35 protein-coding genes, 1 pseudogene and 1 riboswitch are annotated in these 45,051 nt (G+C 45.1%); of the genes and pseudogenes, 23 read left to right on the top strand and 13 right to left on the bottom strand.

All coding sequences use genetic code 11. The features are described from left to right. Positions 1-191 precede the first annotated feature (191 nt). The 6 genes from cas2 to B4J50_RS08685 all read right to left on the bottom strand — a co-directional run bounded on the left by cas2 (position 192) and on the right by B4J50_RS08685 (position 5,057). On the bottom strand, positions 192-443 hold the full coding sequence (gene cas2, locus B4J50_RS08710; RefSeq protein WP_211235539.1) for a CRISPR-associated endonuclease Cas2: 252 nt from the start codon (positions 441-443) through the stop codon (positions 192-194). Positions 444-458: 15 nt separating this feature from the next. Next, complete coding sequence (cas1b, locus tag B4J50_RS08705; protein WP_213699788.1) at positions 459-1,457, bottom strand: type I-B CRISPR-associated endonuclease Cas1b; 999 nt, start codon at positions 1,455-1,457, stop codon at positions 459-461. 5 nt (positions 1,458-1,462) lie between these two features. Then, a complete protein-coding gene (gene cas4 / locus B4J50_RS08700; protein WP_286954084.1) occupies positions 1,463-1,981 on the bottom strand; it encodes a CRISPR-associated protein Cas4 in 519 nt (172 codons plus the stop codon). Continuing rightward, positions 1,959-2,399: a hypothetical protein gene (locus tag B4J50_RS08695; protein WP_286933048.1), complete on the bottom strand. Its 441-nt coding sequence runs from the start codon at positions 2,397-2,399 to the stop codon at positions 1,959-1,961. The genes cas4 and B4J50_RS08695 overlap by 23 nt, the downstream gene beginning before the upstream one ends. Beyond that, positions 2,400-3,173, bottom strand: coding sequence for a CRISPR-associated endoribonuclease Cas6 (gene cas6 / locus B4J50_RS08690; RefSeq protein WP_286954082.1), 774 nt, complete (start codon positions 3,171-3,173; stop codon positions 2,400-2,402). Positions 3,174-3,713: 540 nt separating this feature from the next. Further along, positions 3,714-5,057: a hypothetical protein gene (locus tag B4J50_RS08685; RefSeq protein WP_286954079.1), complete on the bottom strand. Its 1,344-nt coding sequence runs from the start codon at positions 5,055-5,057 to the stop codon at positions 3,714-3,716. A gap of 92 nt (positions 5,058-5,149) precedes the next feature. On the opposite strand from B4J50_RS08685, the pseudogene B4J50_RS08680 reads away from it, so the two are divergent. Continuing rightward, positions 5,150-5,617, top strand: a pseudogene (locus tag B4J50_RS08680) (ATP-binding cassette domain-containing protein); the annotation flags it as partial. A gap of 156 nt (positions 5,618-5,773) precedes the next feature. Further along, positions 5,774-5,880: riboswitch (SAM riboswitch) on the top strand. An 89-nt stretch (positions 5,881-5,969) separates the two neighbouring features. Next, positions 5,970-7,178, top strand: coding sequence for a methionine adenosyltransferase (gene metK / locus B4J50_RS08675; protein ID WP_286933042.1), 1,209 nt, complete (start codon positions 5,970-5,972; stop codon positions 7,176-7,178). A gap of 85 nt (positions 7,179-7,263) precedes the next feature. Here metK and B4J50_RS08670 read toward each other — a convergent pair whose 3' ends face one another. Continuing rightward, positions 7,264-8,316 carry a PQQ-binding-like beta-propeller repeat protein gene (locus tag B4J50_RS08670; protein WP_286847293.1) on the bottom strand — a complete coding sequence of 351 codons (1,053 nt, stop codon included), beginning with the start codon at positions 8,314-8,316 and terminating at the stop codon, positions 7,264-7,266. A 159-nt stretch (positions 8,317-8,475) separates the two neighbouring features. Between B4J50_RS08670 and B4J50_RS08665 the strand changes: the two genes are divergently transcribed. Beyond that, positions 8,476-9,255 (top strand): HD domain-containing protein, encoded by a 780-nt coding sequence (locus B4J50_RS08665; protein WP_286847291.1) that lies wholly within the window; start codon positions 8,476-8,478, stop codon positions 9,253-9,255. A gap of 95 nt (positions 9,256-9,350) precedes the next feature. Here the strand turns inward: B4J50_RS08665 and B4J50_RS08660 are convergent, their stop codons facing one another. Beyond that, the gene (locus tag B4J50_RS08660) at positions 9,351-9,821 is read right to left on the bottom strand and encodes a chemotaxis protein CheW (RefSeq protein ID WP_286847289.1); all 471 of its coding nucleotides are present in this window, start codon (positions 9,819-9,821) and stop codon (positions 9,351-9,353) included. A gap of 199 nt (positions 9,822-10,020) precedes the next feature. On the opposite strand from B4J50_RS08660, the gene yedE reads away from it, so the two are divergent. From yedE to B4J50_RS08635, 5 genes are all read left to right on the top strand, one after another. Next, the gene (yedE, locus tag B4J50_RS08655; protein ID WP_286847287.1) at positions 10,021-11,112 is read left to right on the top strand and encodes a YedE family putative selenium transporter; all 1,092 of its coding nucleotides are present in this window, start codon (positions 10,021-10,023) and stop codon (positions 11,110-11,112) included. A gap of 11 nt (positions 11,113-11,123) precedes the next feature. After that, positions 11,124-11,342, top strand: coding sequence for a sulfurtransferase TusA family protein (locus B4J50_RS08650; protein WP_024822822.1), 219 nt, complete (start codon positions 11,124-11,126; stop codon positions 11,340-11,342). A 117-nt stretch (positions 11,343-11,459) separates the two neighbouring features. Further along, the gene (locus B4J50_RS08645) at positions 11,460-12,557 is read left to right on the top strand and encodes an NAD(P)H-dependent flavin oxidoreductase (protein WP_286954095.1); all 1,098 of its coding nucleotides are present in this window, start codon (positions 11,460-11,462) and stop codon (positions 12,555-12,557) included. Between the two features lie 98 nt (positions 12,558-12,655). Further along, entirely contained in the window at positions 12,656-14,905 is a 2,250-nt protein-coding gene (locus B4J50_RS08640; RefSeq protein WP_286847283.1) for a mechanosensitive ion channel domain-containing protein, read from the top strand. 5 nt (positions 14,906-14,910) lie between these two features. Continuing rightward, complete coding sequence (locus B4J50_RS08635; RefSeq protein WP_024822825.1) at positions 14,911-16,569, top strand: M20/M25/M40 family metallo-hydrolase; 1,659 nt, start codon at positions 14,911-14,913, stop codon at positions 16,567-16,569. 84 nt (positions 16,570-16,653) lie between these two features. On the opposite strand, the gene B4J50_RS08630 is transcribed toward B4J50_RS08635, so the two are convergent. Next, the gene (locus tag B4J50_RS08630) at positions 16,654-17,748 is read right to left on the bottom strand and encodes a hypothetical protein (RefSeq protein WP_024822826.1); all 1,095 of its coding nucleotides are present in this window, start codon (positions 17,746-17,748) and stop codon (positions 16,654-16,656) included. A gap of 189 nt (positions 17,749-17,937) precedes the next feature. Here B4J50_RS08630 and B4J50_RS08625 point away from each other — a divergent pair, with 189 nt between their 5' ends. From B4J50_RS08625 to B4J50_RS08605, 5 genes are all read left to right on the top strand, one after another. After that, on the top strand, positions 17,938-19,050 hold the full coding sequence (locus B4J50_RS08625; protein ID WP_051461166.1) for an ABC transporter substrate-binding protein: 1,113 nt from the start codon (positions 17,938-17,940) through the stop codon (positions 19,048-19,050). A gap of 80 nt (positions 19,051-19,130) precedes the next feature. Next, complete coding sequence (locus B4J50_RS08620) at positions 19,131-20,012, top strand: branched-chain amino acid ABC transporter permease (protein ID WP_024822828.1); 882 nt, start codon at positions 19,131-19,133, stop codon at positions 20,010-20,012. A gap of 8 nt (positions 20,013-20,020) precedes the next feature. Continuing rightward, positions 20,021-20,887 carry a branched-chain amino acid ABC transporter permease gene (locus B4J50_RS08615; protein ID WP_024822829.1) on the top strand — a complete coding sequence of 289 codons (867 nt, stop codon included), beginning with the start codon at positions 20,021-20,023 and terminating at the stop codon, positions 20,885-20,887. Then, positions 20,871-21,650: an ABC transporter ATP-binding protein gene (locus B4J50_RS08610; RefSeq protein WP_024822830.1), complete on the top strand. Its 780-nt coding sequence runs from the start codon at positions 20,871-20,873 to the stop codon at positions 21,648-21,650. Before B4J50_RS08615 ends, B4J50_RS08610 begins: the two co-directional genes overlap by 17 nt. Further along, positions 21,643-22,389 (top strand): ABC transporter ATP-binding protein, encoded by a 747-nt coding sequence (locus tag B4J50_RS08605; protein WP_024822831.1) that lies wholly within the window; start codon positions 21,643-21,645, stop codon positions 22,387-22,389. The genes B4J50_RS08610 and B4J50_RS08605 overlap by 8 nt, the downstream gene beginning before the upstream one ends. A 205-nt stretch (positions 22,390-22,594) precedes the next feature. On the opposite strand, the gene B4J50_RS08600 is transcribed toward B4J50_RS08605, so the two are convergent. After that, complete coding sequence (locus B4J50_RS08600) at positions 22,595-22,876, bottom strand: MoaD/ThiS family protein (RefSeq protein ID WP_024822832.1); 282 nt, start codon at positions 22,874-22,876, stop codon at positions 22,595-22,597. 147 nt (positions 22,877-23,023) lie between these two features. Between B4J50_RS08600 and B4J50_RS08595 the strand changes: the two genes are divergently transcribed. From B4J50_RS08595 to B4J50_RS08575, 5 genes are read left to right on the top strand one after another with little or no spacing between them, the layout of a single operon-like run. After that, on the top strand, positions 23,024-23,446 hold the full coding sequence (locus B4J50_RS08595; RefSeq protein ID WP_024822833.1) for an RrF2 family transcriptional regulator: 423 nt from the start codon (positions 23,024-23,026) through the stop codon (positions 23,444-23,446). An 18-nt stretch (positions 23,447-23,464) separates the two neighbouring features. After that, a complete protein-coding gene (nifS, locus tag B4J50_RS08590) occupies positions 23,465-24,655 on the top strand; it encodes a cysteine desulfurase NifS (RefSeq protein ID WP_024822834.1) in 1,191 nt (396 codons plus the stop codon). 4 nt (positions 24,656-24,659) lie between these two features. Then, the gene (nifU, locus tag B4J50_RS08585) at positions 24,660-25,091 is read left to right on the top strand and encodes a Fe-S cluster assembly scaffold protein NifU (protein WP_024822835.1); all 432 of its coding nucleotides are present in this window, start codon (positions 24,660-24,662) and stop codon (positions 25,089-25,091) included. Between the two features lie 11 nt (positions 25,092-25,102). Beyond that, the gene (locus tag B4J50_RS08580; protein WP_286847276.1) at positions 25,103-25,882 is read left to right on the top strand and encodes a HesA/MoeB/ThiF family protein; all 780 of its coding nucleotides are present in this window, start codon (positions 25,103-25,105) and stop codon (positions 25,880-25,882) included. Further along, on the top strand, positions 25,879-26,445 hold the full coding sequence (locus tag B4J50_RS08575; protein ID WP_034327064.1) for a DNA-3-methyladenine glycosylase I: 567 nt from the start codon (positions 25,879-25,881) through the stop codon (positions 26,443-26,445). Before B4J50_RS08580 ends, B4J50_RS08575 begins: the two co-directional genes overlap by 4 nt. A 154-nt stretch (positions 26,446-26,599) precedes the next feature. Here the strand turns inward: B4J50_RS08575 and B4J50_RS08570 are convergent, their stop codons facing one another. Continuing rightward, positions 26,600-28,432, bottom strand: a complete 1,833-nt coding sequence (locus B4J50_RS08570; protein ID WP_034327083.1) for an aldehyde ferredoxin oxidoreductase family protein — start codon at positions 28,430-28,432, stop codon at positions 26,600-26,602. A 136-nt stretch (positions 28,433-28,568) separates the two neighbouring features. Between B4J50_RS08570 and B4J50_RS08565 the strand changes: the two genes are divergently transcribed. Beyond that, positions 28,569-29,531 (top strand): DnaJ C-terminal domain-containing protein, encoded by a 963-nt coding sequence (locus tag B4J50_RS08565; protein ID WP_286847274.1) that lies wholly within the window; start codon positions 28,569-28,571, stop codon positions 29,529-29,531. Between the two features lie 137 nt (positions 29,532-29,668). On the opposite strand, the gene pbpC is transcribed toward B4J50_RS08565, so the two are convergent. Continuing rightward, complete coding sequence (gene pbpC / locus B4J50_RS08560; protein ID WP_024822840.1) at positions 29,669-31,936, bottom strand: penicillin-binding protein 1C; 2,268 nt, start codon at positions 31,934-31,936, stop codon at positions 29,669-29,671. Positions 31,937-31,939: 3 nt separating this feature from the next. Further along, positions 31,940-37,282 (bottom strand): Ig-like domain-containing alpha-2-macroglobulin family protein, encoded by a 5,343-nt coding sequence (locus B4J50_RS08555; RefSeq protein ID WP_286847272.1) that lies wholly within the window; start codon positions 37,280-37,282, stop codon positions 31,940-31,942. A 493-nt stretch (positions 37,283-37,775) separates the two neighbouring features. On the opposite strand from B4J50_RS08555, the gene clpB reads away from it, so the two are divergent. The 4 genes from clpB to B4J50_RS08535 all read left to right on the top strand — a co-directional run bounded on the left by clpB (position 37,776) and on the right by B4J50_RS08535 (position 44,768). Continuing rightward, positions 37,776-40,412, top strand: a complete 2,637-nt coding sequence (gene clpB / locus B4J50_RS08550; RefSeq protein ID WP_024822842.1) for an ATP-dependent chaperone ClpB — start codon at positions 37,776-37,778, stop codon at positions 40,410-40,412. A gap of 130 nt (positions 40,413-40,542) precedes the next feature. After that, positions 40,543-42,150, top strand: a complete 1,608-nt coding sequence (locus B4J50_RS08545) for a dipeptidase (protein WP_245587108.1) — start codon at positions 40,543-40,545, stop codon at positions 42,148-42,150. A 7-nt stretch (positions 42,151-42,157) separates the two neighbouring features. Next, entirely contained in the window at positions 42,158-44,104 is a 1,947-nt protein-coding gene (locus B4J50_RS08540; RefSeq protein ID WP_286847265.1) for a transporter substrate-binding domain-containing protein, read from the top strand. Next, positions 44,097-44,768 (top strand): response regulator, encoded by a 672-nt coding sequence (locus B4J50_RS08535; protein WP_034327066.1) that lies wholly within the window; start codon positions 44,097-44,099, stop codon positions 44,766-44,768. Before B4J50_RS08540 ends, B4J50_RS08535 begins: the two co-directional genes overlap by 8 nt. Positions 44,769-45,051 lie beyond the last annotated feature (283 nt).

The raw sequence follows: 45,051 nt of genomic DNA, 5'->3' as shown, positions 1-45,051 counted from the left end.
CCCTTATAGGAAGTTAGAAAAGCGTTTACCCCCCTTCATTCTACTATATTTGCGTATTTTGTCGAAGGAATCAATATTATGTTTTCAAGGTGCATGTATATAGTCTTTATATTGATGAGTACTGGATTTGCTGCTAGAAAAAAGATTGTGTCGATCTCCCGTGATTTTAGCGCTATTGGGGGTCGACACAATCATACAAAGATACTCGCGCCACCTTTTTCTTTGCCCATAATTTCTCTTGAAGTATATCGTTCTGTTCTCCATACATAAAAGATTACGCTATCGTAATCGTCTTTAATGATTTTGTTTACTTCAATTTTAAGAGCAGTAAAAGTTGCCGGAGTAAGCTCTCCCTCTAAGACAGAATTTTGTACCCAGCTTAAATATTTTCGACCTATTTTTAAAACTTTATTGACTCGTTTTACACCTACATCATAAATCATTAAGACAAAAATGGCTTACCACCTCATGGCAAAAGGTTGATACTCCTCATCGTGGAGTATATGCTTTTCAATTTTGTACGCTTCCATTCTAATAAGGCTTCGATAACTTACATTTCTTTTAAGACGAGGATGTTCAATAGTAGAATTTAAACGTTCTTCCCATGCTTTTAAAACTATAGGCCGCCCTTTTTCTGAAAGGTATATTCCTCCCCCAGACTGAGCTCCGAAGTGCTTCGCTTGAATTTCTTTCTTGTTTAAAAGAGAAAAAATGAGTCTGTCTACAATTATTGGTTTAAATATTTCTGCTATATCTAAGTTTAAGCTGAAACGGCGGAAGTTAGTTTCGTGAAGAAAACCTATGCGGGGGTCAATATGTGTTTTGTAAATTTGTGCTAAAGTTGTGACATAGCACATAGAATTTAAGAAACTTATAAGAGCATTTATACGATTTTGAGGGGGTCTTCTACTTCTTTTTTTCATAGAGAAGGAACCTCCACCCGTTATTAGATCAAAAGCTGTGTAATAACAATCTCGTGCATTGCCTTCTATTCCCATAAGTTCTGATATTCCAATTTGTTCTTTTGCATAATTACTAAAAACAGTGAGTTTTTCAATTATGGAATCAAGCTCAATATTTCCACGTCGAGAATAATATTGCAATGCTTTCTTCATGTTTTCTATAGCACCTGTTACAAACTTTTTAGCTATAAAAAGCCTTCTACAGTCATCAAGACAATGTTTAGCTTGGGCAAGGATTACAGCCCCTGAATTCATGTGTTCACGGGGGTAAAATGTTCCTTGATAATATCCATAGTGATTAAAAAAGTGCAGCATTACTTTATTGGCAGTACAAAATTCTAAAAAACGCTTGTTTAAATCTACTTCTCCGAAAATAAGCATTTCGTCTGTTGTTTCTACAGGAATAAATTTTCTACCCTCTGAACCTTCTATAATAATGGTATTTTCTTTTCGTTTAAGTTCTCCTGACGAAAGTACATAGAGTGTTTTTCCCATTTTTATCAGCTCCAACACAATTCATTGTAAGCGCAGTTTCTACAGTACTTACATTTTTTCGCACAAGGAGGGGCTTCAAGGGACGATATTGCAATAATCTCTTGATAAACTTGGTCAAGATGCGTTTTTAGTTCTTCTGAGAGTAGCACCTCTTCGCGTTTTTTCTCTTTTGGGAATAATAATTCCCCTCTAGCTTCGACTCCATTTTTTTGGAGTTCATAAAGGTAGTGTGCTAGTTGTAATCGTGCGGCATCAATGGAACGACTACTTTTTTTAATTTCTCCTACTACTAATGTTCCTTTTTCTTCGCGCATGATGTCGAATTTGCTATTTCCGAAGTCAATGCAATGTCGATCTCGATTATAAGTTGTCTTATCCATAAGTCGCCCCAAAGCGAGAAATTCGTCATCTCTGTCTGGTTCTACTCCTCGAGCCATGAGCCACACCTCTCGTTTGCATATAGTAAAGTACCAGACAAGAGTTCCTCCTAAACGAGGGGATTCAGAGAATGAAGTCGTCATCATTGGAATCCACTGGGTTAGAGCCTGTATTTTTGTTATAAATTGGGCGAATTTTATTGTCTCGTTCTATATAAACTTCCTGCATGTTAAAATCGTTTTTATTTTCAATAAGTTCTGTTTTGTCTTCTTGCCAAGATCCTTTAGTTCCAATTAAATCAGAGAGTGAATTGGCCGAACTTTTTCCCAATTTATATATGGGGGAGAAATTCCATGGGGTTGCTGCCCCTGTTGGTTCTCTGATACATTCTGCGGTGCTGTCTGTTACATTAAGCCATATTCTAATTACTCTACCTGATCTTTCTTTGTCTTCGATTACGGGCATGGGGAGTTGTAAATAACTTTCGATATCTATAAATTCAGGGTCGTTTAATTTATTTGAAACTAATTTACCTAATTCATAGGTGGCGTTAACAAATCCCAATTATTTATACCTCCTTTCTCGTTCTACAAGTTCAACACATCCGAATCCAGAGCTATTTTTTGCACCGAGACCAGCGTCTAAAGCTGTTTGTAAGAGTTCTTGAGAACCTGTAAGTCGAAAGTTGCCATTCCACCCCTTGATTGGTCTGTTGTCTTCAGGGCTAAAAAATCTTATCGATTCCCATATCCGTCCCAATTTTTCTATTTTTATTGTTTGATTTAGTTCACTTTTTTCTGATGTTATTAGAGTGAATTTTTTTATGAGATTTGCATGTATTTGTTCTCCGAATTCTTGGTCGTAAGGAGAGTGATAGTGAGTAAAATCGCTTCCGTCATATTTTTTAAGGGTAGAGTAGCAGACTATTGGAGAGAGGGTTTGTACTAGTATCTCTTCTGATTTTGCTTGAGGGTTTTCAACAGTTACTTCTTTACATTGAAGGAAATTATTTCCTAGTCTTATTTCTCCCAGGGAAAGAGCATTATTAGCAAGTTGTTCAAGAATGGCGTTAACAGGAGAGGTTATTGAAAGTTTCACGGGGGAAGGAATATATAAAAAGTCTTTTTCTCGTTTTATAGAGCCGTTCCCAAAAAGTTTTGAGAAACAAAATAATTTAAAATGACGTTTCCCTTCATAAATAAACCCTTCATTGTGTAAAAAACGAGCATACTCTTTATCGAGGAGGTTGTATACCATAGCTTGAATTTGATACTGATGTTGTTGTTTAAGTCGTAAGACGTTTCCTTCGGCAATGTCAAAAAGAAGGCATATTTTCATTAGCAAAACCTCCAAGCTTTTTGTTTTCACCGACACATTAATATTAAAGCGTGCTTTTTGTTGTAATCTGAGTATTTAGGATTATCTAATGACAACAAACTCAGAACTTCATGTGTGTTTTTTGATCAACTTTCGCCTGATTAGAAGTAGATTTCGTTTAACGAAGGATTACTATTTTTTGAACTCTGCAAAAAGAGAAAATAAACTATCCCTTGTAGGAAGTAAAAAAGTCACTTATCTTTTCCGCTTGACTTATATTATTTCCATCTCTCTTAGAAATTAAAAAAATTATAATCCGTTTTAAATATAAGTCAAGCGGAGAAACATACCTTATAGAAAAATAAAAAATGTTGCGCTGAGAATGCGTCTTTTACTTTCGACATCTCAATTCTCATCATAAGAAAGAAATAGAAAATTTTGCTTGATGTTTTTAGTGGGATAAATTTCTTTTTTAAAGAAAATTACGTTCTATTTTAAGAATTATGGAGACATTTCATACCATGTCCTTATATATTAAAAATTTCATAAAACAAGTTTAGCTTAATAATAGTTTTTAGGGAAGTCAAATACACAAACCAGTAAGAGTAAAAGATGGAACGAAACGTTGGCCCATCTACATGGGAATTGTTGTTTTAGTTTGACAAGGTCAGCTTTTGTCTTTACAATTTTATTAGAGAGTTGATAGCTCTCTAGGCCCCGCGAGGCTCCTTCACCGGGCAAGCATAGCCCGGCTGCATCGAGCCAGGCGGAGCTTTTTTTTGTGTCTATGTAACGCAACCGACCTTCTTCTACTTGATTAATAAACCACTGGTTGTTTGGCTTCTGAGTACCATACAGCTTTCTTCCATAAACACTAGAAATCTCGTTAACTTCATACCCTTCCTGTCTCTTGTTAAGTCGTAAAGGCACCACGAGAGTTGCACCATCGGGATCTTTTAATTCCACCATAGCAACTAGGCTGCCAGAAACTGTTGCCGAATCGAAAATCATAAGTGGGTCAGCCAATGCCCCAGGGACCTGTTTCAATGTTTCAGCAGGAATATTATGTTTGGTGCGTAGAATCTTTTCTACAACACTGCAACGTATGGAGACGGGCAGTACTTCTGCTCCTACTAGATGAAATACTAGAGGCGTCGTCATCACATGCATTGGGACAGTTCGTTTTTGCTTCCCCGCTAGGAAGGAGTCCACCGTCTCTCCCCATGCCTTTATATCCTGTCGTAGTCGTGTCTCCGCCTGATTTTGCATATAGATATTGGTATTATTAGGGCTCCACGTACCTTCGTTGTAGACGGACTTGATCTGGTTAGGAGAAAAAGCAATAATCTCACCGGATTCATCATCAATAACTCCGTCATACCCTTGTTCAATTAAATAATCCATAACCTTACGCCATGTACCTAACCTGTCATGTAAGGCTGTTGTATCTTCGTTATATGGGTTTTTAATCGAAACATAAAGCTCTTTTGTCTGGCCCGAAGAACCATAGTCTTGGCTTTCCTGTTTGTCGGCTGTTAAATATATTCCAGGGATTTCGTAATCAGGAGAACCATTGTAGCTTCTGGATTTAGCAATGTCATAAGAATCATCCATCGTTCCCGTATGATATACAATGAGTGGCTTGCCCTCTTCGTCAACCACCTTCGAGTCGCCGAACCACTTATAAAAATTATCGTTGAGATTGATGGCCCCGTCCTGGTTGTACGAAACGCCGTCGCTATCAATTCCAAGCGACCCCTCATCGATCTGAAGGCCTATCCTGTCGTACCACTCTCTGGGATTGGTCCCATACCGGCCAAGGAGATCCTTCGCTCGTGCCTCGAAAAGAGAAGCGTTGACCTTAGCCACATCTGCGTCAACTCCTGCAACCAAGGCCTGGGTCATAAACGAGCTTTTGACATACTCCAGATCTTTTCCCTATTGTTTTGTTTCTCGCTACCAGTTTTATCCTGGGTAATAGCGCCGCCGGCTTCCCTACGATAGGCAATAATATCCGTTTTGGTAAAAGTAATGCCACTGGCGAAGAGGTTGTTGAAGCGTCAAAAAAGGCATGTTGCCATGATTCCATTATGGCGTTGCCGAAGGGGTACGATACTATGGTAGGTGAGGGTGGCTGCACTTTGTCAGGAGGAGAAAAGCAACGTGTATCTATTGCCCGTGCAATTCTCAAGAATGCTCCCGTGGTTTTGCTTGATGAGGCGACAGCATCTCTTGATCCAGAGAACGAAGTGGAAGTTCAAAAAGCCATAGGAGAATTAATTACTGGAAGAACGGTTATTGTTATTGCTCATCGCTTAAAAACTGTAAAAAATGCAGATAAAATTATAGTGCTAGACAACAGCAACGTGGTTGAACAGGGAACCCATAATGAATTAATTGAAAGAGACGATCTCTATAATAAGTTGTGGACAATTCAGCAAAAAGCTATTGATTGGAAGCTATAGAAAAAACTCGTGTGAGAATCGATGGCATGCACATGGGGTCTAAGTAAACGGAACGAAACTCTGCCCCATCTACATGAGCCTCAACAACACTTATTGACACCTTGGGAAAATCCTTTATAATACTAAAGTTAGTTTTGTGAAACTTTATAAATGAATCTCTTATCCCGAGAGGTGGAGGGACTGGCCCGATGAAGCCCGGCAACCTGCCTGAAATAATAAGGTACGGTGCCAATACCAGCAGCCGAAAGGCTGGATGATAAGAGAGGAATGAGCGTTACTTTTTGTGTTTTAAAAGGGCCCTTCCTCTTGGAATGGGTCCTTTTTTGATATCTTTATAATTGGAGGTCGCTAAATGGCAGACAGAAGATTTTTAATTACGTCGGAATCAGTCACAGAGGGGCATCCAGACAAGATTGCAGATCAGATTTCTGATGGCGTGCTCGATGCAATTCTGGCTGATGATCCCATGGGGCGGGTAGCTTGCGAAACTCTCGTAACGACAGGATTGGTGTTAGTGGCTGGAGAGATTAGCACTACTACATATGTGGATATTCCTAAACTTACTAGAGATATAGTGAAAGAAATCGGTTACACTCGAGCTAAATATGGTTTTGATGGCGATACGTGTGCTGTTATTACTGCCATTGACGAGCAGTCTCCCGACATAGCTCAGGGCGTCAATACGGCTCTTGAGGCTCGAAGCCAGGAAGAGGCAAGAGAGGTAGAGCTCTCCAGAACAGGAGCTGGTGATCAGGGGATGATGGTGGGCTATGCCTGTAATGAAACTGAAGAATACTTGCCCATGCCCATTGCTTTTGCCCATCGTTTGGCTCGGCGCGTGGCGCAGGTTCGAAAAGACGGAACCATCCCCTACCTCCGTCCAGACGGGAAAACTCAGGTTACTCTTGAGTATGTTGATGGTCATGCCATTATGGCAGATACAATTATAGTGTCAGTTCAACACCATCCAGGAGCAACAGAAGCTCAAATTCGGGGAGACATTATAGAGCATGTTATCACCCCTATTATTCCAGAGCACCTGCTGAAACCGGAGACTCGCATTCTTATCAATCCTACCGGTCGTTTTGTAAAGGGTGGCCCTATGGCTGATTCAGGTCTTACTGGGCGCAAGATTATTGTAGATACCTATGGCGGTTGGGTTCCTCATGGGGGCGGGGCTTTTTCAGGTAAAGACCCGACGAAAGTTGACCGCTCTGGCGCTTATATGACTCGCTACGCAGCGAAGAACGTAGTTGCAGCCGGGTTGGCTGAAAAATGTCTGATTCAGGTTGCCTATGCTATTGGAGTAGCTGAGCCAGTTTCAATTATGGTAGATACGTACGGGACAGGGAAACTCTCTGACGAGGTGTTGACAGATCTTGTAGAGCGGCATTTCGATTTCAGGCCTGCCGCAATGATTCGAGACCTGGACTTGCGCCGTCCGCAATATCGTCGACTTGCTGCCTATGGCCATATGGGGCGTATCGATCTCGATCCTCTGCCTGCCTGGGAAAAAACCGATCGAGCTGGAGCTTTGGCTCGAGACGCTCGAAATCTTTAAAGAAAAAGAAAGAGAGCGTATTCAAAAAAGCGAAGTGCACCTCCAAATGCTGGAATCGATGTCCAACTTTCGAGGTGCACTTTTATTAACGTATCCTGAAGGCGTATACCTTGCCATCCATGCTGCCAACATAGAGAATTCCGTTATAAACAACAGGAGAGGCAAGAATCTCCCGCCCTGTCTGATAGGTCCATTCTTCTTGCCCATTTCCCGCTGAGAGAGCAATAATTTTCCCCGTATCGGTTCCAATGTAAACAATCCCATTATCTACTACAGGATTTGCATGAACGGCTCCATCAAGGGCGAAGGTCCAGAGTCGTTGCCCCGTGATGGCATCTATAGCGTGAAATACTCCGTTTTGAGTTCCGAAAAAGAGCCGCCCATCTGCAGGAATGGCTGATGTAGTAATAGCCGCGCCGGCATTGTACTTCCACTGGGGAATGATCCCCTTTATTTTTACTGAGGAAAGACGACCATCCCAGCTCCCGAAGTAGATAAATCCCTTCCATGTTGTGGAGGCCGTGTCAATGGGACCACCAGATCCGCCGCCCCACTGCCTTTTTCCTGTTTTGGGGTCGAGAGCATGAAATTTCCCTGTATGATCTCCCACGTAGAGGAGTCCTTCATGGTAGAGAGGAGTGGAACGGAGCTCCCTGCCAGTATCGAAGGTCCATAGAACAGCACCGGTGGTAGGGTCAAAGGCATATATTCGCCCATCAGCACTGCCTGCAAAGAGAAGATCAGAACCGTATATAGGAGATCCCCATATAGCGCCAGGTCCCAAGTCGGTCCCGACCAGAGTTTGCCATAGCAAGTTTCCTGTTCCCCGATTAAGAGCAAAGATTCTTCCGTCAGTTCCCCCGACAAAAAGAGTGGTATCGTTTATAGCTGGAGAACCGTTGATAGATGTCCCTGCTAGATATTGCCATATCAAAGCTCCTGTCTCTCCATCTAGGGCGTAGACAGATCCACCTTCATCACCTATGTAGACGGTGTTGTTTGCAGCTGCAGGCGTTCCAGTAAGAGGAGTACTGGCCTCAAATTGCCAAAGAGGTTGAACTTCCGAAGCCAGGGCAACATAATTGTAAGTAAAGATAGAAAGAGTAACTAACAAAAAAAGGAGGTAACTTTTTTTCATTCGTTCAGCTCCCCTTTCGAGTCTATATTTATGTAACGTATACTATAATCTACACTATATTCTACATTATATTAGACTGTTAATGCAGGCCTAATTACTCTATATGTACGGTATAATAGCCATCTATATACTCGCTGCGTGAAGAAGGTTGATATTCCTATGAAGGTAGAGCATCTTATCCTTGCCCGAAAATGGTTTGAAGATTTTGTTGCGGATTTTGCCACTCCAGAAGGCGATCTTCCCCATCTGCTTCTTTTGAAAAAGGAACATAGTTATCGAGTGGAGGCGAATAGTGGTTCTCTCGCCACGGCCCTTGAATGGGAAGGAGACGCAGTTCGCATAGCAGACGTTCTTGGGTTGCTCCATGATATAGGGCGATTCCCTCAATATCGAGACTATGGTACCTTTTCTGATGGAAGCTCTATAGACCACGGGGATGCAGGAGTAACCATCCTTGAACGTTCTTTCCCTTGGTCTGGAATCTCCCCCTCAACTAAAAAAATTCTTCTCGAAGGAATCCGTTACCATAACAAAATGGATATTGCAGACACGTTGTCTCCTGAGGAACGGACTCTATGTCAACTTGTAAGGGATGCGGATAAGATCGATATCTTAGCCTTAATTCGACAATGTATAAAAGAGGGGAAAGTGCAGGAACTTTCTCCAGGACTGAAAGAGGAAGTGCCAGTCTCTCCAGATCTGTTGGAGGATTTAGTGTCTACTGGGAAAGCCTCTTATAAGAAAGTCCACTCATTAACAGATTTCCTTGCATTACAATTGAGTTGGGTATTCGATATCAATTATCCTCAAACATTTCAGATGCTTGAAGAAGCGGGAAGTCTCTCCTGGATTGTAGATCAGCTTCAAAAAGAGAAGGAGTTGCTTCCTTTTATCGAGAAAGCCATGAAGCATGTAGAGGCACAACTTGCCCTTTTATAGAAATAGAAAAGGAAAAGAGGAGGAGCTGTTCAGCTCTCCAAAAGTTGGACAAAGAAGCCAGCATTTGGAGGTGCATTTCAAGCTCCCCTCTTTTTTTATGCGGTGGTTTCTACTTCGCTAAGCTCCGCTTGCTCTTCAAAAGAAAAAACCTTGTTAAGATCGAGAATGATGATCAGGCGTTTCTCAACTTTAGCAACACCGGTAATAAATTCCCGATTCATTCCCATGGCGATCATTTGGGGAGGTGTCTCTACTGCGCCGTCTGGGATTCGCAGAATTTCACTGACCCCGTCTACGAGAATCCCTACCATCTGAGATTCCATATTGACAACAATAATTCGTCGCTGTCCGTCATCTTCCACAGTTGTGTTCCCAATTCCAAAACGCTTGCATAAATCTACGATAGGAACAATCTGCCCGCGGAGGTTTACAATCCCTTCAATAAAATTCGAAGCTTGAGGAATTTTCGTAATTTCCTGAGTCCTGACGATCTCTCGTACTTGTGAGATGTCGATGCCAAATTCTTCGCTGCCAAGAGCAAACACTACTAATTGTTGTTCAGCCATATCCTTGTCTTCACCTTCCTTTGTGAGGATCAGAACTTCAACCTATATTAATAATAGCAAAGAATCGGAAAATAATAGTGTCGAGTTGCATAAAATCTTCGATAGTGGTAATAATAAATATTAATAAAAGTAATAAAATAAATACCGGTTAGCTATATTAATAGCAGCTTTAATCTTCTTAATGAGAGAGGTGCTTTGTATGAAAAGTCTTAATTCCCTTCTCATGTCTCGCATTGGACCTATCATCACAGGCGGGGTTGTTGGGCTTCTTGCCGCTCTTCTGGTGCATTGGGGAAATCCGGGCAACATGGGAATCTGTGTCGCATGTTTTACCAGAGATATAGCTGGTGCTCTAGGGCTTCATCGGGCAGGTGTAGTTCAGTATATTCGTCCGGAAATAGCCGGCTTTATTCTCGGCTCTTTCATTTCAGCTCTTGCGTATCGCGAATATGTTCCTCGCAGCGGGTCTTCTCCAGTGATCCGTTTCTTTTTGGGCATGTTTGCGATGATAGGGGCTTTAGTTTTTCTCGGTTGCCCATGGAGAGCGTATCTCCGGTTAGCCGGAGGAGATTGGAATGCCATTGCTGGCATTGCCGGTCTTGTTGCGGGCATAGGTATTGGTATTGTTTTCTTGTGGAAGGGCTTTAGTCTGGGGCGTTCTTATGAGTCAGCGAAACCATCAGGCCTGTTTATGCCCATAGCAGCTGTGGCTCTTCTTGTTTTGCTTATTATGGCGCCAACTTTTGGTCCTGAAGGTTCTGGCCCTATCTTTTTTTCGGAGAAGGGCCCGGGGGCAGCTCATGCTCCTCTTATGGTGGCTCTTGCTGTAGGCCTTATTGTTGGATGGATGGCGCAGAGGAGCCGTTTCTGTACAGTAGGAGCTATTCGTGATCTTATTATGTTGCGAGATGCTCATCTATTTAACGGAGTTTTGGCTTTTATCGTCGTAGCTTTTGTGGCGAATATAGCATTAGGACAGTTTCATCCTGGCTTTGAGGGACAGCCTGTGGCTCATTCCAATGCTCTTTGGAATTTTATGGGGATGGTTGTATCTGGCCTGGCCTTTACGTTAGCAGGCGGATGCCCTGGCCGTCAGTTTATTATGAGTGGCGAAGGTGATGGCGATGCTGCTGTTTTTGTGCTTGGAATGCTTGTTGGTGCGGCATTTAGCCACAACTTTAACTTGGCTAGCTCTCCTGGAGGGACAGGCGCTTTTGGTCCATCTTCGGTTATAGTCGGCTTCATTTTCTGTCTCGCCGTTGGATTTATGATGCGAGAGAGATTGGATTAGGAGGAAATAAGATGAGCGAATCTCGTATTGTTGATGCTCGAGGCCTTTCTTGTCCCCAGCCAGTTCTTGAGACGCGGAAAGTTCTTAAAGATTTGACTGGTGGCCGGGTGGAAATATTAGTAGACACTGTAACATCTCGGGAAAATGTGGCTCGTTTTGGGCGAAGCCAGAAATGGAACGTTGCCATCGACGAATTTGAAGGTGGATATAAAGTGATTCTTACGAAGTAAATGCCTATGGATACTTTATTTTTGAATTCTTTTGTTGAAGCGAGTCTCCCTTTTAGGATAGAATAGGCAAGCTTGTCTAAAAATAGCAAAGGCAAGATCTATGCTAAAAGAGGAGAGATGTTGTTGAGCCGTTCCATTCCTGTTTTAAAAGTGGGAAAGTATCAGCCGCGTTACCCCCTGGTTCAGGGGGGGATGGGCGTCGCTATATCCGGCCCGAATTTGGCGGGACATGTGGCGCGTTATGGAGGGGTCGGCACGATTGCCAGTGTAGGGTTAGCCTGTACTGAACCTTATTACAACGGTCATAACTATTTTGAGGCTAATCAGAGAGCGGTCAAAGAGGGGCTCATACGAGCTCGAGAGATTACAGGAGAGTCGGGCGTTCTCGCTGTCAACTGCATGGTGGCCCTTACTGACTATGAACTCCACGTGCGAGCTGCGTGCGAGGGCGGAGTCAATATTATTATTTCAGGAGCTGGGTTGCCCATCAAGCTTCCTGACTATACCAAGGATTTCCCCGATGTAGCGCTCGTTCCTATTGTCAGCTCTACGAAGGCTGCGAGTCTTCTGGCCCGTCGGTGGGAACGTTTGTACCATCGTCTTCCTGATGGCTTTGTAGTGGAAACGCCTCTTTACGCAGGAGGACACCTTGGGGTAACAAAAATGGAGCAAGTAGAGAATCCAGAATTTTCCCTGGATGTAGTAATACCAGAGTTAGTAGAGTATTTAGAGAAAGAGCTGAAAGCTCCGATTCCTATTATTGCTGCAGGAGGAATCTGGACAAGGGAAGATGTGGAACATGTTTTTGATCTTGGTGCCAGTGGCGTGCAAATGGGAACCCGTTTCGCCTGTACTTTTGAAGGGGATGCATCAGATCGTTTTAAGCAGGCATATATTGACGCTACAGAAGATGATGTTGTGATTATTCAGAGTCCAGCAGGTCTTCCGGGCCGAGCCATTCGGTCTCCCTTCATAGAGAAGTACTTAAACGGCGAAGTAGGGAGAAAACCGTGTATTGCTAACTGTCTAACCCATTGCCGTTATCGTACGGAGAAAAAGACATTCTGCATTGCGCAAGCCCTTATGGATGCCTACTTCGGTAATTGGGAAGAAGGATTATTTTTCTGTGGCTCCAATGTGACGAAAATTACCAAGATGGAACATGTAGCAGATATTATTGAAGAACTTTTTGGATCAAACGAGGGGAATGAGTAATTCTCCCTTAGGCGAACTCTTCCTAGAGTAGAGTTCGCCTTTTCTTTCGGGAGTGGTGTACAGTGTTTAGAAAAACCTTTTTTTCAGCAAATGTCTTCATGCTTTTGAGTGTACTATCCCTTCTATTCTTAGCGTCTGCGGCTATGGCTCAAGTCCCTTCGCTCCCTTCACAGCTCGCCACAGAAGAGTCTACATCTCAAGAATCTCCGTATACAGTAGAGAAGGTACAGGCACGAGTAGAAGAGATACAAAAGAATATTGATAGTTTACGAGCTTCAGAAAAACAGTTGACATCGGAACAAGGTGGGCTTTCGTCATTCCAATTTCAGGAGCGTTTAGGCCTTTTTGAATCGCTGTTGACCCTATATCGGCGTTTCCAGTCTCTTTCAGATCGTATTGCTCAATTGCAGGCTGATTTTGACCGTAGGCAGAGCGATATGAAGAGAGATGTGGCTGCTTTCGTAGAAAAAAAGCCTCCCTACTCTCTTAGTTTTTATGAGGGCTATAGAGAACACCTCGATCCTATTTCCCAGGAAATCGATACTATAAGTTATGGACAACGTTTTGTTGAAGGCAGTCTCCCTTCTCTTCGCGATAGGGCAAGGGTTGATGAACAACGTCTCGTAGCCTTGGAAGAGGCATTGCAAAATGGGGGGGCTTCCGAGTGGGAGAAACAACAGGCAGAATTACAGCTTGAAAGGGATCGTTTGCTATTTGCCTCAGGAGAAAAGTCCTTGGAAGAAAGCCGCCTCCGCCTTAATCTTTTAGAGATGGACAAGAAAAATTTGCTTGATGGGTTGAAATGGATTGGGCAAAATCTTCAATATGATGAGGCAGATCTGAACAGGCAGATCGATCAGATAAAAGAGAGAGAAGCAGATCTTCAGCGTCAGGCAGATGAGCTGAGGAAAGACCTTAATACAGCTACAGAGGAACTGGTGAACGCACAAACCCACTTCGAGACGGCGCCGGAAGGAGAAAAGAAAGATATATATAAGGCTGCCTTAAAGGAAAAAGAAGTATGGCAGACATACTATCAGACGGCCCTTGACCAAACAGATCAGGCGAGGCTCTGGGAGGAAGAGACGAGAGAAATTTGGGAAGCTCGATATAGGTTACTGCAGAAAAAACTTCCTACGGAAGAGCTCGTGAAACTTCAAGTAGATGTGAACGTCCGAAAGAAAAACCTCGACAGCTTGTTGCTTGGATTGCAGAAAAAACAAATTTCCTTGCAATCGAGGCTTTTATCGGTAAATAATCTTTATGCTTCTCAAAATGAAAGTTCTCAAGTGTTGAAGTTCCTGAAAAGAGAGAGCGATGGATTAAAAAAACAGGCAGAACTTAATACCCAATATATGTCTCGGTTACTAGGGGTATCTATGCTCAATAATCGCTTGCTTGAAGAGGTAGACAGCCGACTAGGGTCGGTAACGCTCACGGAAAAGGTTTCTTCAGCAGGTCGTGAGAGGGTTTTGGCGTTTCTTAATTTCCAGTTATGGTCTGGGAACGGCTATACCATTACAATTAAAAAATTGATCCTGGCAGTTATTATTGTACTTTTGGGGTTGCTTATAAGCCGTAAAGTGACCAAGTGGTTTACGAAGCGTCTTCTTGAACGATTTGAGATGGACCCTACCGCAGCTATGGCGATACAGAAAGGGCTTTTCTTTTTCCTCACCTTTCTTTTTGTCCTCATGGCTTTAGATATGGTAAATATTCCTTTAACGGCTTTTGCCTTTCTAGGTGGTGCTCTTGTTCTTGGCCTTGGCATTGGCGCTCAAAATTTTTTCAGCAACCTTATCAGCGGTTTGATTCTCTTTATGAGCAAACCCTTCAGACTACGAGATGTGGTGCAGGTTGATGATGTTCTCGGTACAGTTGAAGAGATAGGGGCACGTTCTACCAGAATCCGTACTTTTGATAATGTAGACGTGCTTGTTCCGAATCGATATTTTTTGGAGAATCGAATTATAAACTGGAATCTTTCCGATCAGTTGCTTCGAGGGGTTGTAAGCGTTGGCGTGGCTTATGGCTCTTCAGTAAAGGACGTAGAGAGGCTTCTTCTTCAGGCAGCAACGTCTCATCCTAATGTGCTTTCTATGCCAGAACCCTATGTAGTGTTCCGAAATTTCGGTACCAGTGCTCTTGAGTTCGATCTCTATTTTTGGCTGGACATGCGCCAAACGGCTCGTTTTAAGGTGCAAAGCGATCTGCGTTATAAAATACTTGATCTTTTTGAAACGCAAAAAGTTTCCATTGCTTTCCCTCAAATGGACATTCATCTTGATGCAGCGGCTCCTCTTCCTGTGACAGTAACGCATGGGGAAAGGGATAATAGGAGGGAATAAAACTCATGGGACAATTAGTTCCGTCCCCACCTGAACTTCTGTCCTTGTGCCTAAAGCTAGTTTCTTTTCCGAGCGTTACCACATTGCCGGGAGAAGAAAACAATGTAGGGCATTATATATATGAGTGGGTAGCTTCTTTACCCTACTTCCAATCTCATCCTGAACATATAGTCATGATTCCAGTAGAAAATGACCCTTTGCAGCGCTTTTGTGTGGGAGCTTTTCTTGAAGCGTTCCCTTCGTGTAGCCAAACCATTATTCTTACAGGTCACTTTGATGTGGTAGGAACAGAAGGGTTTGGCTCACTTGCTTCTTGGGCTTTTGAGCCCCAAGAGTATATGGCTCGAATTCAAAAGGAAATGTTGCCTTCCGATGTTAGACGAGATCTAGAGAGTGGTGAGTATCTTTTTGGTCGTGGTATTGCCGATATGAAGTATGGCTTGGCATTGGAAATGGCATGTATGAAGATGTACGCTCAGGCCAGAGAGGAGCTTGGTGCAAACCTGTTGTTTCTTGCCGTATGTGACGAAGAAAACATGTCTTCCGGCATGCGAAGTGTTGTACCGTGGCTTCGTCGTTTTAGAGAAGAGAAGGGTCTTCAATATATAGCCTGTTTGAATACAGAGCCTTCTGTGGGAGAGCCAAAAGAAAAGGGAGCTCTCTATTTGGGAACGATTGGCAAACTTATGCCTGTTTTTCTTTGTGTAGGGCGAGAGGCTCATGTGGGAGAGTATTTTAAGGGGGTTAGTGCAACTCTTATGGCGTCATGCCTTACCGTACTTATAGAGGGAGATGAAGAGAGCGCTGATACATGGCGTGGTTTTTCTTTCCCCCCAATGGCTGGGTTGAAGCTTGCAGATTTACAAGATGGTTATTCTGTTACTCTTCCAGAAATGGCGGTCACTTTTTTCAATAGCCTTCTCGTTACGAAGTCTCCTCGGCAACTGTTGGCTTATATGAAACAACGAGCGCAAGAAGCGTTACAACAGGCTCTTGCCCTTCGTGAATCGTCGGGAAAAAAATTGGCCCCATCTCTTTTTGATGGAGAGCCGGAGCGAGGGGCCGTTATAACGGTGGAAGAACTACTCTGTGAGGTTGCCAGAAAACGAGGCCTTTCCCCTAAAGCTCTTATGAAGGAAATAGCGCTCTCTATTCATGATGGAAAAAACATTCATCAACGAGGTATAGAGGTAATGCAAACCCTTGCCCGTCAATGGGGAAGAAAGGGTCCTTTTATTGTTATAGGTTTTTTGCCTCCTTATTATCCCTCTCGGTGCAATAATGAAGAGATTGCCGGGGAGAAGGGGATGCGCCTTTTATGCGAAGAGCTTGTCCAAAAGGGAAAGAATATTGGATTCTCCCTGGAAGTGCGAGAAATTTTTGAGGGAATTATGGATCTTAGTTATTTAGGGTTTCAGGGAAATTTAAATGATCTTGAAGGGGTGGCTCAAAATACCCCTCTTTGGAATATAGACTATTATTTCCCTTCGGAAGACATTTTATGCCTTCATATCCCAATTCTGAATATGGGACCTATAGGGAAAGACGCACATCAATCTACAGAGCGGCTCTACCTTCCCTACGCTCTTCACGGTCTTCCCCTTCTTTTTGTTGAGGCGTTGGAGCGAATTCCGGACCTTTGTAAAGAAACAAACGTTGAATAAAACGCAATGGGTCTCCCTTGTAGTGGAGAACTAAAATTAATAATTTCCCTCAAACCTCATGTATCTCTCTTCCCGTTTTATGCGCTAGGGAACAAGATTATTGCGAAGATGAACCAAAAAGTCCTGCACGTTGGTCACGATGGGAGTGACCGAGAGAGTTCCCCGATCCCGAAGCTTATTTACTGCGAATTCTGATACGTCAACGGAATAGATATATACAGGGCGGATCTTCCCCTCTTTGCATGTGAATGCAGGAGTCATGTTCCCGGCAGCAATAGTATGGAGCTGGGTAGCGAGAGCGATCATGGTTGTAGCTTTGCGGGTATGTGTTCTCATGGCATCTTGAGCCTCGTATACATCCCCGATAACAGGCGGCAGCGGGCCATCGTCCCGTATAGATCCAGCAAGTACAATGGGAACGCCCTTTTTAAGAGCAGAATAAATAACGCCATCTCGAATATCTTCTTCTCTTATAAGCTTCTCTAAAGAGCCGTAATTTCGCGCAGTGTTGAGAAGATCCAGGTGATTGTAATGACCGAGAGGTTGTTGGGCCTGGGTATAAATGTTTTGACCAAGAGCTGTTCTCATCATGCCACCTTCTAGGTCGTGGGTGGCGAGGGCGTTGCCAGCCAGGAGGGCATGAGCATAGCCATGTTCTATCAGTTCCGACAGGGCGCTTCTCGAGTCGTGATCGAAAACTACAGCTGGACCTAGAACCCATACAATGTAACCATGGTCTTTTTCATATCTTAAAAGTTCGTAAAGCATGTCGTAATCTCGTGAGTAGGCAGTCTCCCTGGATCGGCCAGTACGAAAGGAGAAAATATCTTGGTTTTCCTTCACGTTCGTTGTCTTGAAACCGTGGGAATGGACGTATATTCCTTCGCTTCCATCTTCATTTCTTCCGACGAAAACCATATCTCCAATATGAAGATGGCGAAACTCTACAGCCTCCACAACAAGGCCCTCACGAAGAACGGGGACGCAGTCCATTCTGCTTTCAGAAACAAGAATCCATTGCCCTCCAACCTTGAAGTACTCGGGGAAAATAGAAAGAGCGTGGTAATTGGAAGGAGCCACGCCTTCTTTCTCTACTGTTTTTACCGTTGCTTCCCGAGCGGAGAAGAAGGGCTCTTTTTGGAAGTCTGGTTCAATATAAATTGGTAATTGAAAAGACATACCTTTTCCCTCCTGGATGTTATAATTTATAGACTATTAGAAAAATTTCAATTGCATTACGACTTGTTTTCTCTGTACAATGATTATACCTCACAGCAAACTTTCTATAGGAGGTGGTACGTGGTGAAAGGAAGCAGTATCTGTTTGAAGAGAGTGGTAGGGCTTGTTGTGCTTGGGCTTCTGTTGGGGATGGTTCTCCTTGCCCCAGCTGCTGCAGAAGAGAAACCAATTAAGATTGGTTACTTGGCAGCTCTTACCGGGGATTGGGCGGCGTATGGGCAGACTGAAGAAAAGACGGCTCGTATGGCAGTGGATGAAATCAACGCTCAAGGAGGCGTTTTGGGGAGAAAACTTGAACTTGTAGTGTACGATTTCAGAACCAGGGCTGAAGATGCCGTGAATGCCGTGCGGCGCATGATAGAGGAAGACAAAGTTGTTGCCATTGTAGGAGCAAATGGCAGTGGTATTAATATTGCAACGGCTCCTCTTGTGAACAGATATGAAGTTCCGCAGATTGGTACTGTCTCTACGAATCCGCTGGTGACGGTAGACGAGAAAGGGAAGGTCCGTCCGTACTCTTTCCGAATTTGTTTTACTGACCCCTATCAGGGAAAACTTATTGCCTATTTTGCAGCGAATGAATTAAAGCGAATGAATGCAGCAATTCTTTATGATGTAGGGAATGATTACTCTCAAGGCCTTCGGGAATTTTTTATGAAAAGCTATGGGGAATATGGTGGGAAAGTTGTAGCTGATCTCGGTTTCCGTGGAGGACAGGATGTAGATTTTAGAGCCCAACTCACGGAGATACGAGACAAGAAAGCTGATGTGCTGGTACTTCCCAACATGGGAAAAGAAATGGCTCTTATTATGAAACAGGCTAGGGAGCTTGGATTAAAAGACATTATTTTTGTTGGTGGGGATGGATATGGCGAGTTCATGTGGGAAATAGCTGGGCCCGCAATGGAAAACTCCTATTGGATTAACCATGTAGCCCCTGAAGATCCTGCCATGCAGCCCTTCTTCAAGGCCTATAAAGAAAAATGGAAAGATGAATGTAAAGAGTTTGTGAATGGTGTTTTGGGCTATGATTCTATCTATTGGCTTGCCGACGCTATTGCCAGGGCGGGGAAGGATGATCCTAAAGCTATTCGTGATGCCTTGGCCGCTACATCTGGTCTTGTGCTTCATCATGCTACCATTACGATCGATCCCGAAACGAATACTCCCAAAGACAAAGATGGCGTAGTCCTCATCGCGAAAGACGGACGAGGGCAGTTCTTTAAGAAGATCAAACCTTAGGAAAACGAAGAGATTACCTACTATACGGGGCGGTTTTTATAGAGCCGCCCCGTTTTCTTAAGGAAGGAGTGAGACGATCAATGGCTACTTTGTTGCAGCAAGTGATTAACGGTCTTTCCCTTGGTTCTGTCTATGCTCTCATTGCCGTGGGGTATTCTCTTGTCTACTCCATTCTCCTTTTCTCAAATTTCGCTCATGGAGGATTCCTTGTTATTGGCGGCTATCTTTGTTATGGAGCTCTGAAAACATTAGGGCTCAGTATATGGGTGGCGGGCTTTATTTCCTTGCTGGGCGCCGGGGTTGCGGCAGTTGTGACTGAGCGTATTGCCTATAAGCCTATTCGTGAACGAACACGGGTTACTCTCTATCTTTTAATTGCTTCTATGGGCATGAGCATTGTGATTGAAAATATTTTTGTCATTGTGGCGGGAGGGCGCTTTCGGGCCTTGCCTCCCGTTATTCCAACCCAGCCGGTCCATCTTTTCAATATTGCTACAACTAGTGCTTTCGATCTGCTTTCTTTTGTCGTGGCATTGGTGGCCCTGGGCTGCTTGCAAATTTTCCTTACAAAAACCAAATGGGGATTGGCTATACGGGCAGCAGCTTGTGATCTGCGTACTGCCGGGCTCATGGGAGTGAATGTGAATCTTCTCGTGTCAATTGTCTTTTTTGTGGCAGGGGCTTTAGCAGCTATAGGGGGAATATTCCTCTCCGTTCGTTATACTCTCTACCCTCAGTTGGGAGCCATTACAATCAAGGCCTTTGTGGCGGCTGTCATTGGCGGGCTGGGATCTTTGCCTGGAGCTGTGGTGGGGAGTTTGATCCTCGGGTTGGCAGAAATGCTGACAGCAGGCTTTATATCGAGCCAGATGAGAGATTTGGTGGTTTTCTCACTTCTGGTTATAACCCTTCTTATTCGTCCTACGGGGTTGTTTGGTAAACAGGTTGGCGAAAAGGTGTAGGTGGGGCTATGTCTGGATATACTGAAGGTATTATTATTCTTCTTTGCATCAACGGCATTGCGGCTATGGGGGTTTCTCTTTTAACGGGTTTTACTGGCGTATTCACGTTAGGGCACGCTGCCTATATGGCTTTGGGGGCTTACACATCTGCCATTCTTACGGTGCATTATGGATTGCACTGGTTCCCGGCTATTCTGTTAGGTGGAGGGGTGGCGGTTCTGGTGGCTTACGGCATAGGAGTTCCTACGTTGCGTCTTATGGGAGATTATTACGCCATTGCATCCATTGGCTTGGGTGAGGCTATTCGTTTGATCCTCGAGAATTGGCAGTCTCTTACGCGAGGGGCCCGGGGATATCCTGGCATTGAGCCCTACACAACTCTTCCTGTGGCGCTTACCTTTTTTGTCATTATGGCCATATGCATGTTTAATTTTATTAAAAGTAGATACGGCCGATCTTTCAAGGCCTGTCGTGATGATTACGTTGCCGCATCTCTCCTCGGACTTCCTACAGCAAAGATACGAATCCTCAGTCTCATTATATCGGCGTTTTATTGCGGCGTTGCTGGTGCCCTGCTGGCTGGATTCCTTTCTTTTATCCAACCTATTATGTTCGATATGCTTAAATCTACAGAACTTACGGCTGTCGTGGTTTTTGGTGGTTTGGGGTCTATGACTGGCACCCTTGTTGGGACAGTGGTCATTACATTGGTTACGGAACTCTTTCGTCCCATCTCCCAATATCGCATGCTTATTTATGGTGCAGTGTTAGTTGTTATTATGGTGCTTCGTCCGGAGGGGATTATGGGAGGGCTTAATGGCGAAGATCTTACGAGAAAGTTTTTCAGGAGGAAAGACCATGGCGGCACTCCTTGAGTTAGATAGAATCAACAAATCTTTTGGCGGCGTTCAGGCTGTTCAGAATATGAGCTTTATGATGGGTGAACGTGACGTAGTGGGGTTGATCGGTCCTAACGGAGCAGGAAAAACCACAATCTTCAACATCATTACCGGTGTATATGCCCCTGATTCTGGTCGCATTCTTTTTGAGGGGGAAGATATTACATCCCTTAAAACGTACGAGATTATTCAAAGAGACATAGCGAGGACCTTCCAGAATCTGCGTCTTTTCCCTCGTTCCTCTGCTCTTGAGAATGTGATGACCGCAGCTCAGTGCCAAGAACCCTATTCTTTCGCTGAGGCGGTAACCCATATGGGACGATGGAGGGAAAAAGAACGGAGTATCCGTGATATGAGCATGGAGCTTCTGCAGAGGGTGGGGCTTGCCGATCGGGCATTACAACCTGCAGGTACTCTTCCCTATGGTTATCAACGGCGACTTGAGATAGCCAGAGCCCTGGCTTTGAATCCGAGACTGTTACTTTTAGATGAACCAGCCGCGGGAATGAATCCCGAAGAAGTGCTGGCTCTTAATGAGCTGATTCGAGAGATTCATAAAGATTTTCCTCTGGCTATTCTCGTTATAGAGCATCATATGGATCTGGTTATGGAAGTGTGTCCTCATATTATTTGTATGAATTTCGGGGCTAAAATTGCGGAAGGGTCCCCTGAAGATATTCAGAACGATCCGGAAGTGCTTAAAGCGTATCTTGGGGAGGAGGAAAATCATCATGACTGAGCCTCAGCAGTGTCCTCTCCTCAATGTCCATAATTTGCAGGTAAGCTATGGGGCGATTCGGGCATTACGGGGAGTGTCTCTTTATGTAAATGAAGGGGAAATTGTATGTGTTATTGGAGCTAATGGTGCAGGGAAGTCCACTTTGATGAATGCTCTCATGGCGGAGGTTCCGAGAGAGGGAGGCGAAATCCTTTTTGATGGAGGTCCTTTGGCTCGTCGAAGTTATGATGTAGTGAAACAGGGAGTGTCCCTTGTTCCTGAAGGGCGGCGAGTGTTTGTTTCTCTTACAGTCTATGAGAACCTGATGATGGGAGCTTTCCCAAGGCGGGACAGGGGACAGATTCGGGAGGATTTAGAGTGGGTTTTCTCGCTCTTCCCTAGGCTGGAAGAGCGAAAGAGCCAATATGCGGGTACTCTTTCCGGAGGCGAACAGCAAATGCTGTCTATTGGCCGGGCTCTCATGTCTCGTCCGAGGCTTCTTCTCCTCGATGAGCCGTCGCTGGGGTTGGCGCCTATTATCATAAAAGACATTTTTAAGGAGCTGAAAAGAATTAACTCTGAAGGAGTAACAATTCTTCTTGTGGAGCAGAATGCCCGACAGGCCCTTCTTTTATCTGATCGAGGCTACGTGCTTCAGACAGGAGGGCTTATTTTGGCAGGAACTTCTTCCGAGCTTTTGAATAACCCGGATATTCGGGGTGCCTATCTCGGCACTGGACGGAAAAAAGGTCTTCTGTAAAGGAGAAGAGAAGTCCGTATACGTAAGAAGATATATTAGATGTAGGTTGCGTAAAAGCAGGGGCTTCCCATTGTAAAAAGCCCCTGCTTTTTTATTGAGCAAATATATATTATTTCCCCTGTCTGGCTTAACAGTTTGCTAGCACAAATCATCGGCAAAGTAGAGTGGCCTCGTGTCACTAGCCAGCTAATGCATAAGCTTCCTTTTACCCTCCCCCGACAGGTGGGAAAATATTAACAGTGTCACTGTCGTTCAGAGGGGTGTCCAGCCCTTGTAAATGGACGATGTGTTTCCCATTCACCATAATGATGGTGCCCATTAAAAGCTTTTTTGGCATGTCGTTGCCAGACCAAATCCACTTGTCAAATTTCTCTCCGTATTTTTCCGAGAGATCTTTCAGAAGATCTTTTACAGTGGGAGGCGCCGGGATGTTAAATTCTTTTTGACCAGTAGCGTACATAAGAAAAGCATGTACTCGAAGTATCATTTGTTGCTCCCCTCCTTTCCCTATACGTATTATCTATTTTCGAGATAGAGTTTGCAAATCCCATCAATATATTCTTGACAAATATGGTAGGGTATAGTATGAATAGTTGCGCAGTAAAGTTCTCGAAGAAAGAAGGTGAACAGCCCCGTGAAACTGTCTACAAAAACAAGGTATGGTCTTCGGGCCATGTTAGAGCTTGCTCGGCAATATAATAAACAGGAGCCGGTAAGTATTACGGAGATAGCTGCAAAAGAACATATTTCCGAGCGATATCTGGAGCAGCTTTTTCTGAAGCTGCGAAGACAGGGGCTGGTGGAGAGTATCCGAGGCCCGCAGGGAGGCTATCTCCTGAGCCAATCTCCAGAGAAGATAACAGTGGCTGCAGTTGTAGAAGTGCTGGAGGGCCCCATCTACTTGGCAGATTGCCTTGAAGGAAGTGAGTGCCTTAATGAGGATAGCTGCCCGGCGCGAAACCTGTGGGTACGGTTGCGCAACAGTATTGATGAGGTATTAGAATCAACGACATTACGAGATTTAATTGCGGAAGATACACCCGCGGAAATAGAGTGAGAAAGGCAGGATCAGAAGATGAGTCGACAGGTATATATGGATCACGCCGCAACAACACCAGTTGCTCCAGATGTATTCCATGCCATGGCCCCTTACTTTACAGAATCTTTTGGGAACCCTTCTTCTCTTTATACGTTAGGCCAGCAAAACAAAAAGGCCATTGAAGAGGCAAGAGAGAAAGTAGCTCGTGTTCTCAATGCTTCCCCGGCAGAGATTTTCTTTACAAGCGGCGGAACAGAATCTGATAACTGGGCGTTGAAGGGAGCGGCTTTTACATATAGAAACAAGGGAAATCATATTATCACTACGAAAATTGAACATCATGCCATTCTCCATTCGGCAGAGTACCTCGCACGTTTAGGCTACGATATTACATATCTGGACGTAGACGAGGAAGGGCGTGTCTCCGTTGAGGATGTGGCGAAAGCTATAACTGATGGAACAATTCTCGTTTCAGTTATGTTCGCTAACAACGAGATAGGAACGATCCAGCCTATAGAAAAGATAGGAAAACTGTGTAGAGAGCGCGGCGTTTTGTTCCACACCGATGCCGTACAGGCTGTGGCCCATGTCCCTATCGATGTGAAGGCCATGAATATTGATATGCTCTCTCTTTCAGCACACAAGTTTTATGGGCCGAAGGGAACCGGTGTAATGTTTTTAAGGAAAGGCGTGAAGCTCGATAACTTTATCCATGGAGGCGGCCAAGAGAAAGGCCGACGGGCAACGACAGAGAATGTTGCAGGAATTGTTGGTTTGGGTGTAGCTATCGAACGAGCCGGGAAGAAAATGGTCGAAGAACAGAAGAGACTTTCAGCGTTGCGAAATAAGCTCATAGATGAAATTATGAAGCGCATTCCCTATGCAAGAGTCAATGGAGCTCTTGGAGATACGCGGCTTCCAAATAACGTGAATGTGAGCCTTATTGGCATTGAGGGGGAGACTATGCTCATGGATCTCGATATGTTCGGCATATCTGCCTCCACAGGAAGTGCTTGTTCTTCAGGTTCTCTGGACCCTTCCCATGTGCTTATGGCTATAGGGCTTTCTCACGAGATGGCCCATGGGTCTCTTCGGTTAACTCTTGGAGAATCCACAACAGATGAAGACGTCCATTATGTAGTGGAGAAACTTTCAGGTATTGTGGAAAGACGAAGGAATATGTCTCCATTATGGGAAGATTTTATAAAAGCTCAGGAAAGGAGCTAGTGCCATGCTATATAGCGATAAAGTGATGGATCACTTCCAGAACCCTCGGAATGTGGGAGAGATTGTAGACGCAGATGGTGTTGGCGAGGCTGGGAATCCTAAATGTGGTGACATTATGAAAATATATATAAGAGTTGAGGATGACCATATAACGGATATTAAATTTAAAACCTTTGGATGTGCCTCAGCCATAGCCTCGTCAAGTATGGCGACTGAACTGGTGAAAGGGAAGAGCGTAAAAGAAGCGTGGGATCTTACCAATAGTGCTGTAGCCGAAGCTCTTGATGGGCTTCCTCCAATAAAAATGCACTGTTCAGTACTGGCCGAGGAGGCAATCCACGCTGCTATTAATGATTATCGCCATCGTCAGGGACTGGAGCCATGGGAAGAGAAGAGTCACGACGAGTTGGTGGAAGAACATTCTCACCATCATTAAGGAAGAAAGTAATGGGAGTTGTTTCCCTGGCCGAGATTGAGAGTCGAAGTCGACGAGAAGGAATTTCCCGCCGAGAAGTGGAGATTTCTTTGTTGGAGCAGAACCTGATCCCTGAACGATATGAGAGAAATATAGGGACATGGGGAGTAGAGGGCCAGCTTCGTTTGGCTCGCTCCCGCGCCCTCGTGGCAGGCTGTGGAGGGTTAGGCGGAGTTATTATAGAGGTGCTCGCTCGAGCTGGCGTGGGAAGGTTAACAGTAGTAGACGGTGATTCTTTTGTTCCAAGTAATTTAAATCGGCAACTTCTTGCAATGGAAAAAAATCTTGGCGCGAACAAAGCCCAGGCGGCTCAACTGCGAGCATTGGAAGTGAATGGGAGCGTTGACGTCCGTGTAGTGACTTCTATGCTTACAGAACAGAATTGCGAAGAACTTCTGGACGGACAAAATATAGCTCTTGATGCTTTAGACAGTAATTGGGCGAGGAAAATTCTGTATAGCGGATGTGAGGCAGGGCGGATTCCCGTTATTCATGGGGCTATTGGAGGGATGGTTGGGCAAGTAGGACGATTCCTTCCGTGGGAGCGTACCCATTTTGATCTTTTCGAGGGGAAACTTCCGGATCAGGGGATGGAGGTTGTGGCTGGAACTCCGAGCTGTACTCCTTTTGTCATAGGTGCTATGGAGGCGTCAGAAGCACTTATCTACCTTTCTGGCTGTGGCCCTGTGGCCTGGGGAACTCTTACATGCGTGGATCTTACAAATTTAAGTATGGAGACATTGGAGCTATGAAGATTCAAAAACATCGTTGTCAGTGGGCTGAGGGGGATCCCCTTCTTATAGACTATCATGACAATGAGTGGGGAAAACCGGTTTTTTGTGACGTCACTCTTTTCGAGTTTCTCGTTTTAGAGGGGGCCCAAGCTGGCTTGAACTGGCTTACTATTTTGAAGAAACGAGAAGGGTATAGAGAAGCTTTTGAGGGTTTTGATCCTGAAAAAGTGGCTCGATTCGGCGAAGAGAAGATAGTTGATTTATGTAAGAACCCTTCCATTATCCGTAACCGATTAAAGATTGCTTCTGCTGTGAATAATGCCCGTTGTTTTTTGGATGTTGAGAAGGAGTATGGTTCCTTCGCTTCTTTCCTCTGGGATTTTGTTCACGGATCGCCTGTAGTGAACCGATGGGAGAGAATGGAAATGGTTCCCGCTCAGAGCACCCTTTCCGAGAAGGTCAGCCGGGCTTTGAAGAAGCGAGGATTTACTTTTGTCGGGCCTGTTATTTGTTATTCTTATTTGCAAGCTGTAGGTATTATTGACGACCACGTTAAAGATTGTTTCTGTGCAGTTTCGTAGATAGAGAGAAATGAAGCCCGTAGAAGAGGGGGGTGTCAAGAAAACATATTGCAGGTTGACGCAACCTCGCTACGGTTAACTCAATATATTTGTTCCAGATGAGTGAAATTTTTCTCAGATCTCACCCATCTGGAAAAAATCGTTAAGATGCTTTTCAAGGCATAGCGTGAAGCCACGACGAAAACTCTTCCAAACCCAGTTTCTTGAGTTGTTCTTCAGTTGGAAGTCCATTTGCGGACCATCCTCTACGTTCGTAATATTCATCTAATTGATGCTTCAGGTTTGGGAGAGTGAAGGCTGCACCGCCGCTGCCACGGGGTTCCTTTAGAATACGTGAAGGAAGAGTGTCGTTGTCTTTGGTTAATCCACATCCTCCGTTGAAAAGCCTCTTAAGGGTGAAGATGCGCTCTCCACATTCCTCAAGCTCCTGTCGAGACATATCCCATCCAGTAACTCCTCGGATCCATGTAAGAATATCCTGCACTGAGAGGGCTGCTAAAAAGGGGAATTTGCATATTTTCAGGGAATCGAGAATGCACATATAGTTTTGGAATACGATATTCAGAGCCCCTTTCCCTTCATCAATGCTTCGGTCGAGAACCTCTGTTATGCCAAAATCGGGATAGATGGCGTTTCGTTCACATGCGTAGGAATACCCCGAAAGATGGCAAGCTCCGCGAGGAGATGTGGCATAGCCTGTGGCAAGGCTCTTATAGCATCGAGGGTCGTGAGCCGGAAGATCAAGTCCTTTTACGTGAATAGCATAGGTTCCTGCGCCACGACCTATTTTTTCCGCAGCTTTGCGAGTCCCAAGGCCGAGGAGAGCTCCAAATCCTTCTCGTTTGCCAATAGCTTCTACCATTCGTATCATGGCCTTCCCATCACCCCATACCAAGGGGAAGCCAATTTCCTGTTCAGTAATGATTTCCCGTTCATAGAGTTCCATTGCAAAGGCTATAGCTGCTCCTGTAGAGATCGTATCGAGGCCGTAGCGATTGCATATATCTGCTGCTCTGGCAACATCTTTTAAGTTATTAATGAGGCAGTTGCTGCCTAACATGCCGATTGTTTCGTATTCAGGCCCGGCTCCATCAATATTGTCGAAGGTTACTTCTCTGCCGCACCGAATAGGACATGCCATACAGCCATAGTTTCCCGAGAGAATTGTTTCTGCCATGGTTTCTCCTGTGAGTGAAGAAACTTCAGGTTTCCACGAACCTTCCTGCCAGTTTTTGAGAGGGAGATCGCCATATTCTTCGGCAAGTGCAACGCCTCCAGGCGTACCAAATCGCGTCATTCCTGCCAGTTTTTCTGCGAAAAGTTTATATTTTTCTTTCGATAGCTTGTGAACGGTTTCCTCGTCGAAGAGAGAAGGGCGGTATCTTCCTGTGGCTACAATGGCCTTTAGGTTCTTACTCCCCATTACAGCACCGAGGCCACATCGGCCTGCAGCCCTTGCATGTGAGCCATCGTGCATAATGTTGGCTATAAGAGCGCCGCGTTCCCCTGCCTGCCCAATGCAGGCTACGCCGCAAGGTCCCCCCATCTCCTTTTCCAGAAGAGCCTGCGTTTCAAAGGTGTCTTTTCCCCACAGGTGTTGTCCGTCCTTTATAGACACCTCCCCGTTTCGGATTGCAATATAAACAGGATGTTCTGATTTCCCGAGAATAATAATGCCGTAGTAACCGCTTTTGAGGAGATGGAAACCAAAACTGCCTCCAGCGTCTGACTCACCAAAGGCTTCGGTAAGAGGTGATTTTGAGAGAATCTCATGTCGCCCTGATGTGGGAATACCAGTGCCTTGGAAAGGGCCGTTCATGAAGATAAGGGGATTGTCAGCGCCGAGTGGATCAGCTCCAGCTTGGGAATATTTGAAGAGGAAATAGGTACCAAGACCGGAACCGCCAATATATTTCCGTGCCAGCCCTTCGTCCACTGTAAAAGGTTCCACCGTACCGTTTGAGAGATGGATGCGTACCATCTGCATTTTCACTATCAGCCGCCCCCTTTTTATTGCATTTGTTCCTCTTTGAATTATATACTCCACAAAAGGGAGAGTTGAAGAGTTCCAAAAGAATTGTATAATAATTGGTTAGGAAAGGTCAAAGAGAGGTGGCGATGCTATGGCTATAGCATATAAAGATTATTATGCCATTCTTGGAGTGGCACGAAATGCATCTCAGGATGAAATACGGAAAGCGTATCGCAATCTCGCTAAGAAATATCATCCAGATGTAAATAAAGCTCCTGGGAGCGAAGAACGTTATAAAGAAATTAATGAGGCTTATGAGGTTCTTAAAGATCCCGACAAGCGCCAGAGATATGATGCTCTTGGAAGCCAGTGGCAGGAAGGGCAAAGTTTTACACCGCCGCCAGAGTGGGGGAATAGTGGGACCTTCCGCATGGATTTTGGCGAGAATCTAGGAGATTTTAGCGACTTTTTCCGAACTATTTTTGGTGGTTTCGGCGAGAATGGTTCTATGGGAGCGGAGGATTTTTTCTTTTCCAGAACACCTCGTCGCCGTAAGGGAGAAGATGTGGAGGTACAGCTTGAGCTCTCCTTGGAAGAAATTTTGCGTGGCGAATCTAAAACTATTTCTCTAGAGGGGTACGATGTTTCCCGGGATGGGAGGAGGATTCCTCGCTGGCAGAGGCTGACAGTGAATTTCCCGAAAGGAATTACTGATGGAAGCCGCATTCGGATTGCAGGGAAGGGAAGTCCCGGTGTAGGGGGATCTCCGGCAGGGGACCTTTTCATTACCGTCCGCATCCGGAAAGACCCTCGGTTTGACGTGAATCAATATGACTTGACCACGGTGGTGCGAGTCTCTCCATGGGAGGCGGCCCTTGGTGCTACTATACCGGTGGCGACACTGGATGGCGTGGTGAGCATGAAGCTCCCTGCTGGAACGCAGAGTGGGCAGCGACTGCGTTTAAGAGGGAAAGGGCTACCCCGTAGAAAAGGAACGGCTCCTGGCGATCTCTATGTGGTTATTGAAATTGTTGTTCCTAAAAAGTTAACTCCTCGGGAGAGAGAGCTTTTTCAGGCTCTTGCCGATGAATCTTTCTTTAACCCAAGGGGCTGAGGCCTGTCAATAACGCCGAAACGTTAGGAGGCAGAGACCCCGTCATCCAAGCGCCTGAACGCTTAGGTTTGTCTAGGTTTGTCAACAATGCCGAAGAGAGCACACTAAAGAATCAGATGTTAGGGCGTCAAGGTGCGTCAATAAAGCTCTAAGGTTTCCAAAGAAGGAAGAGCTTGGCGAGACGGAGTTACGGTAAGCACCTCTATGTCTACGCGATCATTTTGACCCTTTTCGTTCATAACGGCGAAGGAATGATGCCCTGGAGATAACTCCCAAAAGAGGAGCTCCGGGGCTTTTGTTTCCCCGTAGTATTCTCCATCAACATACCAAAAGACCCTCCCCTTTGTTCCTTCATGACGTAAGGCTATTTTCTGCTTCCCTCCTTCTGGAGTAAGGAGGAAACGGGTTTCCGCTAGAGGGGAGGTAATGACGATAGTCTCCTCTTCAGGGGCTATCGGAAGAGACGGATTCATCATGGCCAGCTCTGGGGGCCATATAAGGACAGGCTGCCCTTGCCGCATTTGATGAATAGGGCATCGATTGCTTCGGGAAACGCCGGGAATGTGCCAGTCTTTTTTAACCACGGGGCAGCTTTCGGAAGGAGGCAGCCCTGAGAGGGCGCACACGGATCGTAATGCCAGTCCTCCGGGAACTGGATACCACGAAGATTCAGTTTCAGGTGTGGAAAAAAGTATTTCGAGAGCGACGGGAGTCGCAAGGTTCAAACCTACCAGGTTGGCATTTGGAAATCCTTCCGGATCCCCAAACCAGACTACGACAGTATATTCTGGTGTATAGGCGGCTGTCCATGCGTCACGAAAGCCGTAAGATGTCCCTGTTTTGAAAGCCACCTGCTTTTTGAGATGAAGTAACGCTTCACGGCGCATGGGGAGGAGCCTTTGGCTGTCTTTTAAAATGTCTGCTATGAGAAATGAACTGGGCTCATCGTATATCTTTTTTTCATAGAATGGGCTGTCACTAAGGAGACGAAGGGGATGCTGTCTTCCTAAATTAGCGAGAGTTTCGTAGGCCAAGGCCATTTCCATAACAGACACTTCACATCCACCGAGAATTAAGGAGTCTCCGTAATATGAGGCATCTTTCTTTAGAGATGAGAACCCTGCCGACCGAAGAGATTGTAAAAGGGGTTCCCCTCCTACCATGCGGAGAACTCGTACTGCCGGTGCATTTAAAGAATTGGCGAGGGCTTGTCTGGCGCTTACAGGGCCTCTGTATTTGAGATCAAAGTTTCGAGGAGAATGACCTCCGAAGGAAAAGGGAGTGTCGGCGAGAAGGGAAGCAGGGGTAAGGAGTCCGCGACTAAAGGCCTCAATATAGGCAAAGGGTTTCAGCGCCGATCCTGGAGAGCGAAGGGTCTGGCAACAATCGACCCAGCTTCCGGCGGTTCCCGATCCTAAGCGCCCATTCCCTACGTATGCTCGGATCTCTCCTGTGGAGTTGTGAATCACAAGAGCAGATCCTGTAATGGATGAGGGCTGTCCGTTAAGGGTGCGATGTAGAATTTGTTCCACTCGATATTGAAAGGCTCTATCTAAAGTGGTAGATACTACTGGCTTCTCTGAGAGATTCAACGCCTGGTTGGCGAAGTGGAAGGCCATGGTCGGCATTTCCTTGGTGAGAGAAGGGACGGGAGCCTCCATAGCGATTTTTGCTTCTTCTGGCGAGAGAATTCCCTGGTCTCTCAGTGAAGAGAGAATATGGTTCCGAAGGCCGCGAGCTTTCTCTGGGTTTCTGTCTGGACGATAGAGAGAGGGACCTCGCAGCATGCCTATAAGAAGAGCCGCTTCTCCAGAAGATAGGGTAGATGCTGGTTTCCCATACCAAATGCGGCTGGCAGCCTCTATGCCGCGAATATTGCTTCCGAAAGGAGCCTTGTTGAGATAGATCTCGAGGATGTTTTCTTTCGATGTAAGACGTTCTAACTTCATGGCTTGGAGAAACTCTGCAATTTTAACGGATACCTTTCTGGGGCGTGGATATGTGAGACGAATGACTTGACTTGAGATAGTGGAGGCCCCAGAGACAATTTTGCCTGTTCTCATGTTCTGAATAGCAGCACGGCCTATGGCGAAAAGGTTGACTCCATGATGAGACCAGAATTTGCGATCTTCAATAGCAACAGCAATTTTAGGAACCCATGGCCCCATCTCTTGAAGAGACACAGGAATGCACCATTCCGAGTTTGAGGAGAGTTCTACAAAAAAAGGCTGATGGTATCTGTCGAGTGCCACCCGGGATATTGGCCACTGGCGAATTGCCTTCATGTCGAGGGGAACAAAGAAGGGAAAGGCCCATAGGAGAAAAATAAAGAGGGCTCCAAGGGCCAATCCTTTTATTCTTTTATCTTTTAAAATATAGGATCGTAGCTTCTTTTTCTGCTCCATTCTTTATTGAACCTGTAACGATCCTCCGCCGTAAAGGCTCTTTATTCCTGGATTATACATGTCTTCCACAGTGACAGGGGGAATGACGAAAGATCCGCGAGAAACGGCTCGGACGGTGTATGTATATTCCAGGGGTTCTTTAAGGCCGGAAACAAAGAGTATAAGCCGGTCATCCCGTTGTTCTTTCCGGATATTAACAGTATCGAGGGCCTCTTTCGCTCCATCTCCAGTTGATTCAATTTCCAGCCCGCCAGGCAAAATATCGCTTAGGACCAGCATGGAAACTGGACCAGCAGGAATAATCTGTAGGGTGACGGTTATCTTGTCTCCATGTTGGACTGCCACATTCTTTTCAAGCTTGACTCCTTGCCTGTTCGTGTAGGTTCGTCTCACTTGAATGCCATGGTCGTAGCTCTCCACGGCTTTTTCGGGTACTCCTGAAAGAACCATGCCGTAGTAGACTTGCCCCGTCCCTTCGAGGCGAAGGGTGAGTTCTTTCCCTTCTACGGTATCGAGATTGAGGGAGGCTCGAGTCTCTTGATTGATCGTAGCTCCTACGTTCCCATTTGGAAGAATAACGCTAGCTGTAAAGGGGCCTTTTTGAATTGTTTGAGTCCCTTCCAGATACCGCCCCAATGCTAACAGAGCCAAGCCATTCTCTTGGGTGGTGTCCCATCCATTTTTTTCAACCTGAGCCATGAATTCGGCGGCTAGCGTTGTTGTTTCAGGAGCAAGGGGATCGACAAGGTCCCATATGAGGAGCAGGAACGCCTTATTTCGCCAGGGGCTTTCTAGTGTAGCTCCCATAGTTCCTTCTTTTTCCATAGTTGGAAGGATACCCCCAAGGCTCTTGAGAGGATCCGTATTTTTCTGGTAGAGGGCGTATGCTCCAGCAAGAAGGATCCGTCCAGATAATGTCATTTTATCTCGAAAGCTCTGGAGATGATCCATCCACCCTAAGGGTGGTTCCCCGTAGAGAGAAAGAACAAAGGCAGCGTATGCTCGCGTAGAGAAGCCTTCTGCTCCTTCCTCGTCGCTTAAAGCAAGGATCTGCCGCAAATATGAGAGGGCTCCCCCTACCATATTCTCAGGAACGAGAAGACCTTGCCTTGTTGCTTCTACAAGGAAATGAGCAGCATAGACACTTCCCCATCTGTCAGGAACGTTGTTTCCTCGCCATGTGGTGAAGCTGCCATCAAAAAGCTGGAGAGCTGAAAGTTGGCGAAGGGTGTCGACAATCTGTTGTTTTATCTCGGCGTCAGATGCGAGAGTTGGATCTGTGCTTTTTACAAGATCTGGCAAAACAAGAAGAGGCCATGCGGAAGATACAGTTTGTTCCAGACAGCCCCACGGGTAAGAGCGAAGGAAGTTAAGGGCTCCGGAAAGATTGGCTGTAGGAAGGCCTGAAAGGGTCAACCCCCCTTTTTGCGTTCCAGGGAACCACGTTTGATCAAGAGCCAGAGGATGGTTTCCTTCTGTAGCTATCATCCCATTTTTCGTAATGCTGATACGGGGATAGGGAGGTCTGATGGTAATTTCCCGATGGGTGATAAATGACCTATCCCCCCATTTTGTTTCAAATGTTATCCCTCCTATGCTTGCCTGGGGGAGAGCTTTGAAAGAGAAAGAACGAGAGAGGCGCCCTTGGGCAGGAATAGTAAGCTCAAAAGATTTTTCCGCCCTTTCCAGAGTGACACCTTTCATATCTTTAATGGTAACGATCACCTTTTCTTCCTTATCTTTTCTTGAAAAGACAGAGAAAATCGATTCGAATATATCGCCAGGTGCTACAGCTTTCGGCAGAGAGGGTTCTAAAACCACGTCTCTCTGGATCGTAAGAGGGCGGGAGATGGAGCCAAAAGCTGCTCCTCCCGTGGCTACAGCCATGAGACGTCCCTTCCCGCTAAATTCAGGCAATTTGAAGGTCACAACAGCCTTGCCGTTCCCGTCAGTACTGATTTTCCCCTCAAAGAGAGAGAGAATCTCAAGAGAACGTCCAGTGAGGAGGGGAGATAAGAGACCTCCCATAGCGGCATACATGGCCTCAGCGCTTCCGCCACCTGCTGGGTGGAGAAGCGGCGTTTCCCGTGACTCCAAAGGCATGAGCAGGTCGTACATGTCATTTGTAAAGATAGATAGCTCCCTTTTCCCGAGGAAAAATTCTTCAGGTGCCGGAGTTTTATACCCAGAAAGGCCTAAAATCCCTTCGTCTACAAGGGCGACGGCTATGTCTCCCTGTATGGGTTTCCCACGATAGTCGGTAAGGCTGAGGGTAAAAGAGACCTCTGAGCCAGGTTCTGATTCTTCGGGTCCCTCTACGGTAATGGATAAATGGTTTTCTGGCCCGTCTACAATAAGGGGAACAGAACCCAGAGCCCGGTGGGATCCCCATGTCTCATCACCTGTTTCAGCCACAGGGCGCAGAATCCAGGCAGTGCAATAGGCGTTGGGGACCATTTCTTCCGTAACTTTCACGGGAATAGTGATTTCTCCCGACTCAAGCTCCACGATTTTCCGGGAAAGCTGTTTGTCTGTTTCTACGGTAAAAAGCAATGTTCCCTTGAAGGGAGAACGGATCTGGATTGTGGCGGTTTCGCCAGGAACGTACTTATCCTTGTCGGTAGAGAGCAGAATCCTATCTATAAGAGGTGAACCTTTTCCTTCTCCAAAGGGATACCATGCTTCGATACGTGTAGAGGCTGAGCTTCCGCTCTCTTTCTCCTCAAATCGCACGAGATATTCTCCAGAATCCTGTGGCGTAAATGTAAAAGTGCCCACGCCTTTCACCAATGGGAGAATTTTTTCTTCAGGAGTTCCAAGCTCTTCCTGTTCTTCCATCCGTGTCTGATCGCCATACCGTTTAAGGGTGTAATGTTTCATAATTTTTGAAACGGAGGCTGTTATTGTCTCTATAGGAGCGGCTTCTCCTTCCGGCGTAACGGCAGCTACCCGAAGCTCGAAGGGTTTCCCCGGTTCCGGCATCCCCTTTGCTTTTTCGACGCCTATCATATAGGGGGTAGGATAACAAGGGATTGTAAGAGTATGAGGAACCCATCTTCCACCCTCTTCTCTGACTTTAGCAGTGAAGAGAAAGTTTAAAAGAGACGGGGCTTGAAGTCCTTCTCTCAAAGAGTAAGAGATCTCCCCTTTCCCATTGCTGTCGAGGGCTCCTTGACCAAGAAAATCAGTAAACTCGTCAGCGGTTTTTTCTCCATCACCGAAGACATAAGCTCCCCACTGAGGATGGGAGAAGGGGACTGCAATAGTTCGTACTTCAGCCTCCCACGGGAGATCGGAGGCTGGGGCGCCGAAGAGGTATTTTGATGTAAGGGATATTTTTGTCGTATCGCCAGGAACAATTTTTTTCGCATCTCCTTCTACAGAGACTTCAAGGCGAGGTGGAGCAAACTCTTGTATATAAAAAAACATTTGTCCCAGAGGCTTTTTTTCATCGCCAGGGAGGAATACGGAGAACTGATATGTTCCTGTAGGCGTAGCTTCCGGGAGACGACATGAGAAGAGCAACGTCCCGTTTTCTGAAAGCTCTACTGTAGATTTTGCCACTTCTTTCCCTTCTGCTGAACGTATGGCTACAAGGACAGGAAATGGTTTCGGAGCTTCACGGTCGCCATTACGAAGAATAGCTTTAAAGGTCGCTTCTTCTCCTGGCCTGAAAAGGTTTCGAGGGGCGAAACAAAAGGCCTCATATCCTTTACGAAGGTATGGGCGCCCTCCAATATCAAATCCGTTATCTGCCAAAACATTTCGATCTATGCGGAGGAAAGAGAGATCGCTATCTTTTTCTACAGTAACCAAAAAGGGACGAAGACTGTCATTCCAAGAGTCTGTACGATGGAGCATAAAAATTCCGTCTCGGCCAGTTTTCCCTTCAGCTATAAGTTGATTGCTTCGAGAGTATATTTTCACAGTGCCCCTCGAAATAGGCTTCAGATCACGAATAGAGTTGGCCCAAACCATAATCCCTTCGTTGTAGAGGCGAGTTACGATACCTATGTCAGTAACAGTTACAATCTGTTGAGCTTCTTGCCAGGCATTGGGATCCGTACTCTTAGCTGTAAGAAGAAATACACCTTTTTGCCCTTCAGCTAAAGAACGAAGATCTAATGCTCGTCGTTCTGTGGCATTTGGCCTTCCTTTTATTTCAGCCTTTTTCTGAATGATTAATCGGGATAGTTCCCGAGGAATAGAGTCAGTTCCAGAGATTACGGAATAAGAGATGTTATTTTCATAGAGACGCCATAGGGCAATCTCTATTTCCTCCATATTCACAGCTTCTACAGGTATTCGAAGATCCCCCGCCGGGGATAGAAACATTCCTGCGGTAGGGAAGGAAACAGAAGGTTCGAGATCTGGAAAAATAAAAGCCTTTGTGAAGTCTTCAGTGAGCTTCCCTCCAGAAGAACTTCGGGCGGGAAGTCCCTTTTTTATGGTCACACTGTACCGTTGTCTGGGAAGAAATGGGCCAGCGATAGAAAACCCGCTATATTCAGGGTTGATGCTGAAAGGAATATGGGGTTCCAGAGAGATGAAATTTTTTATCGTTCCCATATGAACGGGAGTTGTTGTTTGGAACATAATGACACCCTGCTGAGGACTCTGTTGATATGCCCATGAACTTCGGATGGATAAGGCAGCAGAGAGAGGAATTTCGTGCACTATGGCTTTTTCAAGGCCTAAAGGACCACGTTCACTCGTTAACCCGGCGGCAATAGAAAACTTCAGTTTTTCACTGGAAATATAGTCGGTGGTGAGAGTTATGGATGTGGAAGGATGTTCGCCGGCGACTGAGTAAGGAATATTTCGCCCGTACTGGTCCTGTAATGTAACAAACCCCCTGATTCGTATAGGGGAGACAGGTAGGGAAAAAGAGAGTTCAACTGTGGCAATTCCATCTTCTGAAAAGTCGATTTGCCGAGCATCTACGAAAGAAAGAGGTTGAGTTTGGAAGACAAAGGAGTGGCGCCCAGCAAGGAGACGTCCTCCCCGATCTCGAACCCCTTCTTTGAACTCAACGCGATAAGCAGTGGCTGGGAGGAGGGGGGCTAACGGCTTGAATATAAAGGTTTTTTCGTCATCCCATCGCCCTTCTCCAGGAACAGATGGGTAGATAGAAAATGGGAATTCTTCTGCTGCAACCTTTTGCCCCTTTAAAGAACCTTCCACTACGGGAGTGGAAAAAACGGCGGTAAAAAGAGGCGTTCCCGTTACTGTCCCTTCCGGCTTAAAATCTTTGACTGTAAAATCGGAAGCTCCCCAGCAACAACCTGGCGCCATTAATAAAAGGAGGCCAATTGCTACGAGGAGTTGAGCGAATTTTTTCTTCATCTCTTTCCCTCCATAAAAATCGAATTCATTCTTTACCAACTATTATTATATCGGTAGAAGGCTTGTTTCTTCCTCAGCCTTTTGGTCTATTATTCTACAATCTCTCTTCCTACCTGATATCTGAACGTGTTTTCTAACCGTACGTCCTACCCCTCCTATCTCCCACCGTGCTTCCTATTTGCCTCCTCGAACGGTTTACGTAGCTTGCATGACTCCCCACATCTTGCTCCCTATTGACCGTGCCTTCCATACCATCTCATTTATTCCCAACCCTACTCTGCCCAAAATATGGAAGAGGTTGAGGAATTTTTATAATGAAAAGAAAAAAAGAAATAAATAGAGGTTACAAAGTAAAATCGTAAATAAATTGGATTATTTACGATGACGGCTCCTTGAATGACCAATCCTGACCTATATAATGTTTATTGGTTAGTAAAGGTCAAATAGATTGTCCCATACGTTGACAGGTAATTGCAAGAGAGGGGTTTTATAGATGGATATTTCCAAATTTACAAGAAAATCACAAGAAGCACTTTCTTCAGCTCAAGATATGGCTGTGAGCTGGGGACATCAAGAGGTAGATGGTGAGCATTTACTCCTAGCTCTTTTGGGACAACCTGAAGGACTGATTCCGAGGCTTCTTCAAAAAATGGGAATCCCTGTAGAGAGTGTAACGAGAGATATTAAGAAAGAACTCGAGAAGAGGCCGAAGATTTCCGGTCCCGGGATTGAGCCGGGGAAAATCTATATTTCGCGGCGGTTATCCCAACTTTTAGTTCAGGCTCAGGAAAGAGCCGAGCGTTTAAAAGACGAGTATGTTTCTGTAGAGCACATTTTCTCATGCTTCCTTGAAGAAGGAAATGCAACTGCTGCCGGAAGGATTTTGTCACAATATCATATTTCCCAGGGAAATTTCCTGGAGACGCTCACTTCTGTTCGTGGTGCTCAGAGAGTAAGTAGCGATAATCCTGAAGCTACATATGAGGCCTTGGAGCGCTATGGGCGAGATCTTGTGAAAATGGCAAGGTCTGGAAAGCTAGACCCGGTCATTGGCCGAGACGAAGAGGTTCGACGGGTTATACGAATTTTAAGCCGAAAAACGAAAAATAACCCAGTACTTATTGGAGATCCTGGAGTGGGTAAAACTGCTATTGTAGAAGGATTGGCCCAACGAATAGTGCGAGGTGATGTGCCAGAAGGGCTTAAGGATCGTACTATTTTTGCTCTCGATATGGGGGCGTTGGTAGCAGGAGCCAAGTTTAGAGGAGAGTTTGAGGAGCGATTAAAGGCTGTTTTGAACGAAATAAAGGAAAGCAATGGCGAAATTATTCTCTTCATTGATGAGCTTCATACCATTGTGGGAGCCGGAGCGGCTGAAGGAGCCATTGATGCAGGAAATATGTTGAAGCCTATGCTTGCAAGAGGAGAGCTTCATTGTATTGGTGCCACTACTATCGATGAATATCGAAAGCATATTGAGAAAGATGCGGCCTTGGCACGGCGTTTCCAGCCTGTTCTTGTAGAGCAGCCAAATGTGGAAGACACGATTTCTATTTTGCGAGGGTTGAAAGAACGGTATGAAGTGCATCACGGGGTCAAGATTAGAGATAATGCCCTTGTTGCTGCGGCTGTACTGTCGAATCGTTATATTACAGACCGATTTTTACCAGACAAGGCTATTGATTTGGTAGATGAGGCTTGCGCTATGATCCGTACAGAGATCGATTCTCTGCCTGCGGAACTAGATGCGGCGTCGAGGAAGGTTATGCAGCTTGAAATAGAGGAGGCTGCATTGCGAAAAGAAAAAGATGAAGCGAGTCTTGAAAGGCTCAAGAACCTTCAGAAAGAGCTGCAAGAAGCTCGAGAAGAAGCGGACTCTCTTCGTGCACAGTATGAGAAAGAGAAAGAAAAAATAGGGGCCGTTCGTTCTCTTCGGGAAGAGATAGATACAGTTAAAAGAGATATAGAGAAAGCGGAGCGGGAATATGATCTGAACAAAGCGGCAGAACTGAAACATGGTCGTCTTCCTGAGCTGCAACGTCGATTAAAACAAGAGGAAGAAAGATTGGCAACAAGCCATGAAAATACCTCGTTACTTCGAGAAGAGGTAACAGAAGACGAAGTTGCCGAAATAGTAAGTCGTTGGACAGGCGTTCCTGTTACCCGCCTTATGGAGGGGGAGCGAGAGAAGCTGTTGAAGCTCGATGAGATCCTTCACCAACGGGTTGTGGGACAAGATGAGGCTGTTCAGCTCGTGGCAGATGCAGTAATGCGGGCTAGAGCCGGCATTAAAGATCCTCGCCGTCCGGTAGGTTCTTTCATCTTCTTGGGACCGACTGGTGTAGGTAAAACTGAGTTGGCCAAAACGTTGGCCGAGGCCCTGTTTGATAGCGAGGAGAACATGATTCGTATCGACATGTCGGAGTATATGGAGAAGTTCTCTGTTTCCAGACTCATTGGAGCTCCGCCTGGATATGTAGGATACGAAGAAGGAGGCCAGCTGACTGAAGCTGTGCGTCGCCGTCCCTATTCTGTCATTTTGTTCGACGAGATAGAGAAAGCTCATCAGGATGTATTTAATGTATTGCTTCAAATTCTTGATGATGGTCGGGTGACTGATAGTCGTGGACATGTAGTCGATTTCAAAAATACAGTAATTATTATGACCAGCAATATAGGAGCCCATTTCCTTCTTGAGGGAATTACGAGTGACGGACAGATAGAGGATCAGGCAAGAGAAGCTGTAATGGCAGAGTTGCGTCAGTCTTTTCGTCCAGAATTCTTGAACAGAGTCGATGATATTGTTCTTTTCAAGCCTCTTCAAAAGCATGAGATACGCCAGATCGTTAAGCTTTTGGTTCGAGAGCTTCAAAACAGATTAAAAGATCAGAGAATTGATCTCGAGCTTTCAGATGAAGCGGCAGATTATATTGTTGAAGCCGGCTACGATCCGGTTTTTGGAGCTCGTCCCTTGAAGCGTTTCATAATGAGACAGCTGGAAACTAAAATGGCTCGAGCTCTTATATCTGGAGAGGTGCGAGAAGGGAGCAAGGTGTATGTTACCGTGAAGGGCGGGGAGCTTGCTTTTCAAATGACGTCCCTCTATCCTGATTCAGAAACACAAATGTAACAGCCTTCATAGAGGCTGATTCCTATAGATGAAGGGGGATCGGGATTTTCCCGATCCCCCTTTTGTATCGTATAATAGACTCTCTATAATAAAAGATTTGCTTTTATCGCTTTTAAAAGGAGTTGACAAGGTGAATCGTAGGAAGAGATGGGTTGTATGGATGCTTTTTTCCTGCCTGTTGGTGTCCGTTTCTTTCCCTTCTTGGGCGTGTACCGCTGTTCTTGTAGGGAAAAATGCGAGTGTGGACGGTTCTGTGATCAATTCTCATACGGCTGATAACTGGTATGATGCAAATTTAAGAGTGGTGAAAGGTCAAAAATATGCTCCAGGAACGATAATGAACGTTTACATCAACCTTTTAGGAGAAGATGCGAATCCGCCTCGAGTGATTGGTCATATTCCTCAAGCTGAGGAAACCTACACGTATTTCCACGTAGGGTATTCTTGTTTTAATGAGCATCAACTCTCCATTGGGGAAAGCACTGTTGGGCAAAAAGATGAGTTAAGTGCCTTCCTTCCTGATGCGAAAGGAATTCTAACCATAGAACAGCTTGAGATAATAGCTCTTCAGAGGACAAAAACTGCTCGAGAGGCTATTAAGCTTATGGGGGGACTGGCTGAAACCTATGGTTTCCTCCCTTCTTGCGTGGGTCAAGGAGAGGCCCTCACTGTTGCCGATCCTAATGAGGCCTGGATTTTTGAAATTCGAAGCGTTGGCTTTGGCTGGAGACCAGAGAGTGGAGTCCCAGGGGCTATTTGGGTGGCACGGCGTGTTCCAGATGATGAGGTGGCCGTAATAGCCAATGGCAGTATTATTTCGAACATTGATTTAAATCAACCTGACTACTTTATGGCTTCACAGAATTATTTGGATGTAGCTATACAGCATGGTTGGTATACTCCCAAATCCGGACACCCCTTTAACTGGAGAGACGCATATACTCCTCGTTCAGGATATTGGTCCATGTACAGTCCTTGGGTTCGGGAACGGCTTTATTATCTTTTTAAAACGCTGGCCCCCTCCAAAGAATGGGATCCCAACGCTGATGTGTCCTCCTATCCCTTTTCTATTAAACCTGACAAAAAAATTTCAGTTCAAGATGTGATGGCAATTCAACGATCGACCCTTGAAGGGACACCTTTTAATATGGAAGATAATCCGGCTTGGCTTGTTCCAGATGTGAATGGGAAACTGATGAAAAGCGAGTTGGCCACTCCTTTCCCAGACAGGCCTATGCGGGCTCTTTTAAACATACCTTATCATCGACCAATATCAGCAAAAACGTCTTATACATTTGTTTCACAGTCTAGAAACTGGCTCCCCGATCCAGTTGGCGGTATTATCTGGTTCTCAATGGGGCATCCTCACATGGGCGTTTATGTACCTGTCTATGCTGGTGCCACTTTCATTCCTGAAGGATGGCGAAATTTCAAGATGGGGCGTTTTGACCCATCCTCTGCTCGATGGGTGTTCCTTCTCGCCGCCGATCTGGTAAATCGACGCTATCAATTGGCAGTTCGTGATATGGAGCAGGTCCGCACGTCCTTTGAGAATGAGTGGTTTGGAAAGCAAGTGGAGATCGAGAAAAAAGCTGTAGAATTGTGGAATTCGTCACCAGAATCAGCTGCTGCTTTTTTGAACGAAGTTACAGAGAATGGGATGAAAGAGGCCTTGCAAAAATGGTGGGATCTGTGTACTTTTCTCATCTCTAAGTATATGTGGGATAGGTTTTGGTGAGGTGAGGATGAGAAAAAAAAGTTGGATAGTGACTCTTCTTTTCACTTATTTTTTTAGCCTCTTTGTTTTTTATTTGCCGAGCTGGGGGGCAGGTGTAGGCGGGAGAGTTATTTACGTGGTGGGAGATCGAACGTTAGATCCCTTTGAGTTTATTGGAGAAAAACAAAAACCAACGGGGTTCCTTGTTGAACTTTTGCAATCTATTGCCAAAGAGAAGGAACTTGCTCTAAATTTCAGAATGGTTCGTTGGCAAGAAGTCTCAGAGCTTCTTTATTCTTCTCGTGTAGATTTATTGTTGGGAGTTGTAGATGCCCGAAGCGAAGATGCTATATTGCCTCATTTAGCACCAGTAGTGACCGTGTATCCTCCTTCGCAAACAGAAAGGCGAGGAGATTTTTTGCCCGACGTATCTGGAAAAGAGATAGGAGAGTATTATTTTTCTCTCCCCGTGATGAAGGTCCCTTATTCCATTTTTACCCGAAAAGGATTTGGCAGTACCCGCTTGAGCGATGTATCAGGGAAAGCTGTTGTTGTGGAGAGAGGTAGTGCTGAAGAGGAGTATCTTCGCTCGAGTGGTCTAACGTCAAATATTGTATTGGCAGATCATCCCGTGGAGATTCTCCACCTCCTCTCTTCTGGGCAGTATGATTTTGCCCTCATGAATCTTTACCAAGGCTTAGCAGCCTATAAAAAACTCCACATTACAAATGTAGTTGCCATGCCCCAGGTTCTTTTTAGTGGTGATTGGGGATACACAATTGCTCACGGAGATATATTTTTAGCGGAAATACTGCGAGAAGGGTTAGCGGCTTCTCGTCGTGACGGCTCTTACGATAAGCTTTATCGCAAATGGTTCGATGAATATAGGCAAGAAGGGAAAATCGATAAAGAGTTAATAACAAAAGTTATTGGCGCCTTTGCCATTGCCATATTTCTCACTCTTTTATGGAATCTGTCACTTAAAAGGCAAGTGACCAGGATAGTAAGAGAAAGAGAGAAGTTAATTGACTTTATTCGTGATGGCATTTTGGCTATAGATAATCTTGGCCGCGTGACCCTAATTAATCGCTCTGCTCGTAAGCTTTTGAATATTTCCTTCGATGTAGAGGGAGAAGATGTGGACAGTCTGGTTCCTGAAATTAACCTTAAGGGAGTTTTAACATCTGGCGAAACAACATATGACCTTGAGCAGAACGTGGGAGGGACCCCCTTGATTGTGAATAAAGTTCCTGTCGTATTAAACAACCAAATAGCTGGGGCCATTGCCAGTTTCCGCGATATGTCAGAAATTCGTGCCATGGCTGAAGAGATGACAGGTGTTCGTATGTATGTAGATTCCTTGCGTGTTCAGAATCACGAATTTGTGAATAAACTCCAGGCTATAGCTGGTCTCATTCAGTTGGGCAAATATGAACGGGCCTTAAGCTTTATAGCTCAGGAACAAGCCCCAGGGCAAATTACAGCTTCTTTGATTGCGGAACGAATTAAAAACCCAGCAGTGGGAGGTATTCTTTTAGGGAAAATGGGGCGATGCAAAGAACTGGCTATCGAGTGCGAAATTACGCCCGATAGCTATTGCGGAGAACTTGTACATATCAGTGATCAGGCACTTGTTATTATTATCGGGAATCTTATGGAAAACGCTATAGAGGCTGTGGTTGATCTTTATGATCGAAAAGGGAAAATATCTTTCTCTATTTTTGATGAGTCGAACCAGATATTATTATGTGTTTGGGATAATGGGGGGAGACTTTCAGAGGAGTTGGCAACTAAAATTTTTGAGAAAGGCTTTTCTACAAAAGCTCGTCCTCGTACATCTGGATATGGGCTTTATAACATTAGAAGAATGGTAGATGCCTTAGGAGGAGATATTTCGTTAGACTTCAGTCCAGGTGAATTTACCGAGTTTATTGTCACGCTGCCAAACAGAGAAGGGGGGGATCACTTTGAGTAGAATCGATGTCCTTGTTGTAGAGGATGATCCTATGGTGGCAGAGATACACCAAAATTTTATTAATACCCTGGAAGGCTTTCGTGTCGTTGCTGTGGCTGGGGATGGTGCAAAGGCCCTCGAATTGCTTGAGACTCTGCCAGTTCGTCTTTTAATTCTTGATATTTTTCTCCCAGGTCTTGATGGCTTAAATACACTACGCAAAATACGAGAACAACAAAAGAATGTAGATGTAATTATTGTTTCGGCGTCACGAGATGTAAATACTGTTAACGAAGCTATTCAAGCAGGAGCTTTTGATTATATAGTAAAACCATTTGTATATGAACGTTTGAAAGCATCTCTAGAATCTTTCAGACAAATGGAAACGAAGCTCCGAAGGGGACCTCGTGATGTAGACCAAGCGGATATAGACAGTCTTTTTCAAGTAAAAAGCCGTAAAAATTATCAGTCGTCTCTTCCTAAGGGATTGAATCCAGAAATGCTTAAAAAGGTAGAGAGACTATTGCGACAAAGCAACTGTTCTCTTTCTGCTGTGGAGGCAGCTGAGGCTCTTTGTGTCTCTCGAATTACGGCGAGACGGTATCTAGAATATCTTGTAGCTTCAGGAAAAGCTACGATGAAAAGAGAATATCAGGAAGTAGGACGCCCCATTAATAAATACTGACTTATTTAACATTTTTAGGGGAGGCTGGAAGCTTCCCCTCTTTTTATTTTGTTCTTTTTGTTCAGTTTTGGAAAGCCTTGGATTATCAACCTTTCGAGTCTTTTCCTTCCTATAGTTTTTATACAAAACATTACACTCGCGAACGAAAAATACTAAATCTTGTCTCATCAAGCTCCTGCCCCATAGAATAGTAGAAAGCTTTTGTAGAGCTGGATCCGTTCTATATCTCTATATCATTTTACGTAGGAGACTTGATGTCATGTTTACACACTCAGTGTTAATT

Origin of the sequence: Aminobacterium sp. UBA4908, assembly GCF_002398115.1 — a bacterium.
Lineage (GTDB): Bacteria > Synergistota > Synergistia > Synergistales > Aminobacteriaceae > Aminobacterium > Aminobacterium mobile.
Note: the sequence above shows the minus strand (reverse complement) of the source record. Positions and strands in the feature narration are given on the sequence as shown.

Coding starts and splice junctions, on each gene's coding strand:
- B4J50_RS08685 (WP_286954079.1), bottom strand. CDS start 5,057: ATGACCCAGGCCTTGGTTGCAGGAGTTGACGCAGATGTGGCTAAGGTC.
- cas1b (WP_213699788.1), bottom strand. CDS start 1,457: ATGGGAAAAACACTCTATGTACTTTCGTCAGGAGAACTTAAACGAAAA.
- B4J50_RS08645 (WP_286954095.1), top strand. CDS start 11,460: ATGTTGTTGAGCCGTTCCATTCCTGTTTTAAAAGTGGGAAAGTATCAG.
- B4J50_RS08565 (WP_286847274.1), top strand. CDS start 28,569: ATGGCTATAGCATATAAAGATTATTATGCCATTCTTGGAGTGGCACGA.
- B4J50_RS08615 (WP_024822829.1), top strand. CDS start 20,021: ATGTCTGGATATACTGAAGGTATTATTATTCTTCTTTGCATCAACGGC.
- B4J50_RS08580 (WP_286847276.1), top strand. CDS start 25,103: ATGGGAGTTGTTTCCCTGGCCGAGATTGAGAGTCGAAGTCGACGAGAA.
- B4J50_RS08650 (WP_024822822.1), top strand. CDS start 11,124: ATGAGCGAATCTCGTATTGTTGATGCTCGAGGCCTTTCTTGTCCCCAG.
- B4J50_RS08665 (WP_286847291.1), top strand. CDS start 8,476: ATGAAGGTAGAGCATCTTATCCTTGCCCGAAAATGGTTTGAAGATTTT.
- B4J50_RS08600 (WP_024822832.1), bottom strand. CDS start 22,876: ATGATACTTCGAGTACATGCTTTTCTTATGTACGCTACTGGTCAAAAA.
- B4J50_RS08670 (WP_286847293.1), bottom strand. CDS start 8,316: ATGAAAAAAAGTTACCTCCTTTTTTTGTTAGTTACTCTTTCTATCTTT.
- B4J50_RS08575 (WP_034327064.1), top strand. CDS start 25,879: ATGAAGATTCAAAAACATCGTTGTCAGTGGGCTGAGGGGGATCCCCTT.
- cas2 (WP_211235539.1), bottom strand. CDS start 443: ATGATTTATGATGTAGGTGTAAAACGAGTCAATAAAGTTTTAAAAATA.
- B4J50_RS08635 (WP_024822825.1), top strand. CDS start 14,911: ATGGGACAATTAGTTCCGTCCCCACCTGAACTTCTGTCCTTGTGCCTA.
- B4J50_RS08540 (WP_286847265.1), top strand. CDS start 42,158: ATGAGAAAAAAAAGTTGGATAGTGACTCTTCTTTTCACTTATTTTTTT.
- B4J50_RS08610 (WP_024822830.1), top strand. CDS start 20,871: ATGGCGGCACTCCTTGAGTTAGATAGAATCAACAAATCTTTTGGCGGC.
- B4J50_RS08555 (WP_286847272.1), bottom strand. CDS start 37,282: ATGAAGAAAAAATTCGCTCAACTCCTCGTAGCAATTGGCCTCCTTTTA.
- B4J50_RS08630 (WP_024822826.1), bottom strand. CDS start 17,748: ATGTCTTTTCAATTACCAATTTATATTGAACCAGACTTCCAAAAAGAG.
- cas4 (WP_286954084.1), bottom strand. CDS start 1,981: ATGATGACGACTTCATTCTCTGAATCCCCTCGTTTAGGAGGAACTCTT.
- B4J50_RS08620 (WP_024822828.1), top strand. CDS start 19,131: ATGGCTACTTTGTTGCAGCAAGTGATTAACGGTCTTTCCCTTGGTTCT.
- B4J50_RS08640 (WP_286847283.1), top strand. CDS start 12,656: ATGCTTTTGAGTGTACTATCCCTTCTATTCTTAGCGTCTGCGGCTATG.
- B4J50_RS08625 (WP_051461166.1), top strand. CDS start 17,938: ATGGTTCTCCTTGCCCCAGCTGCTGCAGAAGAGAAACCAATTAAGATT.
- B4J50_RS08605 (WP_024822831.1), top strand. CDS start 21,643: ATGACTGAGCCTCAGCAGTGTCCTCTCCTCAATGTCCATAATTTGCAG.
- clpB (WP_024822842.1), top strand. CDS start 37,776: ATGGATATTTCCAAATTTACAAGAAAATCACAAGAAGCACTTTCTTCA.
- yedE (WP_286847287.1), top strand. CDS start 10,021: ATGAAAAGTCTTAATTCCCTTCTCATGTCTCGCATTGGACCTATCATC.
- nifU (WP_024822835.1), top strand. CDS start 24,660: ATGCTATATAGCGATAAAGTGATGGATCACTTCCAGAACCCTCGGAAT.
- B4J50_RS08660 (WP_286847289.1), bottom strand. CDS start 9,821: ATGGCTGAACAACAATTAGTAGTGTTTGCTCTTGGCAGCGAAGAATTT.
- nifS (WP_024822834.1), top strand. CDS start 23,465: ATGAGTCGACAGGTATATATGGATCACGCCGCAACAACACCAGTTGCT.
- metK (WP_286933042.1), top strand. CDS start 5,970: ATGGCAGACAGAAGATTTTTAATTACGTCGGAATCAGTCACAGAGGGG.
- cas6 (WP_286954082.1), bottom strand. CDS start 3,173: ATGAAAATATGCCTTCTTTTTGACATTGCCGAAGGAAACGTCTTACGA.
- pbpC (WP_024822840.1), bottom strand. CDS start 31,936: ATGGAGCAGAAAAAGAAGCTACGATCCTATATTTTAAAAGATAAAAGA.
- B4J50_RS08570 (WP_034327083.1), bottom strand. CDS start 28,432: ATGCAGATGGTACGCATCCATCTCTCAAACGGTACGGTGGAACCTTTT.